We start from the raw sequence: 57,671 nt of genomic DNA on the forward strand, positions 1-57,671 counted from the left end.
CCACGTTTATATCAAACCTCGGTTCTGGGACAGGAAAATCGTCGGTAGTTGATAAAATATATTGTGACGGATTACCGGTCGATTCAAGAACAGACCACTGGATCTCATCACCCCTACTTATTACAGCTATATCCGAAAGCTCAATATCAACGGGTATAAAAATTTCCCAGAAAACATTATCGAAAGAAATACCACTACTACTTCTATGTACGTAATTCTTCCTTTCCGTTTCTTCCTTCTAAAAATGAACATAATAAAAAGGATCGAAAGTAGAATTAGAGGAAATCCCGCCATCCCAAATACGGTGGTCCCTATAATATCCATGCCGCGTTGAAAGTATGCAGTAGCATTATAGGTAAACCAAAATAGCACTGCGGTGTTCAAAAGTATCATGAAAGAAAACAACATTATGATTAATATAGACAATGAACTTCCTCCTGGGCTATTTCTTTCCCCTAATTCATTTCCGTTAATAACTCTCTCAGCCAGTGCGGCTGTAGCAAGATCTTTAACATATTGAACCGGCACTTATATTTGGTAATTTCATTTCCCTCAAGGCTCAATATATGGTTTTTTGGAGTATTTCAATATCCAACCATCTTCTGTGTAGAGTTCACCAGCCAATCCATCACTAATCTCAACAATATTTGTTTCTTCCGCCTTTTCAATGTCGTATGTCTTAAACAGGATCTTAATCTTTTCTTCCTGCTCACATAAACTCAGAAAATTATGTAATGTAGAATCAACGATCTGACTAACGAGACCAGTAACCATTTCCAAAGCCGGGCTGTCTAATTTTAGTCGAGCTTCTTCATACACACTTACTGCACGTTTACTTTTAATTTGTCCGGTTAAAACCTTCTCCCATTGCTCAATCGTTCTATCTCTAACCTGATTTATCAACAGTTCCCCAAATGTATTCATATTCTCGCTTCCGTCCATGCTATCCATTCCTTTCAGCAAAATGCACCTTACAATGCCAGCACAAAAAATAGCCCACATCCGTGGGCAACATTCATTCTTATAAAGTAATCATATGACAAAAAGACAACTTGCGATACGGTGGTATTTTGTCGAATGTGAAGATAATATGCCGGTCAGCTAACCTGTGTATACCCCAGCAGCCTTTTAATCGACCGGTTCGCTTCCTGCAGCACAATCTCCTTATCCACCGTCTTCAGCAGCCCTTTATCCATTAAAATCTCACCGTCAACAATCGTTGTCTCGACATCGGCGCGGGTGGCGGAGTAGACAATCCGGGAGATTGGATCGACATCATAGGACGGGAAGGTGTGGAAGTTGTAGAGGTTGAGGATGGCCAGGTCGGCTTTTTTGCCTACCTCGATGCTGCCGATCTGGTCTTCCATGCCGACTGCCTTGGCGCCGCCGATGGTAGCCATGCGGAAGACGCTGCGTGCGTCCATTGTGGTCGGGCCGTGGTGGGGCTTCTGGATGACTGCGGCCAGCCGCATTTCGTTGAACATGTCGAGGTTGTTGTTGCACGGCGCGCCGTCGGCACCCAGACTGAGGTGGATGTGATCCTGCAGCATCCCCGGCGTGTCGGCGATCCCCGAAGCAAGCTTCAGGTTGGAGCCGGGGCAGTGGCTGACATGCACCCCGCGGTCGCGCAAAATCCGTTTCTCCTCGGCATCCAGCCAGACGCAGTGGGCCAGAATCAGGCGTTCGTTCGCCAGCCCCAGATGGTCAAGATACACGACATTGCGCATGCCGGTCATCGCCTGAACGATCTCGATTTCCCCTTGATTTTCCGATGCATGGGTGTGTACTTTGACATTATAACGGGCCGACAGGTCACGCACTTCCTTGAGCAGCGGCTCTGTACAGGAGATCACGAATCTCGGTGAAAAAGCGTACTGGATCCGCCCGTTGCCGTAGCCGTTCCATTTTTCCAGCAGATCCACACTTTCCTGCAGCGAAGCCGCTGTTTCCTCCTGCAGCGCTGCCGGGACATCGCCGCCCTTCTGGTCCATCATCACTTTGCCGGAGAGGGCGCGGATGCCGCTTTTGGCAATCGCCTGGAACGCGTAATCCGTATGGTTGACCGTCTCCATATCAACAATCGTCGTCGTGCCGCTGGAGATCAGCTCCCCGATCCCGAGCATGGCGGAATAATACAGCGATTCCTCATCGTGGGCGGCTTCCAGCGGCCAGATCCGTTTGCGCAGCCAGTCCATCAGCTCCAGGTCATCGCCTTTGCCGCGGAACAGCGTCTGGCAGAGATGAATATGTGTCTGTACAAAGCCGGGAATTACCGTGCGGTTGGTTGCATCAATAACACGCTCTTCCCCCTGCGCTGAAAGACCGCTGCCGATTTCTGTAATCAGACTGTCTTTGATCCGTATATCCCCATGGAAGATTTCTTCCCGCTTGTTCATTGTAATAATTTCCGCGTTTTTGATCAGTATGTTTGCCATGTCCCGTTTCCCCCTCGTTTGATTTACAGATTGTCTATTGAGTGACCCCAGTGCAGCGCAGTGCAGATAACACAAAAAGGCCACAAAAACATGCCGCAGCATATTTTCGTAGCCAGAAATTTACGGTTCCCGGTAGAGACCCTTAAACCAATTATTAAGGATATACGAAAAAAAGGATTATTCAATTGACTTTGAATAACCCCATAATAAACGAAGGACAAAGTTAATGTCAACATAATTAACATAAATATTCAATCATACTGTTGATATCATTGTTTTTCTACTAAATATCGATTTCGATGTTATATAAAATACCATAAAGTTAAACCAATACCTTCTCAAACACCGGAAAGCTCGCCGTACGCTGCGGGAAAAAGATTTCGCCTCTGCGCTCATATCCGAGATTCGGATACAAGGCCAGGGCCGGGGTGTTTTTGGAGTACGTGTCCAGCCGGATGCTGCTGTAGCCTGCTTCCCGGGCATATTGCTCGGCGTATGCAGTCAGCTTCCGGGCAATGCCTTTGCCCTGAGCCTCCGGATGAACAGCCAGCCGGTGCATAATCAGCGCTTTGCCCTGCTCCTGTCTCCACTTGATCTCCCGGTACAGCTCATTCGGATGCTCGTCCAGCACAAGAATGCCGGCAACGTTACCATTATCTATGTAAGCGTACAACGTCCCGTGCTCGATGTCCTGTCCAATGATCTCCCGGTTAGGATAGCTGTCATCCCACTGGTCGCTTCCGCCCGCCTGCATAACCTGCACGCATCTGGCGATCAGCTCCATAATCTGTTCCATATCTTCTGTCCGCGCTTTACGGATTTCACTACTGCTCATGGTATCCCTGCTTTCCTTGCCTGAAAATTTGAACCCCGTTAATGATTCATTAGTGAAGTTTATCACATCGGGAGACAAATTCAAGAGCCCTCAGGCGGCAGGAAAAGATTGCTTAAACCGCTGAAGGAGCCTGCCGGACAGAACTAAACTGCTATAAGCAGCGTGCCCCTCCTTGCAGACTCCTTCCTTAGAATAACGCCGCTGCTCATCCTTCTGCTGTCAATTAGCCGAGCTCCAGCTTATGCCCGTCCTCGAAGCCCTTGGCGAAACCGGCGTCGAACCCCACGTTGTATGCTTCGGTGTAGCCCTGCTGATAGGCGTCTCCCGGCGGGGTTTCCGGAGGAACGCCGAGATCCGGGGGGAGCGGAACGACCAGCGGAGCAGCCGGCGTTACCTGCACCGGAGGCTGAACAACCACCTGGACTCTCCGGGCCGCAATCCGGCGGCGGAGTCTTCTTTTTTTGCGCAGCAGCAGTCCTCTCACGGTCTTGCCTGTGCGCAGCTTGCGGAGTTTGCGGCCGGCGCCTCTGCGGATTTTGGCCTTGCGGGTCACCAGCAGAGTGCGTCTTTTGGCCGCTCTGCCTGAACGCTTGATCGCTTTCTTTCTCTTCATCCTTCTACTCCTCCTGTACTCCATGTACTGCGGAGGTTCCCCCTGCGCATGCCTTGCTGAGCCACGGCGCAGCAGGAATTCCCCGTTTGGGCTGATGCAGCGAAATACCGGACATCATCCGGCACATGGCGCTTTGATATTGGCTTAGGATTCTGATATTGTCACTCAGCTTGCGGGCCGTCAGCTCCGATTGCCCCGTTATTTCGGCGATACTCTCCAGAATCGCGGCCAGTGCGGCCTGGCTGCGGGCAATGGAGCGGATCATCTCCAGCTTGACGGCGTGTTCGGAGAGAAGCCCGCCGCTCATTTGCTGTCGTCCCCGAAGTCGAAGCTGTCACCGGACATGCCGCCGAAGCCTTCGCCGCCTTCATCCTCGCCGCTGCCCAGCACTGCTTTCAAATTGCTGTACAGCCCGTTTTCCAGCTTGGTCAGCCCCTCGACCATCTCCACAATCACCTCGTGGATGGAGAGAGTTTCCTTCAGCTGCTCTTCATGGTTGTCGAAGGATCTGGCGTGGATATGATGATGCGTCCACTGCTTTACCTTTTCCGCCTCCACCGCTTTGGCCTCGAGAATCATCGCGATGTTCCACTGGATAGTAGCGGTCGACTCCAGCATTTGCAGATAAGCTTTTTCCCTGCTCATGTTCCGCCTCCTGCTCTTTGCGCTACTCTTCTTCCTGGCCGCCCAGTTCCTTGATAACCCGGCCTACCCCTTCAGCCATCGCTTCTTCCAGATCAGCAAGTGCGTTCAAATAAGCGATGATATTCTTGTTGACCTGGCCGTGGCTCTCGACCAGTCCGCTGAAACCGCCAAAATCAGGCTCCGCATCCGGCAGATCATGGACTATTTGCGACATACGGACGGCAACGTGGCGTTCGGCGTCAAGAATCCGCGCCATCTGTTCGTGCGTATGGGCCATGTGCTGCAGCACTTTGGTTATTTTATTCTGCACCTTCATGTCTCCTTTGCTCAAACGCCCTGCTACAGCATATGCGGCAGAAGCCCTGTCGGTTCCGGGAAACAGAGAATGCTGCGGATCGTTCTTATGAACATTTGGAGGATATTGACAGGAGATAGGACAAGGCATATGCTGAATGCTGGAACACACTTAGGAATGGGGGAACGCTATGAAAATTTCCGGAAAACGCCTGGACCTGCAGGCCCTGACTGCCGCAGAGCTGTCTGCCGGCACACACAGCGAAACTGCAGCGATGCTTGAACAGACGGTCGGCTGCAAGATAACACCAGCCATCCTTGACGATGAAATGCTATATGCACTAAAGGTACGCCATGCCAAGGTGCTGCAGAACGAGAAGCACTATTTATGGTATACGTGCTGGGCCGTCATTCACCGGGAGGAGCAGCAGATCATCGGCTTCCTGATCCTGAAAGGCCTGCCTAACGAACAGGGCGAGGTTATTATTGGCTATGTAATCGATGAGGGGCACTGGGGCAAAGGGTATGGAACGGAAGCGGTACGGTGCCTTAACGAATGGATCTTCAGCCATCCGGCAGCGCACTGGGTCATCGCTGATACAGAGCCGGACAATGCCGCATCCCACAAGCTGCTCCAACATCTGGGCGCTGAGCAATACCGCGAGACCGATGAGCTGATCTGGTGGAGAATCGGCCGGCCGGAGACGGCAAACGTCCGTGGGAACTTTGCTGCAGGCAGCTAATGCCTGCAGCAAAGGCTCAACGGTCCACACCGCGCAACCTTTCCTGAACACGCACAAAAAAAACACGCCGCCTACGGCAGCGTGTTCTTCAGCTTTTCCCCGGCCTCCTGCAGCGACTGGAACGTTCCCGCATCGCTCCACCATTCCTTGAGCACATCGTAGCTGAGTTTACCCTCTTTGGCATAGATGTTGTTCACATCGGTAATTTCCAGCTCGCCGCGGCCTGAAGGAGCAATCCGTTTGATAATGTCGAACACAGCCTCATCGTACATATAAATGCCGGTTACGCAGAAATGGGTCTTCGGCTGCTCCGGCTTCTCTTCAATGTAAGCGATCAGGGAAGCATCCTTTTCGTCAAATACCGGAACCCCGTACCTGCGGGCATCCTCTACCGGCTTCAGCAGCACCTTTGCTGTCCCTTGCGGCTGTTCCGCATACTTCTCCATGTAAGGCGTCAGATCATCCATAAAAAGATTATCGCCCAGCAGCACGACAAACCGTTCGCCCGGGAGAATGAACCCTTGTGCAAGCTCCAGCGCTTCTGCAATGCCTCCTGCAGCCTCCTGGATTTTGTAGGTCAAGTTTACGCCGAATTCCGCACCGCTGCCCAGAAAATCCGTATACTGCCCCGCTGACTGCTTGCTGATGATCAGGAGAATATCGGTTATCCCGCCCCGGCGCAGTCGGTCAATACCGTAACACACCATAGGATATTTGCCGACCGGAAGCAAATGTTTGTTCATCAGCCGGGTCAGCGGATGTAGCCTTGTTCCTTTTCCGCCCGCCAGTATGATTCCTTTCACTTACTTTCCTCCTTTTTATCTGTGTCTTCGCCTTTGGGCTGCAGGTCAGATGAATTGTGCCGGATCCAGATGCCATTTTTCTATAAAAAGCTTACGGTTGCGCTCCACCAGCTCCTGCAGCTCCTCAGAATAGACCTGCTTGAAGCTTGCGCTGCCCTCATGATGCACCAGGCAATCGCCGCCGATCAGCAGCCGGTATCCCTTCAGCCGGGCACGGTAGCAGTAATCATCGTCCTCGTAATGGCCCGGCGAATACCGCTCATCCAGCAGGCCGACATGGTCGAGCACGGTTCTTTTGAGTAAAAAGCACAAGCCTACAATCCGCACCGTATCCTGCCACTTCAGAGGATCAGAAACGTTATTCGTCAGCGCCTCCCTGTGAAAGCCTGATATATCGGTGTACGACGTCCTTACCTGCTGCCGGCCGCTGGCGTAATTCGTGACCGGGCCGACGATGCCGATGTCAGCTGCGCTGTACAGGGCCGCCCTCAGGTTGGCCAGCCAGTTATGCGAAACAATGACATCGTTGTTCAGCAGCAGCAGCTCATCACCCGAGGCCAGCTGCAGCCCCAGATTACAGGCAGCCGGAAAACCGCGGTTCTCCGGCAGGGAGATCACCGTCAGCTCATTACTGCGGCAATAGGCAGCTGTACCATCGTTAGAGGCGTTATCCACCACAATGATTTCATAAGGCGAATCTGTGTACTGCCTGATCGATTCGACGCAGGCCTCCAGCAGCCTCCGCCCGTTATACGTTGGGATGATGATGCTGGTCTTGGTCATAAGGCGTTCCTCCAGGCGGCCAGCCGGCTGCGCTGCTCCTGCAGGGTTCCGGCGCTCGCATGTGTTCCGCTTAGCATCAGAACCGCCTGGAGTGCTTCCGCATGATCACCGGCAATCAGCTGCTCCACCCTGTTTCCGGCTCCTGTGTTATCCTGACGCAGCCGGTTTTGTTTGAATACATTGACTGTGCCTGCTTTTTCTACCCGCAGCTGCTTCAGCAGCGAGAGCGCCTGTGCTTTGGGCGGCACCATCAGCTCACGGTAGCCGATCACTTCCAGCGCACGCCGCGACAGGGCATGGGGGACTGCAGTCATGGAGCTGGCTCCCAGATCACTCCGGCCGAGCACCATATTGAGATACAGCTTGCAGCGGGTAACATGATCACTCAGTCCAAAAGGCGGCAGCAGGCCGTCCAGATCATTCAGCGCTACATCAACCCCGCTGTCTACTGCTGCTGCAAAAACGGCCAGCTGCGGCGCCGGAATCACCATGTCGCCGTCCAGGAAGAGCAGGATATCCCCCCTGCTGAGCTTGGCGCCGAGCGAACGGCCCACATCATGGCCGGCCGCTTCCGGTACATGCACGACCGTCGCCTGCTTACACAGGCGGGCACGCTGAAAGCTGTTGTCGGTGCAGCCGTTGAGCACGACGATAATTTCGGCAGGTGCAAGCCGCTGCACCTGCTTCAGCAGCAGCGGCAAGGTCTGCGCCTCATTTCTGGCCGAGATAATGACCGACAGCGTGCCCTGCAGCTTGCGGAGCAGCAGCTGCTGCTGCTTTGGGCGTGCTGCGGCAGTGCCGGACGCTGACCGCCGGGCGGCGGATTTGCGGCGGGTTTTCCGCGCCGCGCCGGATGCGGGGCGGGCGGCAGCGGTACGCGGCGCTGCCGCTGCAGAGCGGCGGCCACCGGCAGTCCGGGATGCAGAACGGACAGCTGAGATGTGCAGCTCAGCAAGTACCGGGCGGCTGGATGTTCCAGGTTTGTTCGAACTTGCTGTGTTCATCTCACCATCTCCCTTCGCCGGCCTGCATCGCCGTAGCCTGCCCGCTCCCCTCTGCGCTCCAGCAGCAGACCTATTGCCTCCAGATGGTCAGTAAGAATGACCTCCTGCAAAAGATCCCGGCCGCCTTCCTTTCGGCGGACCGCATTCATCCGGCCGACTGGCACCTTATGCACGGCCTTCACCTTCAGTCCGTCCAGCACTGCGCGGGCATAGGCCAGCGGCGGTCTGGACAGGATGGCGCTGCCCAGTGCTGCCAGCGCCCTGCGGCTGATTGCATTGGGAACCGCTGTAAGCGAGTACCCGTGCAGATCAGGCCGGTTAAGCATAACGTTGAGGGCATACTTGGAGAGCACGACCGGATGCGGAATCCGGCTGCGGACCGGACCGGAATAATCATTCAGCGCCAGATCAGCCCCGCCGCTGACCGCGTCCACGAACGGGCGGAGCTCTGCGGCAGATATGACCAGATCCCCGTCCGTAAACAGCAGGATTTCACCCCTGGCTGCCTCCGCACCGACACTCCGCCCAACATCATGTCCGAGCGGCTCGGCATACATCATTACCTTCGCGCCCATCCTTTGCGCAATTTCTGCTGTATTGTCAGCTGAACCATTGACGATTACTATAACCTCACAACGCGGATGAACGCCCCTGGCTCCGGCAATCACTGCAGATATCGTCCGCGCCTCATTCATAGCCGGGATAATAACCGACACGACGGGCTCGGGATGGTTCACTGCAGGCAGTGCTACTGCCGGCCGCTGCTGCGGCCGGAGGTTCCTCCGCGCTGCTTGAGAAGCCCGCCGCCCCGAGCGGCGGGCAGATGTTCGTTTATGCTGTTTCAAGCGCATCCACCTTCCTTCGGAGGGCATACTCCCGGGCTGAGGGTTACACCACAGTCTATGTAAGCTGCCGTCTCCTGTAACGGCAGGTGTCTCCCTTTGTACAGAAAATTGGACAGATGCCGCGGACCCTGGCGGTAAGCCAGTAAACAAAGGCTATACAGTGCCGGCGGGCTCCATTAAAGGGATAATTCCCTTTATTTCGTCTGCAAGCACGCTGATCGGGCCACATTAAAGGGATAATTCCCTTTATTTCGTGTGCAAGCACGCTGATCGGGCTCCATTAAAGGGATAATTCCCTTTATTTCGTATGCAAGCACGCAGATCGGGCTCCATTAAAGGGATAATTCCCTTTATTTCGTTTGCAGGCACGCTGATTGAGCCCCACTAAAATCTGCTGCGCTTCAGCATCTGTGACCCTCCTTTCGTTTCGCCTTTTCTCCCGCCATTCCCGGAATCTGATACGCTACCCGCTTTCATTTTCCCCGTTCTCCCGCCATTGCTTAAACCGCCGGCACTCTGCCGTCTTTATCCCACCTCTCCCTCCGATTCCACAGTAAAAAACAGGCGCAGCCTCACGGCTGCGCCTGCTTTAATAGAAACAAACCCCACTGCAGCTCCTTCGGGCTATAACACCCGCAGGCTGTTTTTCAGCGGTTAATCAAATGCCCGGTGCTCAACCGGCGGTTTGGCCAGCGGGCTGCCGAGGGCAATCCACGATAACACGCCATAGAAATGCGGGGTTTCCCGCAGACGGCTTATAAAGATTACCGCTTCCCCGGCGGCTCTGCTCTTCAGTGAAGCATGGAAGAACGGCTGGTTGGTCATAGCTACAAGTACATAGCCGGTGTGGCCAAAGCCTTCATCAAAGGTTACTGTGACCTCCACGCTCTCGGCATTGCCGTTGAACATGAATGCCGTCATGCCAAACTGCTGCAGGACCTGCCGGTTTCCGGAGCTCTGTACCGGACTGAAGGACAGATGCTCCGCCGAGATTGCACCCTGAGCCAGATGGTCTCCGGTAACGGCACCGGCGGCAATGTGCTGGCTCTGTACGCTTTCTTCCTCCAGGTGCCGGGACTGGACGGCAAAGGAAGCCAGCTTAGCAGCATCCACTGCTTCGTCTGCGATGGCAGAATTGCCAACAGCCTGCTCAGACAGATGCTCTTCCCCGATGCTGCCGGAAGCCAGCTTGACACCGGTGATGCTTCCATCCGGAAGCAGCTCGGCGCTGCGGACTTCTTCCGCCAGATGCGTCAGTTTAATCGTTTCCGGCAGCAGATGCCGCTCCTCCAGAATGCCGTCGGCCAGATGCTCGCCGTACACACTTTCCGGCTGCAGGTGATGGGAATGCACGGCTCCTGCCGCCAGCATTTCAGCATCGATACTGCCGGCGGACAGCACGTCGTTGTTCAGCGTGCCTTCGGCCAGATGCTCAATTGTAATGCTGCCGCTGCGGATATGATGGCCGTCGACTGCATCTGCAGCCAGATGGCCACCGTACACACTGCCCGGAGCCAGCTGGAAGGAGCCGATCGAGCCTTCGGCCAGCTTCGCTGCGCCGATGCTGCCGTCCGGCAGCAGATCTGCGGTCTGCACTTCCTCAGCCAGATGCTTCAGCGTAATGCTGCCGCTGCGGATGTGGCGGCTGTCCACGGCGTCCGATGCCAGGTGACCGCCATAGATACTGCCCGGTGCCAGCTGGAAGGAACCGATTGAGCCCTCAGCAAGCTTTGCTGCACTGATGCTGCCGTCAGGCAGCAGATCCGGCGTCAGCGCTCCTTCAGCCAGATGCTTTAGCGTAATACTGCCGCTGCGGATATGGCGGCCGTCAACGGCCTCTGGAGCCAGATGCCCTCCATATACACTGCCGGCAGCCAGTTTCCGGGAACCAACGCTGCCGTCAGCCAGCTTATCAGCACCGATACTGCCGTCTGGCAGCAGTTCTGCACTGCAGACTTCAGCGGACAGATGCGCCAGCGTGATCTCACCTGCACCAATGTGGCGGCCTTCCACTGCATCGTCTGCCAGCTTGGAACCGCCGATACTGCCGTCAGCCAGCAGTTCTCCGCTGCGGACTTCACCGGACAGATGCGCCAGCGTAATCTCACCTGCACCGATGTGGCGGCCTTCCACTGCATCGTCTGCCAGCTTATCAGCACCGATACTGCCGTCTGGCAGCAGTTCTGCACTGCAGACTTCACCGGACAAATGCGCCAGCGTGATCTCGCCTGCACCAATGTGGCGGCCTTCCACTGCATCGTCTGCCAGCTTGGAACCGCCGATACTGCCGTCTGGCAGCAGTTCCGCGCTGCGGACTTCACCGGACAGATGCGCCAGCGTGATCTCGCCTGCACCGATGTGGCGGCCTTCCACTGCATCATCTGCCAGCTTGGAACCGCCGATGCTGCCATCCGGCAGCCACTTCGCACTGCGGACTTCACCGGACAGATGCGCCAGCGTAATTTTGCCTGCACCAATGTGGTGGCCTTCCACTGCATCGTCTGCCAGCTTGGAACCGCCGATACTGCCGTCTGGCAGCAGTTCCGCGCTGCGGACTTCGCCGGACAGATGCTCCAGCGTGATCTCACCTGCACCAATGTGGCGGCCTTCCACCGCATCATCTGCCAGCTTGGAACCGCTGATGCTGCCATCCGGCAGCCACTTCGCACTGCGGACTTCTGAGGACAGATGCTCAACCGCAATCTCGCCTTCGCCGATATGCCGGCCGGTTACCGCATCATTCACCAGATGGCTGCCGTATACACTGTCCGCCGACAAGTGACGGAAGCTTACAGAATCATCGGCCAGCTTGGAGCCGCTCACACTGCCGTCAGGCAGCAGCTCAGCGGTTCGCGTCCCCTCAGACAGATGTTTTAATGTAATGCTGCCGTTCTTGATGTGGCGGCTGTCTACGGCTTCTTTTACCAGATGGTCGCCATATACACTGCCGGGAGCCAGCTTCAGCGGGCCAATGGTGCCATCCGCAAGCTTTTCGGCGCTGATGCTTCCGTCAGGGAGCCACTGCGCACTGATGATCTCTTCAGCCAGATGATCCAGCGTAATCTGGCTTTCACCGATATGCCTGCTTGTTACCGCATCATCCTTCAGATGGCTGCCGTCTACAATCCCAGGCGACAGATGGCGGGAATCAACTGCTTCATCCGCCAGCTTGCTGCCGCCCACACTGCCGTCAGGCAACAGGTCTGAAGTGTAGACCTCGTCAGCCAAATGCTCCAGCGTTATGCTGCCGCTCTTGATATGACGGCTGTCTACTGCTTCCTCAGTCAGGTGGTTGCCGGATACACTTCCGGAAACCAGATGGGCTGTATCAACGGAGCCTGCTGCCAGCTTAACACCGTCAATGCTGCCGTCAGGCAGCCACTGCGCGCCAAGTACTTCTGCAGCCAGATGCTCCAGTGTAATTTCGCCTTCACGAATATGCCGGCCTGCTACCGCTTGATCCGCCAGATGACTGCTCTCCACACTCTCTGGCGACAGGTGGCGGGAGATCACCGCTTCATCAGTCAGCTTAGAGCTGCTGATGCTGCCATCCTGTATTTGAATAGAAGATACCGAACCCGGGAGAATGTGCCCGTTCCCGACTGACATTGGCCGGATATGGGCTCCGCCGATGCTTCCCGGCGCCAGATGTCTGCCCTGTACGGCGGTATCGCTGATTGCAGCCGGAACGATCGCTCCCGGAGCCAGGTGCTCGGCACTTACCGCCGCAGGCGCCAGCTTGGGAGAGGTCACACTGCTGTCCGCAAGTTTATTAGAGGTAACCGCCAGATCGCTAAGCTTATCGGTCGAAATGCTCTCCGGCGATATTTTTAATGAAGTAACCGCATGATCCGCCAGATGATGCGGCTGCACCGCACCTGCCGCCAGATGGACCTCTTTTACCGAACCCGATGCCAGCTTATCGCCTGTTACTGCCCCGGCCTGCAGCGCGGTATTGCTCACACTGTGCTCACCCAGATGTCTGCGCTCAACTGCTCCGGAAGCCAGATGTTCCGCATCTACTGCCGCGCCCTGCAATACGCGTCCGCCCACACTGGCATCCGCCAGATGCTTCTCCTCCACGGCACAGAAGGCAATATGCTCCCCGCTTACCGCTTCACGGGCAATTGTATTTGCATTCACGGCACCGCCAGCCAGCTTCGCACCGGTCACAGCCCCGTCCGCCAGTTTGGCTGTAGTCACGCTGTGCGGCAGCAGATGCTCTGCCGTGACAGAGTCATGCGCCAGCACTTTGCCGCCTACCGAGCCGGGGGCCAGATGGCTGCCCAGTACAGCGCCAGCCTGCAGCTGCTCCGAACCGACAGCATCAGCCGCCAGATGGGACTGGTCAACTGCTTCGCGCTGCAGATGGCCTGAGGATACAGACTGCATGGCGATCTGCGGGCCGCGGACGGCCGACTTGGCCAGATGGCGGGTGGTTACCGCTTCATCAGCCAGCTTATGTGTCAGAATACTTTGATCGGCGATTTTGGAGGAGGTGACGGCCTGCTCTACAATCTGGGCCGTTCCTACCGCTCCCTCTGCCAGCTTCACAAAGGTTATACTCCGGTCAGCCAGATGATTCCCGCTAATCTCTCCGTCGCTGATATGCGACCCGTTTACACTTTCCGGGCTTAAATGCTGGCTGCGCACCGCCTTCTCCCCAAGCTGCCGTGCCCCGACTGCGCCATCGGCCAGATGCGCACTCTCGATAACAGACGAACCCAGCTGCTCTTTGCCGATCAGCCGGCTGGCCAGCTGCTCACGCCCGATTGCGCCCGGTGCCAGATGCTTTGCCGTAACGGCCCCTTCCTTCAGATGCCGGGTGTCGATGGCACCCTCGGCAATCTTGTCTCCGCTGATTTCGCCATCCGCAATTTTGTCACCGGATACCGCATCATCGGCCAGCTTGGAACGGTCAACCACACCGTTGGCCAAATGGCGGCTGACAATGCTGCTGCTGAGGATTTTCTCGCCGCTTACGGCACCGTCCTCCAGCAGCTCAGAGGTTATCAGCAGCTCACTGAGATGACGTCCGGAAATAGAGCGGTCGGCAATCTGCTCGCCGCCGATGGTCCGGTCAGCCAGCTTTTCGGGGCCGATGCTGCCGTTTTTCAGCTTTTCACCGCCGATGGAGTGATCCAGCAGCTTGCCGCCGCTGATGCTGCCTTCTGCCAAATGCTCGCCTGAAATGGATTCGTGGGCGATTTTGGAAGAGGTCACCGCTTTTTCCGCAATGTTGATGCTCTGTACCGCATAATCCTGCAGCCAGGGTGTACCGATAATGCCGAATTTCAGCTTGGACCCGTCGATTGTGCGGGGGGCGATTTTGGCCCCGGTGACCGCCGCTTCCGAGATGTCATCGGTATACACCTTCTGCAGCCGTTCCTTTTCTGTGAGCATCGGCAGAGCAGGAAGGCTTACCGGGATTTCCGGCTCACTCTTGAGCGGAGCCTCCGCTGCCGGCTGCGGCAGTGGAGCAGGCTTAGCCACAGCAGGTTCAGCAATAATTGCTTCTGCCGGAGCCGGCGGCTCCGCCGTGTTTACCCCGCTGACCAGCAGTGCCTGATCCGGTGTATCCTCCACCGTATCTGTCTCCCAGGTTGATATATCCCCCTGTACTTTTGGACCGCTACGCAGCATGCTCAGTTCTGTTTTATTGGGATTATCCACATAATAAAGACGCCGTTTGGATTGGTTATTCCGGTTCTTTCTGGAGCCCTTCACAAGCAGTCTCCTCCTTCCATCGATTGTTTCTCCCTGGCATCATATGCAGCCGGATAGGCGGATGACACCCTTTTGCAGCAAGCCCGTCATTCTTTGGCATATCAAAAAAAGGGCATCTGCCGCCGCGCATTCGTCCATCCTTAAGCCCCAGTACAAACATACAATGCTAGAGAAGCGGAACCACCGTCGCTACAGAAGATAACGGGAGGAACGATCATGGGGCACAAGCTCGTGGGGATACTGCTAAATGCTGCTATGCACCGGGGCGTTCCCCGGTTAAAAACGGGACAGGAATCGCTGGAAGTCTACGAGGAGGCCGCTGCCGGATATGGAATGGTTCCCTGCTTCCTGCAGCTGTCCGACATTAATATCGAATCCGGGTTCAGCGTGGCTTATGTGAAAGGACGTCAGGGATACCAGAAAACGGTCGTCCCGACGCCGGCTGTCATTCATAACAGGGCCATCTACAGCCCGGACAGCACCGGGATCAACCGCCTGCTGGGGCAGGGTCTCCTGATTTTTAATACATGCAACCGTTACGGAAAAGATCAGATTCACCGTCTGCTGGAGCAAAATGAGGCATTGCGGGGATTTTTGCCCGACTCTGCTACCGGGTTTTCCGGGCTCCGGGACATGGCGGGACGCTATCCCGATCTTATTCTCAAGCCGTGCCGCGGAAGTGTCGGGAAAGGCGTTATGCGCCTGTCGCGAAGCGGCTCCCGGCGCTGGATCTGGACCTATCTTCCTTCCGGTTCCCGCCGCTGGGTAAGCAGAAGCATCAATCCGGAGGCTCTGCCCAGAGCACTGCGGGCTCGCTTCGCCGCCATGCCGTATCTGGTGCAGGAGCGCATTCCGCTCGCTGAAATGGACGGCCGCCCCTTTGATCTGCGGGTCACTGTACAGCGCGGCTGGGGCGGAGACTGGCAGGTAACCGGCATGTTCGCCAAGCTTGCCGCACCGGGCGGCTTCGTCTCCAACATCGCCAGAGGCGGCGAAGCGTTCAGCGCCTCTGCGGTGCTGGAGCAGGTATTCGGCAGTGAGACGGCTGCAAGCATCCGCATGTCCGTCCAGATGCTCAGCCTCTCGATCGCCCGCCAGCTGGAGCGAAGCCTGCCCGGACTGGCCGACGTAGGGCTGGATATCGGCATCACCAAAGACCGGCGCCTCTATTTTATTGAGTGCAACGGGCGCGATCAGCGCTACGGCTTCCAAAAAGCCGGGCTCAGCGACACCTGGAAGGACAGCTACCGCAGGCCGATGGGCTATGCCCGTTTCCTGCTGGATGAACCCTCCAGGTATATCCGTTATTGATTTGTCTCCTATTCTATGTCAATATAATGCAGAGCAGTAACGGTCCCAGAGCACGGGGCCGTTACTCTGCAAGACGGAAGGGAGATAATCATGGTTAAACAATTGCTGCGGCTGATGACCGAGCTGTCCTCGCATAGATGGCTTTCCCGGTTAATGGGCGCTTTTTCCCATAGCAGACTCAGCCGTTTTTTGATCCCAACATTTATTCGGACTTATCATATTCCTGCCGCCGAAGCGGAGAAGCCGTCCGGAGAGTATCACACGCTGAATGAGTTTTTCAGCCGCAGGCTGAAATCGGGCATGCGCCAGATCGCAGACAGTGCGGGCGCCGTTGCAAGTCCCGTAGATGCGCTGATTACAGCGATGGGCGAGATTCATTCCGGAACGATTATGAATGTAAAAGGGCAGGATTACCTGCTGGAAGAGCTGCTTAACCACTCACCGCATCAGGAGCTTTACAAGAAGGGCTATTTTTTCGTCCTGTACCTCAGCCCGACCGATTATCACCGTATTCATTCGCCGCTTACCGGACGCAGGGTTGAGAGCGACTATATCCGCGGACGGGCCTATCCAGTCAACGAATTCGGCATGAGACATATGACAAGCGTGCTGAGCCGCAACGAACGGCTCATTACTTATATTGCCGGAGCAAACGGGGAGGCCGCCGTTATTAAGGTTGGCGCGATGAATGTCAGCAGCATCCGGTATTCGGATGAGCAGGCTGAACAGTGGCTGATCGGCGATGACCTCGCCTATTTTGAATTCGGCTCCACCGTAGTATTACTGCTTGAGAATGGTACCTTCACTCCGCGTCCCGGACTTGCCGAAGGAACCAAGGTCAAGATGGGGGAGCTGCTGGGAACCCAAAGCAAGCCGTAATTGTAAGCTGCAGATACCAAAAAGGGTACTCCATTTGCCGGTTCAGGCAGGGAGTACCCTTTATTATTGATCATGCCGTCAGGCTTGTTACTCTGTTATCTTGCTTGGATTGGCTACATCCCGCGCCTTCTCCTGCACCTCTTCGGGAACCCCGAGATAAAAGCGGCTGACCGGCTTCACGTCATCATCCAGCTTGTAGACAAGCGGAACTCCGGTAGGCACATTCAGTTCCAGCAGGGTCGGCTCATCCAGATCCTCCATGAATTTAATCAATGCCCGCAGCGTATTGCCGTGTGCCGAGATCAGTACCCGCTCCTTCTTGCGGATCAGCGGCACAATCCGGTTATTCCAGAAATCACCGACACGCGCTACCGTATCCTGCAGACTCTCGCCGCGCGGAATATCGCCGGGGCGGACCTCCTTGTAACGGACATCGTTTCTGGCATACCGCGGATCATCCGGCGTGAGCAGCGGCGGGCGGACTGACAGGCTGCGCCGCCAGATATGCAGCTGCTCTTCCCCGTATTTGACGGCCGTTTCGCTTTTGCTCAGCCCCTGCAGCGCACCATAATGCCGCTCATTCAGCTTCCATGACTTCTGCACGGGAATCCACAGCAGGTCCATCTCCTCCAGCACATAGTTCAGCGTCTTGATCGAACGCTTCAGCACCGAAGCAAAAGCCAGATCGAACGAGTAGCCTGCTTCCCTAAGCAGCTTGCCGGCGGCTTTGGCTTCCTGAACCCCTTTTTCCGTCAAATCCGGATCACTCCAGCCCGTAAACAGGTTCTGGCGGTTGTATTCGCTCTCTCCATGCCGTATCAATACGATTTCGTACATACTCTCTCTCTCCTTTACCTTATGCACATTTGCTGTCACTCCAGATTATACGCTGCCCCGGCAGTCTGTGTCCGGCTTCTGTCCGGAAGAAAACGCCCTCTTCTTTACCCTTATACCCCGGCAGGCAGGCGCAGATACACGTGACCGGAAATTCGTCTCCGGCCGCCGGCCGCAGAAATCAAAAAACCGGCTGCCTTCCGGCTCCGGTTCTCTGCTGAATTGCTCTATACTAACATTTTTTAGAAAAAACCTTTAGAACCACTGATCCGTGGCTGCGCTGCTCATCTGTCTCATGCGTCTCCAGCGGCTGCGGCAATAACCGGCACTCCCGCACTTGAGCGCATTATTTGAAATCCGGCGTCCTCTTGTCATACCTGTTTCTCCCTTCAAGCTGCATGTTCTTCTTCTGCTAAACCAGGTTGCAACGTATTTACCCCCGGAGGAAAAAGCTGAAACAAAGCGGCCGGAGCAGAAAAGAAACGCCGGCGGTCAGCGGATTTCAGACGGGCTTTTGCCGGTGTGCTGCTTGAATTGGCGGCTGAAAAAGAAAATATCACGGTATCCCAGCGCATCCGCCACCTCGGTAACATTCATTCCGGCGTACAGCAGCAGATGCTGTGCCCGCTCAATCCGGGCTCTGATGACATAGGACTGCACCGACGTTCCGGTGATCTCCTTGAATTTGATCGAGAAATAGCGCGGCGACAGCCCGGCCCGGGCGGCCAGATCCTCGACCCGGTGCGAGGCACCGGGATGCTGGCTGACATAATTGGCCACCTCGTGGATAATTTCCGTCAGATGGTTGCTGACATGCCGCTCTATCGGCATCATCCGGTCCTCACGCAGCAGGTGAATCATCAGCTGTTTCAGTATCAGCCGGCCTTCCTCCTCTGCGGCAAAGGTATTCACCAGGAACAGCCGAACATACCGGGCCAGCAAATGCTCGAACTCCACCGTTTCACTCAGCTCCCGGTAAGGCTCCGGAATCTCCGATACCGCTTCGGTAACATCAAAGTGTATATATGTAAGCACCAGTGGTTTTTGCGGATTATGTGTCGCATACGTAAAATCGCCCGGCCGGAACAGGAAGCAGCTTCCCTTCCCTACCTGAAAAGGCGTACCGTTGCGCACAACCGTCCCTTCCCCGCTCCAGACATAGAACAAATCATAATTTTGCAGCGGCTTTTCTCTTTTCTGCCACCGCCAGCCCGGTTCACAGACTATCTTCGCCAGGGCCGGCAGAATCACAAAAGAGGACGGCGACGCGTGAAGCATAATATTTCCCTCCTAAACGTTGTTCGTTGTTTCTTGTTACTTTCTAAATGTTTAACAAGTTGGCTGATTGCGAGGCAACCTGTGCGCCCGGCAGAGGTCTATCAGACAAGTGGGTTTTGTCCTCTGACCGGGTAATTTCGGCTCGTGTGAGGGCCGTTAATGGGATTTTTCCCTTTAATCAAACAATTTGAACCCACTATTGGTGCTATTAGTGGGATTTTTCCCTTTAGTCAGACACTTTGGACCCACTATTGATGCGCTCAGTGGGATTTTTCCCTTTAGTCAGTCACGTTGAGCCCACTATTGATGCGATTAGTGGGATTTTTCCCTCTAACTAGTCACTTTGGGCCCGCTAATGGTGCAATTAGTGGGATTTTTCCCTTTAGTCAGACACTTTGAGCCCACTATTGATGCGATTAGTGGGATTTTTCCCTCTAGTCAGTCACGTTGAGCCGACTATTGATGCGATTAGTGGGATTTTTCCCTCTAACTAGTCACTTCGGGCCCGCTAATGGTGCAATTAGTGGGATTTTTCCCTCTAACTAGTCACTTTGGGCCCGCTAATGGTGCAATTAGTGGGATTTTTCCCTTTGCTAGCCTTTTCCAGGGGGCCGGATGGTTGACCAGCTCCTTTGTGACGATTCCGGAAGGAATAGCTTCGGCACCATTACACGGGCTCAATCCGGCAAGCATCCTCATCTTTACCTTAATAATACCTTGTCACGCCCGGTTTTGCACATCCTTCCAGGCCATCTCTAGCCGGATCACTCCCTCCTTCAGTGCTGCGGCATCCAGATGGGAGAATGAAAAACAGGCCGCCGCGCCACCCGGCCCGATCCGGTACAGCGCGGCATCGCGGAAGTCCGCGCCGCGCCGGAGCGCCGCCGCCCGGAAGGCGGCGAATTCCGCGTCTGTGCGCAGCCAGCGCGCATACAGATGCAGGCCGGCGTCTCCCGGCAGCACCTCAAAGACAGATCCGAGCCGCTCAGCCAGCAGCGCCCGGAGAAGCCGCGCACGTTCACCGTAGATGCGCGTCATGCGCCGCAGGTGCCGGCTGTACCCGCCGGTGCTCATAAACCGTGCCAAGGCGCGCTGCTCCAGCTGGCCTGCGGGCAGCGGCTCATACAGCGCCTTGGCTGCGGTCACCGGCGCCACCAGTGAAGGGGGCAGCACGGCAAAGCCTACACGCAGCCCGAAGAACATGCTGTTGGAGAAGGAGCCTACATATACGACCCTCTCCTCCCGGTCAAGTGCCTTGAGCGGCTCAATCGGCCGCCCGCCCCAGCGGAACTCGCTGTCATAATCATCCTCGATGATGACAGCCTCTTGACGCCGGGCCCATTCCAGCAGCCTGCGCCTCCGCTCCAGCGGCAGCACAGCCCCTGTAGGGAACTGGCGGCTTGGCGTGACAAACAGCAGCCCTGCTTCCCAATCCTCCGGGACAAGCCCGCTATCATCCACTCTGCCCAGAAGCAGCTTACCGCCGCCGATCTCCACCGCCCGGCGGATTCCATGATAGCCCGGATCCTCGACTACGGCACAGCTGCCCTGCTCCAGCAGGAGCTGGGTCAGAATGACAATGCCCTGCATGGAGCCGCTGAACAGCACGATCTGCCCGGACTCTGCCCGGATGCCGCGGGTAATCCGCAGATGCGCGGCTATCGCCCGCCGCAGCCCTTCGTCACCCTGCGGCGGACAGTAGCTGTCCAGCAGGCCGCCCTGCTTGCCTCCGGCATAGTTCAGTGCGCTTCGCCATTCCGCGTACGGGAACTGGCCCGGCTGCATGCCGCTGCTGCGGAAGCTGATAAAGCCATCCCCGGCGCGCTCATAGACGGAGAGCTGCTGCTCCATCAGCCGCTTACCCCAGGCGCTGAGCGTGATCGGTACAGCAGGCAGCCGGTTTCCGCTACCCTGTGGACCCACCGATGCAGCTTTTTTACTGATCCCAGCACCACCATCAGTCCCAGGTTTCCCCGCCTCACTCCCGCCAGCATCCCCCAGCGCCGAACCAATACCTTCTCCAAATAAACCTCGAAATGAGCTTTTTCCCTCAAATGCCGCATTATCAGCAGCAGCACCTACCCCAGCCTCACTCCCGCTATCATCTCTCAGCGCAGCACTATCACCAACCCCAGCCTCACTCCCGCCAGCATCCTTTAGCATAGAGCAGCCAGCCTTCCCTTGCCCACGCTCTAACTGCTCCCGGCCTGCCGGCGTTTCTCCGGCAACTTTCTCCCTGCCCTCTCCGCCGAACATACCGGCCGCTGAGACAAAAGTGCCGCGCCCCCGCTCGGTCTGGATGTAGCCGTCCGCCAGCAGCATATCGTACACCTGCGAAGCCGATCCGCGGGACAGCTGGTATAGCTCTGCCAGTTTGCGGGTTGAGGGCAGCCGCGTCCCTCCGGGCAGCGTACCGCCCAGAATCGCCGTGCGGAGCGCATGATATAACGCCAGATATTTGTAGCGGTAGATGTCCAGATACTGTTCATACGGCAGCGTAAAATTCATACATCTCCTTCTTCCTCCAAAGTGGACCATTAAAATTAATGTAAACCGGCACTTTTTTATTGTCAATTTCTGCACTATGCTAATTGAAAATTTGACGGGGCAACTGCACCTACGTGTATCTGCTTCACACCAAAGGAGAGAATGATCAGCCATGCGCAGAAAAGAATTCAAAATCGAACAGGAAGAAGAAATTACAGCCTTTCTCCAGGGAATGAGTTTCGGCTTTCTGGGAACCGCTGATGAACAGGGCTTCCCCCGGGTCACGCCGCTGAATTTTGTATATTCGGAAGGGCATTTCTATTTTCACGGCAGCCACGCCGGCGGCAAAATGGACAGCATCCGCCAGCAGATGCAGGTCTGCTTCACCGTAGCAGATGAATATGCGCTCATCCCGTCCTATTTTAGTGATCCCGAGCTGGCCTGCCCGGCAACGGCCTACTTTAAAAGCGTAACAGCCTACGGACAAGCTGAGATAGTTGAGGACCTCACAGAAAAGGCAGCCGTCTTAACCCTTTTTATGCAAAAGCTCCAGCCAGAGGGTGGCTATCTTCCTATCACGGCTGATGATCCCAAATACCGGCCGCGCCTGAAGGGTGTTGCGGTGGTCCGGATTACTCCTGACGAGCTGACCGCCAAATTCAAATTCGGCCAGAATCTCAAGGAGGACGGGCGTGCAGACGTTATGCGCGGCCTCACAGAGCGCGGTGGAGCCCGGGATGGCGAAACGCTGGAGATGATGCAGAAATTTTGCCCGTATCATCCTTAAAGATATTTTTCGAAAAGTATTCAAAAAACGCGGCTTTCTTCAGTGACGGCGGCAGGCCGCGGTGATATAATGTTAGGCAATGTTAACGTATATATCCCAGAAGAATACCGGAAGGATGAAACGGATGAATCCACTGGCTGGACAATTGAACGACAACATCAAGGCAGGCAATGAACATGTGTACAATATGCTCTCCAATCTTGGCAAGGCAATCTATTTTCCAAAAGAGGGCATTCTGAGCCAATCTGCGGAAGCGACGGCTCATGCGAAGAAATATAACGCTACCATCGGTATTGCAACTGAACACGGCGTGCCAATGCACCTTGCCGTCATTCAGGATAAGCTGTCCGCTTACAATCCCAAAGACCTGTACAGCTATGCCCCTCCTGCCGGCAAACCTGAGCTGCGCACCGTATGGCGGGAGAAAATGCTGCGTGAAAATCCTTCACTCGAAGGCAAATCCTTCGGTAACCCCATTGTGACCAACGCTTTGACCCACGGGCTAAGTATTGTTGCCGATCTGTTCGCCGAAGAAGGCGATGCCATCATTTATCCGGACAAGAACTGGGAGAATTACGAGCTGACCTTCGGCATCCGCCGGCTCAGCCACATCGTCAATTATCCGCTGTTCACTGAAGATATGAAGTTCAACAGCGAAGGCCTGCTTGATGCCCTGCTGGCCCAGAAGGACCGCGGCAAAGCCATCGTACTGCTGAACTTCCCTAATAACCCTACCGGCTATACACCGGGCCTTGAAGAAGGTGAAGCCATCGTTGCCGCTATTCTCCGTGCCGCTGAAGAAGGCATTAATGTAGTCGTGGTCAGCGATGACGCTTATTTCGGACTCTTTTTCGAGAATTCACTCAAGGAATCACTGTTCGGCCGCCTGGCTAACCTGCATCCGCGCGTGCTTGCGGTTAAGGTTGACGGAGCTACCAAGGAGGAGTTTGTCTGGGGCTTCCGCGTTGGCTTTATCACCTACGCTTCGGAGGATAAAGAGCTGCTGGCTGCCCTGGAGCAGAAGACGCTCGGTATTATCCGCGCAACAATTTCCAGCGGTGCCCATCCATCACAGACCTTTGTGCTGGACGCCTTGAAATCGCCGGAGTTCCCGGAGCAGAAGGAAGAAAAGTTCCAGATTATGAAAGGCCGTGCCAATAAAGTGAAGGCGCTGCTCGACAGCGGTAAATACGGTGACGATGTATGGACCTATTATCCGTTCAACTCCGGCTATTTCATGTGTCTGAAGCTGCATACTGTACCGGCTGAAGAGCTGCGTCTCCACCTGATCCATAATTACGGCCTGGGCACCATTGCCCTGGGCGAGACGGATCTGCGCGTTGCTTTCTCCTGTATCGAAGAGGACCAGCTCGAAGAGCTGTTCGACATGGTATACGCCGGCGTCCGCGACCTGGAGCAGGCCAATAAATAAGATCATCTTACACCAGCAGACAGTCCCGGAATGAACGGGGCTGTTTTTTTGTGCGATCTAAGGCTCCGGGTCCGAGCCAAGCACTTGAATCAGCATCTGTGTAAAAGCCCGCTTTGCGGGTTATTTCGCAGGCGCATGGCATTGGCCTATACACGTTGTTCCCTCCGCACATACAATACGGTGTACTCAAGTACAACAACACATTCGAAAGGGGAATGAACATGAGCGAAGAAGTAAGAGGCGGATACGGATACCCTGGGTTCACAAGCACTGGCGCAATTCTGGTTCTCTTCATCCTGCTGGTTATCATCAGCCGTTCACTCTTTGTCTAACCGAAATTTCTTGATATACAGCAAAGAAGCCTTGATGCGGGCGCAAGCCCCCTCAAGGCTTCTTTCTGTTGCCTGATTATCTGGTTATCCGGCAAGCCGGTCTCCATTCTACTATCTGCCTACAGATCATCATCCGGATCAGCCGCTTTACGCTGCATGTACACTTTGAAAAAAAAGGCCAGCAGCGCACCAGCCAGCAAGCTGAGGGTGGCCAGGAACGGCTGTGCAGCCAGCGTGAACAGAAAAGGCCAGCCGAGCAGCGCCGCCGTTACAAGCAGCGTCCGGAAAATGAATTGCGTCGTGCTGTCCGCCCTGCTGCCTGCCGGGAGCGGGTACACCGTCAGCCAGAACGACTCGCTGTGCAGCTTGCGCAGTGCGGACAACTGGATGCCGATGATGAAGAGGAAGAACAGATAGATGCCGGTTCCGGCATAGCTGCTGCGGTTCCATAATACCAGCAGCATACCCAGCACGGCGATCCGCAGCACGATGCCGAAGACATCGCCGCGGGCGAAGCTTTTGGTCAGCAGGAAGCGGTAGGCGCTATCCCGTTTCCAGGCGATGCCGCCGCCCCAGCGGGACAGATAACGCCGGGCGTAGACCCGCTGCTCGCGTCCCGGCACATCCACGAACCAGCCGAGCATCATCAGGGCTCTTGTGCCCTGGTTCTTCTCGGTGGCAATCAGCCGCTCCCAGGGAACGGCATGCCGGTTAGGAACACGGAGCGCCGCGAAATAGGCTGCAGCCAGAATGACGATAAAGATCAGTGCGCGCAGCGGCGGCTGCCACAGCCAGGCTGCTATCATTAATCCGCCAATCGCCCAGCGCAGCAGCTGGTAGCCGGCTGCTGCAGGACGCGACAGCATTGCAATCTCCCTCCACAGCCCGTAGCTGGACAACAGCTTTACTGCAATCAGTACCAGGGCTGTGAGCAGCAGGGATTGGGGCGAAGCGTCCGTGCGTATGTACAGCGGCCATAAAGTGATGAGAATGAAGGCCATGCGCAGGATTTTCCAGACATTCCCGCTAACCCAGGAAGGCGCAAAATACTCCTTCATCCGGTGGCCCTGCGGCAGCAGAAAGATCGTATCCGGACTCTGCAGATAAGTCCGGAAGCTGCTGTGCACCGCTGCAGGCAGCAGGAACACCAGCATGATCCAGCGGATCGGCAGATCGGACGGTGTGTCACGCAGCAGTGCGGTATACCAGGCTGAAAAGGCAATCAGCACCAGCAGCAGAACCATCGCTACACCGCTTCTGATTACATATCCCACATAGGGGATCATGCTGCCCATGAACCGGCTGCGCCGCTGCCGGCGCAGCTCTTTCAAATCCATATCATTTCCCTCCCTGCACCAGTTCGTAGAACAGCTGCTCCAGGTTCAGCCCGTGCAGACCTGCAGCTTCGGTCATCTCTGCCAGTGTCCCCTGGGCAATAACCTTGCCGCGGTGCAGCACGATAAAGCGGTCGCAATAATTCTCAATGGTGGAGAGAATATGCGAGCTGAGCAGAATGGATGCTCCCGATTGCTTCAGCTCCATCATGAAGTCAAGCAGGGAGCGGATGCCAAGCGGATCAAGCCCCAGAAAAGGCTCGTCAATCACATAGAGTGCCGGCCGGGCTACAAAGGCACACATAATCATAACCTTCTGCTTCATCCCCTTGGACAAATGGGAGGACAGTGTATCCATCTTGTCCTCCATATTGAACAGTGCGGCCAGCTGCAGGCTGCGGGTCTCATAATCGCTGCGTTCCACGCCGTAAGCCCTGGCCGTAAATTCAACATGCTCGCGGACCGTCATCTCCTCATACAAAAGAGGCGATTCCGGCACGAACGTCAGTGCGCTGTGATACCCTTCCGGGTCCGCAGCACGGGTCTTGCCCTGAACGGTGATTTCGCCCTTATGCGGCGACATCAGCCCAAGGATGTGCTTCATCGTTGTACTCTTGCCTGCTCCGTTCAGTCCGATCAGCCCGACCATTTCGCCTGGCTGGACCTGCAGGCCGATATCATGCAGCACCGGCTTGTTCAGGCTGTAACCTCCGCTTAATCCCGTAATTTGCAGTACGGGGGCATTATTCATTGACCGTCACCTCCCGTGGTTTTGTTCTTGAGCCACTTTGGCGCTCCTTTGTTCTTTCGGTTCTTCTCGCGTTCCGCATTGCTGCGCGACTTGCCGCCCGAAGCCGGAGCAGAGCCGGCTCCACTGCGTCCGCCTGCGGCCCGGGCGCTCCCGTGCTGCGGCTCGCGGCGCATAGCCGCGCCGGAGCCCTCGCCGTCCGGCCGCGCTGCCGCCGGCCTTGCACCTGGCGCATCCGGCTGCACAGACGCCGTCTGCACCGGCTTGCCGCCGCGCGGAGCTGCGCTCTCCCGGCGCTGGCCTGCATCCCCTTCGCCGCGGCCTAGCGCCGGCTTGCGGACCTCATCCGCCGCCAGCACCTTGCCGGCGGACATCGCCCGCTCCTCGAGCTGGATATTGAGCTCGCGGGCGAACTTGCGCATGATAAACGTCTGCTGCTCGGTAACGATCGTCACCGACAGCCCGCGTTTGCCCATGCGCCCGGTACGGCCGGCCCGGTGCACATAGTGCTCGGCGTCAAAGGCCGGATCGAAGCTGACGACGAGCGTCAGCTCCTCAATGTCCAGACCCCGGGCCGCCACGTCGCTGGCGACCAGCACGCGGAACTTGCCGTCGCGGAATTTCGCCAGCACGTTGCTGCGCGTAACCTTGTCGGCATCACCGTACAGTGCTGCTGCCGTCAAGCCGAGATGGTTCAGCTTGGCCTCAACCTCGGCAATATCCTCCGTCGCGTTGACGAACACAATCGCCCGCTTGGGGTTGTAGTGGCGGATAATACGGCGCAGCATATCCACCTTGTTCCGTTCTTCTGTCACCACATAATGATGCTCCAGTGTCTGGGCAGTCATCACGCCCGGATCAATGCCGATCTCGGCCGGGTTCTTCATTTCCCGCGATGCAAGGGCCTTTGTCTCCGGACCGATGGTCGCAGACAGCATTACCAGCTGGCGCGTGCGCAGCGCGCTGCTGACGATCTTGGCCACCTCTCCGGCTCCGCTGAGCTGGAACATCTGGTCGGCCTCATCGATCACAATGGTGCTGACTTCATGCATTTTCAGCTTGCGCAGGCCAATCAGTTCGCGGATGCGTCCCGGTGTGCCGACGACAAGCTGCGGATGCTCACGCAGCTTGTCGATCTGACGTTTGATTGCCGCTCCGCCGATCAGACCCATCACCTTAATGCCGCGGTGATCGCCGTAGCGCTCCGCCTCGCGCAGAATCTGCATGGCCAGCTCCTGGGTCGGGGCCAGCACCAGCTTTTGCACCACTCTCTGCTCCGGATTTATTCCTTGAAGCAACGGCAGCAGATAGGCCAGCGTCTTGCCTGTTCCTGTCTGGGAAGCGGCCAGTACATCCCTTCCCTCCAGCAGCAGCGGAATCGTCTGCTCCTGAACAGGGGATGGGGCGGTAATGCCGAATTCCGCCAACCGGGCAACAAGGTCCTCCTGAATGCCGATGGCCGCAAAAGAAGCGTTAGTCATAAGTGTATTTCATCCTTTTCGCTTGAGTTAATATCTTCATTATATGCCAAAAAGGCCTCTCCACCAAATGGAAGGCCATTTCCTCATATAAACCGTCTATTTACGGTTCATTGCGTTATAAGTCAGCTTGTCTGCCAGACGGGGGAACAAACCATACAGCCGGATACCGAAGCCGGCAATCCCGGGGAGATCAATCTCTTCCTTGCGCTTCTCCATCAGCTTGACGATTTGAGTTGAGACATGCTGCGGCGTCATCATCATCCGGGCTACATTTTTCTCATAGTTACCGGAAGGATCAGCCGTTTTGAAAAAATCAGTGGCAATCGGTCCCGGATTGACCGCCGACACAGTAATTCCGCTCTTGCGCAGCTCCTGGCGCAGGGCATTGGTAAAGCCCAGCACGGCATGTTTGGTTGCCGTATAGGAAACGGAACGGGCTGTTCCGATTTTGCCGGCCATAGAGGCTACATTGACGATCTGCCCGCTACCCCGCTGCAGCATATGCGGAACAACAGCCTTGGTACAGCGGACAATGCCCATGTAATTGACGTCCATCATATCAGCGAATTCCTGCGGCTCCATCTCGGTGAACCCGGCGAATTTGCCGTATCCGGCGTTGTTCAGCAGAATATCAATTCTGCCGTAAACATCCAGAATTTCAGCGAAAACCCGGTTCACTTCAGACTCATCCGTAACATCGCAGGTGTACAGTCCGTACTGGCCCTGAATTCCGCCTGCCGTCTCTTTCAGCTTCTTCTCCGAGCGGGCCAGCAGCACGGGAACAGCTCCTTTTGTGCTCAGCATCTGGGCCGTAAGGGCCCCGATTCCGCTCGAAGCTCCTGTAATCACAACAATCTTGTCTTTAAGCTGCTGCATGAGTATCTTTCAGCTCCTAAGATCTCCCTAAGAAATCATTACCTGAATATCAAGTTCCCCAATGCCTTCCATAAGCAGCGGGATGCTAAGTGCTTTGCGCGGGAAAACAGCCATGCTCTCCAGCTTCATCAGCTTCGGAGGTGTAATATCAACGGATACCCCTTGATTGGATAGGATCGTACTGGCATTTCCGCTGATCATATTGCCCAGCTCCGAAATTGCACTCTGTCCCATTTCATCCATTTCTGCAATCGGATAGCCGCCCATCATTGCGGATACCATCTTCAGCGCCACATGCTCCTCAAGCCCGAATATAATATCCCCGCTGAGCTGTCCCGTCATCCCGACCTGAATCCATATATGGTTATCGATCAGTTCAATATCCTTGATGCCCAGATTTCCGGTGGATGGCGAGACCTGAACCACCTGCTCAATTACAATGCGTGCAGACTCTAGAAATGGATTGATTACTTCTGCTTTCATGAAAGTGCTGTCCCCCCTCTACCTGGCTTTAGTTGCATACCAAAAGTCCTAAGTAATAATGATTAATTATACTTCATATATCGGCATTATTCACCAAAAATTAATGCTCTTGTCGAAGGAATTCTCAAGATAGTTTTATCCTCCGCATTGCCCTGCCGGATGTAATCTCCTATAATTTAATCAAAAGCCCACACTCCGCGTAAGATAAAGCCTGTTTTAACCATCTATTTTCCTATACAACGTCACAATGTTTATCCTGCGAGCACGCCCGGTTTCCACACTATATACAGATTCAGCTATTCGGCGCACGATTCGGTAGGCAAAAAGGGGGCACATCTATGAACATTAGCCAGTTGGAGACACTGATTACAATCTCCAAGACGATGAGCTTTCGCAAGGCAGGCGAACTGCTTAACCTGACCCAGCCGGCAGTTTCGGCACAGATCAAAAGCCTGGAGGAAGAATTCAAAACACAGCTCGTTGACCGGAACCAGCCGGTTACCTTGACTGACAGGGGCAAAGTATTCCTCTCACATGCAGAGCAGATTGTAAGTATCGTGGAGGAGCTGAAGCAACGGCTCGCCGATCTGGAAGAGAACCCTCAGGGACATATTATTCTCGGCACAACCACTTCCATTGCGATTCAGATTCTGCCGCGCATCCTGTCTTATTTTCAGGACCAGTTCCCGCATATCAAAACCTCGATTTCCTCCATGTCCTCATCGCAGATCTATCAGCAGGTGGAGAACGGGATTGTCGATGTCGGAATCGGTTATCTGATCGGGCAAAATCCGGGGATGACCACTTCGGTGCTGTATTACGACACCTTTGAGCTGGTAGTATCCCCAAGGCATCCGCTGGCCCAGATGAAAACGGCGGGGATCGAAGCGCTCGGCACTACGCCGCTCATTCTGCTCTCTCCAGATACGGTCGGCCGCAGATTTGTCGATGATGTCCTGGCCAGGCACGGTATTCAGCCTCAGGTCATCATGGAGCTGACGAGCAGCGAGGAAGTGAAGCGCATGGTTGAGCTTGATCTGGGCGCAGCCGTTATCTCCAAGCAATCCGTAACGGCCGAGGTCCGCAGCGGTACACTCAAGATTGTCCCGATCATTGAGCTTGAGGTTACCCATCCGGTAGGGGTCATTACCAAGTCAGGCAAATATGTCAACTCCGCCATGCGCCAGTTCCTCAGCGATTTGAAGGGCATGCCGGAGACCCAGTTCATCGGCTCGGAATAACCGGTATGATGTGCTGCTGACGTACACACACTATGGCCAAAGGAGATGTTCACGCATATGAAGTTCGACCTGCACACCCATCATTTCCGCTGCGGCCATGCCGACGGAACCATCAGGGATTATATAGAGGCGGGAATTGCCGCCGGTCTTAGCGTTATAGGCATTTCCGACCATACACCATACTTCGGCCACAAGGCCGAGCAGGCTTTCCCCCATATTGCCATGGCTAAATCGGAAATTGTGAATTATGTAGAGGAAGTGCTGTCCCTGCAAAAAGAATACGCCGGCAAAATCGATGTCCTGCTCGGCATTGAATCCGATTACTTCCCCGAACACGCCGAGCTGTACCGGGCTACGCTGGCTGCCTATCCCTTTGACTATGTAATCGGCTCCGTACATAGCGTGGGCGGTGACAGCATCTTTAACAAGAGCCGCTGGAAAAGGCTTAATCCGCAGCAGATGCAAGCCGTCAAAGCGGATTATTACCGGCTGATCGCCGATTCCGCCCGCAGCGGCATGTTCCAGATTCTCGGCCATATCGATGCGATGAAGGGCAACTATCCACAGTTCTGTGATATCCCGGCTGCCGCCGAGGTAGATGAAGCCTTACGCGTTATCGGTGAATGCGGAACCGCAATCGAGATCAATACCTCCGGCGGCACCAAGCTGTGCGGCGGCTGGTATCCGTCTGATGACATTCTCGAGCGTGCCCTGCACTTCGGTGTGGAAGTCAGCTTCGGTTCCGATGCGCACAAGCCTTCCCGGGTCGCCGACCAGCGGGATGCGGTAGAAGCACGTTTGAAGGACATTGGCTTTAAAGAGTGGGTATACTATAAGCAGCGTGAGCGGGTAACCGTACCTATTGAATAATTCTGAACAAAAAGCACCGCAGAGCAAAGGTCCCGGGAAGCATATCAGCTTACCGGTCTGACCTTTACCGCTGCGGTGCTCTGTTATTATGCAGCTTATCCTTTCTGCAGGCTGCTGCCCGTAAAGCCCTGCTTGGGAAGCGTCCTCCCGGCATCCCCATACTGCGGGTTCAGCGCATAGAAGTGGGCGATAACCGCGCTCCAGTCGCGCTCTGTCTGTCCAACGGACTTCAGATATTCCCGGAATTCCGCATTATACTGCCGGATGCTGCCTTCGAGGTCACGGTTGTAGCGCTCTTCATGATAGACTGCCTCCAGCGGCAGGCGCGGCTTCTTGGGCAGCTCTTCCCCGGGATAACCGATACACAGGCCGACCACCGGGAACACATACTCCGGCAGCTCCAGCAGCTCAATAACCTCCGCGGTATTACGGCGGATGCCGCCGATCGGGATGATGCCAAGCCCGAGCGATTCTGCAGCGGCCACTGCGCTTTCCAGGGCAATCCCTGCATCGACCGCACCAACCAGCAGTGCATCGGCATCCGCCGCTGCCTCAAACGGCTGGCCTTCCAGCTCGCCGGCCAGCTTGGTGCGGTAGAAATCCATACAGAACACCAGGAAGACCGGGGCCTCTGCCACATGCTTCTGATTTCCGCTCAGCGCTGCGAACTTCTCCCTGCGCTCTTTGTTCTGCACGGAAATTATCGTAACCTGCTGTCCGTTAACCCAGGAAGGGGCTGCCTGTGCGGCTTCAATAATCATCCGCAGCTTCTCCGGCTCTACCGGCTTGTCTGCGTATTTCCGGAACGAACGGTGATTGTTTAGGGTGTTCAGCACTTCATTCAATGGTTGATTCCTCCTAAGGCTGTGATGAGCATCTCTCTTAAGGTTTATCATAACCCGGCAGCATCGGCAGCCGCCAGTTTTCCGGCCATAAACACCAGCATCTCATCCCTTTAACTGCATAAGCACAAAAAAATGGACCCGGAGTACCGGGTCCCAACAGCAGTTATATTTTCAAAAGGGGGTCATGTACTTAGTTTAACCGGACACTGTTAGAGTTTGATAACGGCTTTATTTCAATTGTGTAACAATGCTGAACACTTTTATGACATCACCCGAGCCGTCAGCCACCGGCAGAATCCGCTCCGGTGTCAGCCCGTTTTTGAGCATAACCCGCTCGCTTCTAAGGTTGCTGCCCCGGCAGCGGCCCTCCACTTTAAGCAGGCCCAGTTCCCGTACTGCGTAGTCCAGCATCAGCCCGACCGCCTCTGTGGTGAAGCCTGCCCCCCACCAGTCCGGATGGAGCATGTAACCTAACACTGCCTTGCCTTCATGCCGGTTCCAGTTCTGCAGCGACACCGTCCCGATCAGCTCCGGCCCGCCTTTGGCATAGATGCCGGCATGCAGTGCACAGGGATCGTAGGCATGGATCATTCTGTGCGCCAGTTTATCCAGGACCGCCTGCTGTGATCCGGCTCCGCACCGCATCACAATATGCGGCTGAACCTCCGGATGCGAGAGAAGGGTCCTTAGCCTGCCGGCCTCAGCGGGCAGCATCGGCCTCAGTTCAACTGAAGTTCCTTGCCGGGCGGTGAATGATACTGTTTCATGAGTAATCATAAATTCCCCTCTTCTCTGCAGTTAATGGCGGATCAGCCGCTTCTGCGCGCCCTAAGCCCGGCGCAGGGTGAGTACGGTCAGCTCCGGCCTGCACAGCATCCGAAATGGCATATAGGTTTCGCCGAAGCCTCTGTTCACGTAAACCGGCATTGCTTTTGCTGCGGTGTAGTATAAACCGCTTATGTATTTAAGCGAACCGTAAGGCGTATATGGCGCTCCTATGAACGGCAGGCGGATCTGCCCGCCATGGCTGTGTCCCGACAGCTGCAGGTTAAAGGGGTAACCCTCTGCCGTGTCGGCATAATCCGGCTCATGCATCATCAGGACAGTGAACATATCCTCCGGAATGTCCTTGAGCGCAGCTTCAGGATCCGGAGTGCCCTTAAGCATATCCTCAAGTCCCGCAATCCCGATCCTCGCTCCGCCCTGGCTGATCACATAGGACTGATTCCTGAGGACAACAAAACCGGCAGCCTGCAGCAGACGGGTGAGCAGCTCGGTATTTTTATAATCATGATTGCCAAAAATCGCGTATTTACCCAGCGGAGCAGTCAATTCAGCCAGCAGAGACACTGAATCGGTCAGATCCTCGGCCTCACTGTCCACAATATCGCCGGTGAAGCAGATCAGATCCGGCTTGGCCTCCTTAATATGCTTCACCAGCCGCTTCACATCCCCGGCATCTTTATTGAAACCCAGATGGACATCGCTGAAATGCACCAGCCGGGTACCCGAAAAAGCGGAGGGAAGCTGCGCCAGCGGCAGCTCCAGCTCCGTAACCTCAAGCCAGCCCGGCTCCCCCTGCCAGACATATCCGCCAGTGAGCAGCCCTGCCCCGAACAGCGTTGCGGTTCCCCGGGCCAGGAACTGGCGGCGGGTGATTTTGCGGCGGCCGGCCTTGACAGGTTCCGGATCATTACCACGTTTGGGAGAAGCCCCGGACAAGTCTCTATTCATAGGGAGGTTCTCCTTTCGGTACTATTTTGTAGATAAATTGTCTTCTGCAGCTGCAGCCTGATCTGATTTTTTTGCAGATCTCACACCGGATTTCTGTTCCTGACAATCTGACTCGGCATGCTCAATTTTCACATCAATCTCAGCTTCAATCTCATCCTCCGTATTGGCCCCGAGAATTTTACGGAACAAACCCAGCATGGATAAGGCATAGGCCACAGTGATGAAGCTGAAGCTGATCTGCATAATGACAACGAGCCGTGACGTATTATCAATAGGTGCCACATCCCCGTAGCCCACAGTCGTAAATGTAGCAACGCTAAAATACAGAAAGGTAATCAGCTGGCTGAGCAGATCCTCTCCGAGCCCTTTTCCCATAAAGGAAGATTGTCCAAACAGCTTATAAATGGATGTATATACAATCGTAAAGAAAAGAATGCAGGTAAAGGCGGCGATACTGATGCGGACCAGGGTCTGCTGCAGCCTGACCTCCTTGTTGTTGGATTCCTTGATTTCATGAAAAATAAACAGGATATAGAACAGCACCGAAGCCGGCACAAACAGCAGGATCAGCCCCCGCAGCCCTCGGTCGCCCGGCACAATCGAACCAAGCTCAATCCAGCCCAGCAGGTCCTCGGCCGAAATCAGCGCGTAAATCAGCACCGGAATGAGCAGAACCGCCTTCCCCACCCATTTCCTTCTGAGCCGGTAAAACAGCAGGGACAGCAGTATAATCACAGCAGCGTTAAGGGTCCACATCCACCAGCTCATGGCTATCCCCCCCTGTCCTTTGACAGCGCCAAAGTCTTAGTGGAAATTCAACACTTAATATCCCTATTTGACTCTGTAGCAGAATTTTAATTGGAAAAATGCCGGTAGAATTAGGTGGAGAAAATCCACTTCACTCTCACAGTATCGTTATTTACAATGATTCACTGCCCGCGGTTGCATTTTCAGCATTCCCCGCAGCAGCAGACTCTTCCTCCGGCCGTGCAATCACCATAATCCGGCATTCTTCCTCCGGTGCCTCATGGTAGGCGCGGGCAATTCCCTTGTCTGCAATCTCCTGACGGCTGACCTTGCGCAGCTTATATACGCACTCTACCTCGCGGGTGAAAGGGAACGGTTCAAGCATCAGCGCCGATTCATTCTTCCACTCCGCAGTAATTACCCGGCCTGAAGTGAACTTGAAATCCTCGCTGCCCGAGAACCCGTCCTTCCACCAGGGATGCTCCTCGGATTTAGGGCTGCCCGGCCTGTTAAGCGCCATATACAGCGACAGATCATCGCAGAACTGCAGCAGCCTGGCATCATAGAACAGCTCATCTTCGCCAATCGGCACATTCCGCTGCTCAAGCTCCCGGTGAATACGGGCCCTGCGCTCCGCCTCATCCTTCTGATACTTGTCCAGCTCCGGATTTTCCTCACCGGACACTTCGATCAGCCGTTCAAAATGCAGGCTGCACAGCAGCGCCCCATAGGCTGACACCGCTTCAATCTCATCAAGCCCGCGCCGGTAAAAGGTCAGCTTGGGCACAACAGGAAAATCAATAAAGCTGTAGGGCGCATCCTCCGCATCATTCCAGAACGGCGTCTCATCCAGATCAATCCAGCCCCGGTCATGGCTCGCGATTGCCCACAGCACCTCATCCCGGCGTAGCGATTCCGGAACCTGCTCCTCCTTGAACCATACCGCAAGCTCACCGGCCAGCCGCCCGTGCTCATTCTGCTTAACCATCACAATTGCCCCATCCTGCTCACGACAAATCAACGTCATTCCTCCCCGGTTCTCCTTGGCTTGAAAGCGCATTAACTAAGGAGATTATAACATATAGACCTATAATTGTTTAAGTTTCCCTTATATCCGGTACTGCTTATGTGTTTACGGAATGTATATCATGTACCCGCTACAGCAGCAAAAAGAAACATAAAACATTTACCAGCGAGATAGCTAAGCCTGTAATTCACAGAACTGTACCAATCGGTGGACCGCGATAATCGAGTAGGAGGCTGCTCATTAACTGAGCAGCCGACCTCTCACACCACCGTACGTACCGTTCGGTATACGGCGGTTCAACCGCTTAAGTGCAATTTTCGTAAATGCTCGTACTGTGCCGGGAAGTCATAATACCCGGCCTGTGCGAGCTTTTCATTTGTTATCGTACGGGACAGTACCGGGCTTCCGGCTACTCGCCAGTAACCCAGGCGGGAGTTCCCCCATTGGTAGGCCTGCCACTCCGGTATTCCCAGTTTCCGTAGGTTTTGTACCTTTGTTTTGGGCTTTTTCCACTGCTTCCAGATATACATCCGCAGTCTTCTACGCAGCCATTGACTCCAGCTTTGCAAAATTCGCTTTATATCGGCTACATAAAAGTAGCCAATCCAGCCTCGAATGTAGACTTTCACCTTCTCCATCACTTCCCTGACCTTCCTGCCCTGACTGCGACTCGTCAGTTCTTTCAATTTCTTCTTTGCTTTGGCGAGAGATTGACTATGGGCCCGGATATATGCCCCATCCCTGTTCTTCCCCAAGGCAAAGCCAAGAAACTTGAAATGCTTCCGCGCCACTACGCTCACGACCTTACTCTTCTCCGTATTCATCTGGAGTTTTAGTTTGTTCTCCAGGTACTTCCGGCAGGATTCCAGAAGCCGCGTCGCTGCCCGTTTGCTTTTCGCTAGTACCACGATGTCATCTGCATACCGAATCACGTTTACTCCACGGCTGCTCATTTCCTGGTCGAACTCGTTCAGGTAAACATTCGCCAGTAGTGGAGATAGCGGGCCTCCTTGCGGGGAACCTTCCTCCGTTTTGCAGTGCACCCCGTTCTTCATAACCCCGCTTTTCAGATATTTCTTAATGAGGTCGGTTACTCGGTGATCCGGGATTTGCTTCCGTAGCAGATTCATCAGCAGTTCGTGATTCAGGGTGTCGAAGTATTTGGAGAGGTCGATTTCTACGGCGTGGCTATAGCCTTGCTGTGTGTAATCTTTCACCTTGCGGATGGCTTGCTGCGCACTCCGCCCGGGGCGGTAGCCGTAACTTCCGTCTGCGAAGAGCGGCTCAAACAAGGGCTGGAGCTGCTGGGCAATCGCCTGTTGAATCACGCGGTCTATCACCGTAGGGATGCCAAGCTTCCGCACTCCACTTCCATCTGGTTTGGGGATTTCTTTGCGCCGTACCGGGCTAGGCTTGTACCGGCCCTCCCGGATGCTTTGCAAAAGCTCGTCCTTGTGTTCCTGCAGCCAGGGCAGCGCCTCTTCGACGGTCATTCCGTCGATTCCTGGCGCGCCATGGTTGCGTCTGACCTGCTTGTAGGCTCTGTTCAGATTGTCTCTGTCCAGAATCCGCTCGAGCAGGTCCATTGCACCGCCTCTTTCTCTACGTTCCCGAATGCCGGCACTCCGCACTCCCGCATACTCTTCGCGTTCCACGCTATCCCTTTGCGGGTAGCCCTTTCGGTATTCTGCTTTCATCGCGCCAGCTCTCCTTCCGGTCTGTACTCGAGACTTACGATTGTTTGGCCCTTCCCGAAAAAAAAACTTTCCGGTACTATGGCCTCTGCTGACTTCTCACAGCAAGCTTTACTCCGTGGTTCGGATTTTTTTTTTTCCTACCAGACGTCTGTGAGACCTCCCCGGGTAAGAGCGATAACTTTCCCCTCATCTATCTGCCACATTTACACCCTGAGATTCGGGCAGTATTGGACTTCGCTTTGTTAAGCAAGCTCGTCCGTCCCAAGATGCCTTCTATGTGATTTCTGTTCGTCAGACCGAGGGTTTGCCTCCGGCTTCCTTCAGATTCCGCCTCGCGGCGGACACCCTTGCCTTTGGCTAACAGTTCCTACTGCCAAGCCTGTAGCGGACTTTCACCGCCTAGTTATCGCCCATGCCGGGCGCACTTAAAAAAGCTGTTCACTAAGGCAGAATTCGCCTTAGTGAACAGCTTTAAAATGTGCAGTGTACGGCCATCTAAACAGGTGTCTCTATCAGCCGTCAATGCTTAGTAATAGGAGTTACACGCCCAGCCAGCGCTTGAACATATGCTTGGTCGTCTGTTTGTTGATCTCGGCAATCGAGGTCGTCAGCGGAATGCCCTTCGGACAAGCGCGCACGCAGTTCTGCGAGTTACCGCAGCCGTCGATCCCGCCGTCCTCCATCAGTGTCTCCAGTCGGTCTTCGGCGTTCATTTCACCTGTAGGATGGGCGTTGAACAGACGCACCTGGGAGATCGCCGCAGGACCGATGAAGTCGGTCTTCTCGTTGACGTTCGGGCAGGCCTCCAGGCAGACGCCGCAAGTCATGCATTTGGACAGCTCATAGGCCCACTGGCGTTTTTTCTCGGCCATCCGCGGTCCCGGACCCAGATCATAAGTTCCGTCAATTGGAATCCAGGCCTTGACCCGCTTAAGCGCATTGAACATCCGGCTGCGGTCGATAACAAGGTCGCGCACCACCGGAAAGGTCTTCATCGGCTCAATCCGCACCGGCTGCTCCAGATTGTCGATCAGGGCAGCACACGCCTGGCGCGGCTTGCCGTTGATTACCATCGAGCAGGCCCCGCACACTTCCTCCAGACAGTTGGAGTCCCAGCAGACCGGAACCGTGCTGTTGCCGCTTGCGTTAACCGGATTACGCTGGATTTCCATCAAAGCGCTGATTACGTTCATGCCCGGCCGGTAAGCCAGCTCAAATTCCTCTGTATAGGGCGAGCTCTCCGGTTCGTCCTGGCGGGTAATGATAAATTTCACGTTTTTGGGAGCTGCAGCTGTTTCCGCCATATCGGTTCCTCCTAAAAGTTTTGTGAGCGTTACTCCTCTGATTTCCCTCCGTACAAAACTCGCATCGGAAGCATACGCCATTAAATTTAGTCCTTCGAATAGTCACGCACCCGCGGCGGGATCAGCGACACATCTACAGCCTCGTAGGAGATCTGCGGGCCGTCTGCCGTCCAGGTCGCTTTGGTCGTCTTAAGGAACTCCTCATCGTTACGGTTAGGGAATTCCGGCTTGTAATGGGCTCCGCGGCTCTCATTACGCAGCAGCGCCCCCAGTGTCATCGCCTCAGCCAGCTCCAGCATGTTCCACAGCTGGCGGGTGAAGGCTACGCCCTGGTTGTTCCAGCGCGAAGTGTCGCTCATATTAATGTTACCGTAGCGCTCCTTGAGCTCTTTGATTTTGCCGATTGTCGCCTCAAGCCGCTTGTTCTCACGCACCACGGTCATATTGGCCGTCATCCATTCGCCCAGCTCCTTATGGATTACATAGGCGTTTTCGGTGCCGCTCATCTTCAGCAGTGACTCGTATTTGCCGAGCTGCTGCTTGTGGAAGCTGTCGAACACAGTGGACGGAATATCCTGTACGGACTTTTTCAGCCCTTTAATATATTCCACAGCCTTAGGCCCCGACACCATACCGCCGTAGATCGCCGAAACGAGCGAGTTCGCGCCGAGCCGGTTCGCACCGTGATACTGGTATTCACATTCGCCGGCCGCGAACAGTCCCGGAATGTTGGTCATCTGGTTGTAGTCAACCCACATGCCGCCCATGGAGTAGTGGACCGCCGGGAAAATCTTCATTGGAATCTTGCGCGGGTCATCACCCATGAATTTTTCATAGATTTCGATAATACCGCCGAGCTTGACGTCAAGCTCTTTCGGGTCCTTGTGCGACAGGTCCAGATAGACCATGTTTTCGCCGTTAATACCCAGGCCCTGATCCACACACACATTAAAAATCTCACGGGTCGCAATATCGCGCGGCACCAGGTTTCCGTAAGACGGATATTTCTCCTCCAGGAAGTACCACGGCTTGCCGTCCTTGTACGTCCAGATGCGCCCGCCTTCGCCGCGCGCTGATTCCGACATCAGCCGCAGCTTGTCATCGCCGGGAATCGCTGTAGGGTGAATCTGAATGAACTCACCGTTAGCATAATGCACACCCTGCTGGTATACCGCACTGGCAGCTGTTCCTGTATTGATAACCGAATTGGTTGTTTTGCCAAAAATAATCCCCGGGCCGCCGCTCGCCAGAATGACGGCATCAGACGGGAAGGTCTGAATCTCCATTGTCTTCAGATTCTGGGCACTGATGCCGCGGCATACGCCCGCATCGTCAAGAATAACCGAGAGGAACTCCCAGTTCTCGCTCTTGGTTACGAGCCCCTCTGCCTCCCAGCGCCGTACCTGCTCATCGAGCGCATACAGCAGCTGCTGGCCGGTGGTCGCCCCGGCAAAAGCCGTCCGGTGACGCTTTGTTCCGCCGAACCGGCGGAAGTCGAGCAGACCCTCCGGCGTCCGGTTGAACATAACGCCCATCCGGTCCATCAGGTGGATGATACCCGGCGCCGCCTCACACATCGCCTTGACCGGAGGCTGGTTTGCCAGGAAGTCACCGCCGTAGACGGTATCGTCAAAATGTTCCCAGGGCGAGTCGCCCTCGCCCTTCGTATTTACAGCTCCGTTAATACCGCCTTGTGCGCAGACTGAATGTGATCTTTTGACCGGAACCAGAGAGAATAGATGAACATGTGCGCCGGATTCCGCCGCCTTGATGGTAGCCATCAGGCCAGCCAGCCCGCCGCCCACGATAATGATATCGGCTGATGCCATGAGAGTTCCTCCTAAAGTTTTGTAGGGATACAATTAATATAGGTTCATACAAAACCGTCTCCTGTAACAGTCATCCCCGCCTAGAGCAGCGTGCGGAGATGCTGTGCGGCACTGGCCGCGGTCTGGAATTCACTGTCACGGAAGGTGAACAGCGAGATCAGGAACATAAAGGTTACGATGACAAAAAGACCAAGACAGAGTATAGAGGACACTCTTTGCGAGCGTGGACCAACGGTAATTCCCCAGCTGATGAGGAAGGACCAGAGGCCGTTGGAGAAGTGGAAGCAGGCTGCAATGATAGCGATCACATAAATCGCCAGCATCAGCGGCTGGGTGGCAATTTCATGCATGACCCCGCCGAGCTCCTCGTGTTCAACATTGCCTACGGCAACCTGAAAACGCGTCTCGAACATATGCCAGACAATGAAGACAAAGGTAATGACGCCACTGATCCGTTGCAGGGTATAACGCCAGTTTCTTTCCAGGTTAAAACGGTTCAGGTTCGGCTTGGACTGGTAAGCGATGTACAGCCCGTAGACCCCGTGATACAGCAGTGGAAGCCAGATCCCGAACAATTCCAGGAAGAAGACAAGCGGCAGGCTGTTCAGCCATAGCACACTGTCGGTGAAACCTGAAGCGCCACCCTCTACTGCCGCGAAATTCGTCATCATGTGTTCGATGAAGAAGAATCCGAGCGGGATAACGCCGAGCAAGGAATGAATCTTTCTGGAATAAAATCCTCTCATGCAAAGTGTCCCCTTTCCGATTAAAACAGCGTTTTCATTAATGAGCATACACCGCCGGGAGTACAGTTGAAACAGGGGTAGGAAGGCCGCGCAAGCTCGCCGAATCTCTATTATCACCGCTATTCATTGTTTTCCCGGACTTTGCTCTTTCATTCACAATATGTGAATATCTTGTGTCACTTTTTATGTTACTCTTTTTTGTCTTATAAGGGAATTGCAATCTAATTATTAAACGTTATACTATATTTGCATAAGAATATTTTTTATTTGATAATCATTCTCATTTATATCCGAAATTTCCCGGTTATAATGCTTTTTTGCTATACAGGACAAGCTTTTATACTTAGTTACGCTATGAGCATTATCACTTTCATCCATAGGCCATGAAGCGTAAAGTAACAGCATTACCACAGATTGTTCAAAGGAGAACCCCCTTATGTTTGATGATTTGGACATCTTTGCCGCGGTTGTGGAGCATTCCAGCCTGAACCGGGCCTCCCGTCAGCTGAATCTGTCCCAGCCTGCCCTCTCCCGCAAAATCTCCAAGCTGGAGGAACGCCTTGGCGTTACCTTGTTTAACCGGTTCGGCAAAAGGCTGGAGCTGACCGAGGTCGGACGCCTTACTTATACTTATGCGCTCGAGCAGCGTCAACAGCGTTCCAAATTCCTTGAGGCCTTATCCAAATTCAAGGAAGGCGAGCCGCAGCTCGTCACCCTGGGGGCCAGCCTTACTACCCTGCAGACGACGCTGCCGCCGCTTGTGAACGCCTACATGGAGAAATATCCGGCTGCCGAGCTGAAGCTGATCACCGGCCGGACACATGAGATTGTCTCCTCAGTCAGCGAAGGCCGGAGCGATGTCGGCATTGTCGCCTCCTCGATCCAGGAGCCCGGTCTGCGCTGTATTCCGCTGTTTGAAGACCAGCTCCGGCTGGTCGTCTCCGAGCACCATCCGCTGACCCTGAGCGCAAAGCTGACCATGGATGACCTCAGCCGGCTGCCGATGATTCTCTTCTCCAAAGGTACCTGGTACCGCCGCATGACTGACGAGCTGTTCCAGCGCTGCGGCATCGACCCCGACGTGCGGATGGAGATCGACTCCTTCGAGGCGATCGTCCGGCTGCTGCCGACGATCAAAGCCGCTGCGCTGCTGCCGAAGTCCTACCTGCGCCCGGAGCTGCTGAACGGCGGCGGACTGGTCTCCCTGCACATCAAGGAGCTGGAGCAGACCCAGCGCACCACCTGCCTGATTTATCCAAGCAGCGGCGGCCTGAGCACAGCATCCCGCTGTCTTGTACAGGTTACGGAGGAAGTGTTCCTGGCAGGCAGCGAATAAACAGCACATCCCCGGCAGGCTTCCATATTGCTATGGAACGTCCCGCCGGGGATGTTTATTCGTATTGCTGTTCAGATGTACAGGATGTTATCTGATTATTTGAACTGGCCTGCATCGATCGCCTTTTGCTTCTCGTCGAGGATTTCCTGGTAGCCTGCATCCAGGTAAGTCTTCTTCGCTGCTTCATAGTTGGCGTCAAAGTCAGCTTCCGGTGCCAGTACAATCTTCACATACAGCTCCTGGAAGAGGGTATTGAGATCTGCTTTATACTCATTTACCTTCTCAAGTACAGTAGTGAACATAGCGTCCGGTGTGCGGAATTCAGCTACTTCATTGTAGTATTTCACCAGATCGTCAGCCAGATATTCATAGCCGGCAGGCGCCCAGTTGCGCAGGTTCGCTTTGAGTGTCTTTTCAGGCTCAGGGTATTGGGCAATTTCAGTTACAAGACCCCAGTAGTCTTTGTTGTTGTTCTGGGACAGGACAGATTCACCTTTGTAATCCGGATTCTTAACAGCGATGCCTTCTGCGTCAAGCGTGTAGTTCTCGCCTTCAATACCGTTCTGGAATTTGAACAGGTTCTCCGGCTGGCTCAGCCATTCCAGATACATCCAGACTGCAGCGCGTTCTTCATCGGAGGTTTCATAGTTAATTCCCATGATGAAACCAAACGGCCAGTATGCGCGGCCTTGCGGCTGCTTGCCTTCCGGAACACCTGCAAATGGAGGCACGATAGCAAACTCAGCGTTAGGGTCATTGGCCAGCGTCGCGGAAATAACATCCGTGTTGTTGGTCAGATAGAGTCCAAAAGTACCTGTTTTTCCGGAAACGAACTCCGATTTGATTTTCTGCTCGTCAGTGCGCAGATAGAATTCTTTATCAATGAGGCCGTTATTGTACTGATAGTTCATATTGCGCAGCCACAGCTCTGTATCCTTAGTAGTGAAGTCAGCCACGCTCAGGTCGGAATACAGTGCACGGTAGTTGGCGTCAATCGGCCAGTCACGGAATGCATAGTTATAGTTGAAGCTGTTGGCAGTCAAGCTGCCGCCGGTTACACCGAGTCCGGCTTCTTTCCATTTCAAGAGCATCTCGTTGTATTTCTCAAGGGAAGTCAGATCCTCAACCTTCATGCCCACCTTCTCTACCCAGTCCTTACGGATGATAGTTGTGAAGTTGTCTGCTTCAGGACGCGCTGCGTAGAAGAAAATATTCTTGTCGTCTACAATACCATACTGTTTGATGGTGTCACCCATGCTGGACCAGTACGTTGGTGCATAGTTTTCAATTTCGGCCCAGTCCAGCGGCTGCATAACATCTTCACCGTAGTAAGTAAGCGCTTGCGGCATATCGTAGTGGAAAATAATATCCGGCGCTTTGTGGGACGCCAGCAGCTGTTCATAGTCAATTACTTCGCTCTTGCGGGTAATCGGGATGTAGTTGACTTCAATGTTGTACTTGTCGCCGAATTCCTTTTGTACCCAGCGGGTGTAATAGTTGTCGGTGACATTCCAGCCCTCGAACGCACGTTCATAAACCGGGATATCAAGTGAAACCTTGTCTTTGAAGCCTTGTGAATAATCCGGGTATTTCCCCTCGGCAGCAGCGTTTGTAGCTGCCGCTGTCTCAGCAGGGCTGTTAGTGGCTGCGGCATTCTGTTTATTGTTGTTGCCGGAGCATCCGGCCAGCATGCCGGCCGTCATCACCGAGGCCATCAATAATGATACGTACCCTTTTTTGTTCATCGCAATTCCCCCAATTATAGTTTTCGTATTGAAGTAGTACTGCTGTGGAACATATAATTACTCTTTGACTGCTCCGAGCATAACGCCCTGTACAAAGTATTTCTGGACGAAGGGGTATACACACAGAATAGGCAAAGTAGCAAACACAACGACTGACGCCTTCAGAACTTCAGGATTACTGAGTGTTACTGTGGTTGCTTCCAGCTGGAAGCTTTCACTGGCCTGAATAACCAGATAGTACAGCTTGAGCTGCAGCGGCCGCAGATCGGTCGCATGCTTGATATAGAACAGCGCGTCCTGATAGGCATTCCAGCGTCCAACCGCGAAGAAAAGGGACAGCGTCGCGATAATCGGCTTGGAGAGCGGAATCACTATATTCCAGAGAATCCGGAAGTGTCCGGCGCCGTCAATCCGCGCAGATTCTTCCAGGCTGACAGGAATACTGCTCGAAAGAGAGGTCTTCATGATCAGCAGGTTAAAGACACTGAAGGAAAGCGGCAGAACCAGCGACCAGATTGTATCCATCAGACCCAGATTGTTGATGTTCATATAATCCGGGATAATGCCTCCGCTGAAATACATCGTGAACAGGAAGATGAAGGTGATGACCCGGCGGCCTTTAAACTGGGCTCTGGACAGCGGATAAGCCGCGCAGATGGTCAGGAACATCCCCAGAATGGTGAACAGTACAGTTACAATTACTGAGATGTACAAGGACCGGAGAATACTGGCATCGGCAAAAATTTTGCCGTACGCTTCCATAGTGAAGCCTCTCGGCCATAGAAACACCTTATTGGCAATGACGAAGGAGTCTGCGCTGAGGGATTTGGAGACCACATGCACAAACGGCAGGAGGCATATCAGCGAAGCAACAATCAGGCCGAATTTGATCAGCAGATCATAAATATCTATGCGCCCCTTGCCGGGTGCGGCAGGATTTACGGTTGATGCTTTCATGGTTCCTCTCCTTTCTATAGGATTCCATCCTCGCCAAGCTTCTTGGCTACCCGGTCAGCTGATACTACAAGGATGATTCCGATTACGGACTGGAACAGCCCGATCGCCGTTGCCCGGCTGAAGTTGCCGGATTCAATTCCCCAGCGGTACACAAGCACCGGTATGGTCGTCGTGAATTCAGTGGTCGCCTTATTCTGCAGGGACCAGATTCGTTCAAATGAGCCGTCCATAACCTTCCCCAGACTCATAATCAGCAGCGTTACAATGGTTGCCCGGATCGAAGGAAGGGTGATATTCCAGACCTTTCTCCAGCGTCCCGCTCCATCGACGGTTGCCGCTTCATACATTTCAGGATTAATCCCGCTGATTGCAGCCAGATAGATGATCGTGCCCCAGCCCATACTGTGCCATACGCCGATAGCCAGATAGCTGATCAGCCAGTTCGTATCCTCCTGAAGGAACGGGACCCTGGTTCCGCCCATCAGTTCAATGAGATTATTGACGGCACCGTTCCCTTCGCTAAGCAGCTGATAGGCGATCGCCCCGATAATGACCCATGACAGAAAGTGCGGCAGGTACAGCAGAGTCTGATTGACCCGTTTGAACTTGACGCTCTTCACTTCATTCAGCATCAGCGCCAGAATGATCGGCATCGTGAAGCTGAATAGAAGGTCAAGCACATTAAGCAGCAGCGTATTTCGAACAGCTCTTGTAAAATCAGGCTTGGAGAAGATTTGCTGGAAGATTTCGAAACCTACCCATTCACTGCCCCAGAAGCCTCTGGCGATTTTGTAGTCTTTAAAAGCGATTACAAGCCCGGTCATCGGCATGTATTTGAAAACGATTACAAAAGCTAACGGAAACAATACCAGCAGATACAGCTGCCAGTCACGGCGCAAGTAATAAAGCGGCCCGTATTTTTTTCTTAATATAAGGGCCTGATTCGTTTGTGAAGCGCTTGCAGCTTTCAAAGTCTCACCCCCTGCAACATTTTATCTTTATCCGGCTGTGTGATCCGGCGTGAGTCCAATGTATCCCGATTATCCGGTTTTGAAAATCATGAGTATTGATGATCCCCATCAAATTTGATTAGAGCGCGGTATTATCAGCTTTAGGAGCATGTCCATAATCAAATATGATAGGTATTCCCAAAAATAAAACGCTTTCATTAACAGTGAAACAAATAAAAACCGCCGGCGGACGGCCCGGAGAGGGCTCCTAGGAGCCCTTACTCTTGGCTGACTTATAGCTGCTCGGCGGCATTCCTTCATATTTGCGGAAAAAGCGGTTGAAGCTCTGCAGGTTATAGTATCCAACCTCTGCGGCAATCTGCTTAATGGTCAGGTCGGTATCCAGCAGCAGCTCCTTAGCCTTTTCAATGCGGAGCTGATTCAGGAAATCGATCATGCTTTTACCGGTCTGCTCATACACAATTTTGCGCATATAGGAGTAGCTGATTCCGATTTCTTTTGCCATATCCTCAAAAACAATTTCTTCGCGGTAATTTTCCTTTAAATATTGAACGATCCGGTCCCCGTGATTCGTTTCACCGGGACTGTGGTCAAGGCTCTGGACGATTTCGCGGAACATTTCATGCAGATACTCCTCCAGTTCTTCAAGCGTATCCATAGCAGCCAGAATGCTATAGATATTGCCCTTCCCCACTATCATTCTTCCGGTACCGATATGATTCTCGCGCAGATGCTTGATCGTCGCGCCCATCAGCTGATGATAAATGAACATGATATTATCGTACGAAATATTCTCTTCTGCGCTGATCTGGCTGCGGATATTCTGCAGCTCCTTAAAAATTCCATCCAGGTTGCCGGCATCCAGGAAATTGAGAATCCGCCGCTCGCTGCAGTCAAAGTCGATATACTTCCGGCTGTGCTCCTCCTCATCCTCCCAGTACATAATGCTTCCGGCCCCGTTGATCATCCGCTGCTTGATTAATTCCATCGCTTCAAACAGCCGCTCGGCCACCATTTCAGGCGCATCCGCCACATCGCTTACCCCGATCGTGACGGTGTGCTCCAGCAGTGCAAGTGATTCATCCCGGATCGTTTCCAGCACCTGCTGGATCTGCCCTCTGCCCGTTTCCTCCTCATCCGGTGCAAAATTCAGCACGATGACCATACAGCCGTCGTTATGATATACAGAGCTGGCCAGAATCCCCTCAGGAAACAGGCTCTCAAACTTGGTATTGAGCAGATAACGGTGATAGCTGCGGGTCTCCACATTGGTATTGCCTATATATACCCTGTAACGGTCGATCGAGACAACAACTACCCGGTAATAAGCTTCAGGGAACACCTCGGTGATCCTCGGCGGAATTTCGCCGCGCAGCAAACGGTGGACAGCGAGACTGCGGGTATCCTGCTCGCGCTCCTGCAGCAGCTGGAACAGGCTTTCCTCTTCCTCCTGCATCCGCTTGAAAGCCATGTCCAGAAAGGCAAGCTCATTTTTATTAACGACTTCGAGGTCACTTTTGGAGCGTATAGTCCGCACAAGCTGCCTGAGCGGTCTCGACAGCCAGGTTGCAAAAAAGATCGCCAATGCTGTTCCAAGCAAAATAATGGCACCGGTAAGCAGAATAATATTCCCCTGCATATCCCGGGAGTCGGCCATCATCTCATCCAGCGAGCTCCAGCTGACATTCCACCACCCGGATAACGCCGAGCCGGTCCAGGCATAAACCATCCGCTTACCGTCAAGCTCGCGGAATGCGTAGCCTTCATTTATATTCTGCTTCAGCAATTCACCCAGAAACGGCAGCTCATAACCGTCTGACAGCAGCAGCGATTTGTCATTGAAGGAAATCACCCTGCCGTCAGAGTCCAGCAGCAGATTATTACTGTTACCGACCTCTGTAGCATTCAGATATTTGAAAATCTGGCTTTCCTTCATATTCACTACGATGATTCCGTGTGTGTTGGAAGAGAGCCGGTTAAGCGGATACACATAGGAGACGACATTTTCGCCGGTATCCAGCTTGCGGGGCACCCAAACGCCGCTGATTCCCCGCTGATTCTCCAGGGCCGCATTCACCCAATCCATCGGTTCATAGCGCTCCAGCTTGGTCACACTTTTGTCCGTAGAAACTACATAATCTGAGCCGTCCAGATAAAAGTAAGAAGAAGCTACGCCGTCTACCCGGCGGTTGAGATTGAGCAGTTCGTTTGTTACAGCCTTGCCGCGGCTGTAATTATTAAAGCTGGAATTGATTTCGTCGTACGTCTCGAAGCTCCGTATACCGTCAAAAACACTCGTTGCAGCGAGACGAGACGTGTCCTGGGCCAGATTGGCCATTGCATTTTCATTCAGCTTGCGGTTGGCATTAAGTCCGGCAAGCGTTGATTCCCCGATGGCTGCCTCTGAGTTGTCAATTATCTGCGACCCGCTGTACCAGGTAAGGATGGCTGTCGGAATGGCCATGATACAGAACAGAATTAACGCTAACTGCAGCATCATCGGTATTTTTTTCATAGTGCGCCCCCCCTATAATCTCTAATCCTGCAGATGATCACAGCAAGCTATCTGAGGAACATAATGAGCTTTTGCAGTCCGAGCTCTCTTATTCCCTCGACCACCAGTTCAGCTATCTGCAGGCTGCCGCGCTCCTGGAAATGCGTATTGTCAACGGTACCGCCGGGATGATTCATCCATTCCCCAGGCGCTCCCCATAGAAAAATGGACTTGGTTGCTTCCGGTCCGGCCTCTTCAAACAGGCGTCTGCTCTTCTCAGCCAGATCAATCAGCGGAACTCCTTCTTCTTCGGCCAGCTTTCTTACGGCTTCCAGATAAGCCCCGTGTGTGTCCGTCAGCTTACCTGCAGCATCGAAATAACGGCGGTGCACAGAAGTAACCAGTACAGGAACCGCCTGCTTGGCACGCGCACCCTCAATATATTGGCGCAGATACTCCGGATACGTGGTCAGCGGGTCTGTATGGCGCGCTTCATCCCATTTCTGGTCGTTATGCCCGAACTGGATGAACAAATAATCGCCTTCCTTGATCTCATCCAGTATCGGCTGCAGCCGGTTTTCCAGGGTGAAGCTCTTTGAGCTGCGGCCTCCGACAGCATGGTTGGCAACCGCAACATCATGTTTGAAAAAGTATTGGAGCATCTGTCCCCAGCCGGAGAACGGGAAGCCTTTTTCATCGCCAACATCCGTTACAGTTGAATCACCGGCCAGATAGACTGTAATCTGCTCACTCGTCTTCGTGATTTCAAGTGCATTAATTCTGGGCGCAACCCCGCCGAATCTGAGTCTCAGCTGGCCTCCGCGCACGTTCACGCCGAACAGCTCGCGGGAGACCTGACCGGTAACTGTGCGGTAATTGTTAAGAATCAGCCTCTCACCGTTAGTCTTCAGTGTCGTGCAGGACGGCGCCGCCTCATCCCCTATAAGAATAGAGACAATATAGTTCCCGTCTTCCACGTCCGCTACAAAAGCCGTGTTAAACGGTATAACAAAATCTCCGGCAAGCGGCTGCCCCCCCCGGACATGCTCTGTCACCTGTGACAGGTCGGTAAACCCGTACCCTTTTGCCGTATCATAGCTGTCTGCAGCAGACACTTTGGTATATCCTTCTGCCCCAGCTCCGGCAGGTCCAAAATCAAAACGCAAACTCATGTTACATCCCCCTACTTTAATTTAGATGAAATTTTAAACGCTTACAAGTTATATTGTGGAAAACACTGAACAATGGCATGCTTATCGTTAGTTTAACATTATACGAATCAGTTAACATATAATATTGGAGAAATTTTCAGAAGATTTTTTTTGAAAACAAATAAATACCAATGTAATAAATACCATGATGTTGGAAACGGACATTCAATAAAATAACCTTCCGCAAGAAAATTGTGACATTTTTTCTTTAAAGCAGGGATAGAAGTCATCTATCATTAGTAACAATTCATTTGCAGCAAAGGAGCTTTTAACGTGAAAGTATTGTACCCGCTGCTGATCCTGGCGACATTTATTCTGTCAGGCTGTACCCTTGTTCTGGATACCCAGCCCGATTCCGTAGACACACCACCATATGCAGGAAAAGGTTTAAATGTAGCCGTTATAGGCGAAGCTCCGTCTGTCAGGGAGAGGCAGGTGGCGTTTTCCGCTATAACCCTGGATGAGATGTACGATAACAGCCGGTCATTATCAGCCGAATATGATGCTGTAATCATTATGAAGGAGCATTTATCTGAAGCTGCGGAGGCCCGGTATGCGGAGGTGTATCAGACTGCGGGGATTCCGTTCTTTTTTATCGGGTCGACGAAATCTTATATGCCGTTTGTTCTTGAAGATCTTGACTATGAGGATGTTCCGGAGATGAATAATGAGATGTATGCGACAGGATATTTTAATGCCGAGGATAAATGGCAGTTCTGGGCCACCGGATTGTACAACAACAAGGTTAACAACCGGAATATCAAATCTGCCTATTCGGCAGTATTTGAAGCTATCAATAATTGGCCGGTAAAATAAAATAAGCCCGGACTCCCGTCCGGGCTTACAATGTATATATAGCTATTGCGCTCTAAAGTTCCTTTTAGTCCGCGTTAACTGCCCCATCTTCAAACTCCTCGATGCTCTCATTAGAGCCGATGACAACCATAATATCCCCCTGGCTCACATAATCATGGGCAGTAGGGGCCACAATGATGCCGTCCTTGCGGTTCAGCGCAATAATGCTGCAGCCGTATTTGGCGCGGGTATTGAGCTCCGAAAGGCTTTTTCCGTCCATACAGGAGGGCACAGTCAGCTCGACCACTTTGTAGTCCTTGGAAATTTCGATGTAATCGAGCAAATGCGGCGTAACCAGCTGATGCGCTACACGGATGCCCATATCCCTTTCCGGAAAAATAACCCGGTCTACGCCCAGCTTGGATAACGCACGGCCATGCAGAATCGTGATCGCCTTTGCGACCACCTGCTTTACGCCCAGCTCTTTTAGCAGAATCGCCGTCAAAATGCTCCGCTCCATGTTGTCGCCAATAGCGACGATGCCGCAGTCAAAATTGCGCACCCCCAGGGAGCGCATGATGCCCTCATCCGTTGCATCCGCCATGACGGCATGGGTCAGCTGCCCGCTCATTTCCTCCACACGTTCTTCCAGATGGTCGATACCGAGCACCTCATAACCCATAGCCATCAGCTCAAGCGCCAGACTGGAGCCGAAGCGGCCGAGGCCAATCACAACAAACTGCTGTGCTTTCAACATTTCTTTAACCCCTTATCCAATAATCATTTTACCTTCGGGATACTTATACAATGGTTTACCCTGTTTCGGCCCGAGTGCATAGGCCAGTGTCAATAGCCCGAGCCTGCCGGCGAACATCGTCAGGCAGAGCAGGACTTTTCCCGTTTCCGACAGCTCCGGCGTCACTCCCATCGTCAGTCCGACGGTTGCAAAAGCCGATGTGGTCTCAAAAAGAATCATCAGGAACGGCCAGCCTTCCGTGGTTGACAGCACCATTGAAACCGTGACAATCAGCAGCAGCGCAAGCAGTATGATGGTCAGCGCCTTGAACACCCGCTCCTGGGCCAGCCGGTAACGGAACAGCACAATATCCTCGCGCCCGCGCAGCATGGAGACGACGGCACCGATCATCAGTGTAAAGGTAGTCGTCTTGATTCCTCCACCGGTTGAGCCCGGAGAAGCACCGATAAACATCAGTATGACTATAAAAAATTGCGTAGCCTGCCGCATGCCCCCGATGTCTACCGTATTAGGTCCTGCTGTACGGGGCGCTACCGACTGGAAGAGGGCGGCCCAGATTTTACCTCCGATATCAAGCGGCCCGAGTGTCCGTGCATTGGTGAACTCAAACACAAAAATCACGATTGCACCGGTCACAATCAGCACTGCCGTCATAGTGAGGACAACCTTGCTGTGCAGTAGCAGCCTGCGGGTTTTGCGGTAATCGACCAGGTCGGCCAAAACAATGAACCCGAGACCGCCTGTGACAATCAGCAGCATGACAACCAGATTCACTACAGGATCACTGGCATAAGCGGTCAGGCCGCGGTAATCCCGGAACAGGTCAAATCCGGCATTGTTGAACATGGATACGGCATGAAATACACCGTAATACAAGGCGCGTCCAAACGGCATATCGGCAGCCCAGCGGAGCGTGAGCAGAACGGCACCCCCAGCCTCAATCACTAGGGAATAGACAAGCACCTTGCGGATCAGCCGCACAATTCCCTCCATTGAGCTCTGATTCATGGCTTCCTGGAGGATCAGCCGGTCGCGCAGCGAGATTTTGCGTCTGAACAGCAGCGCGAACAGGGTTGCCATAGTCATAAAGCCGAGACCGCCGATCTGCATCAGCACCAGAATAACGGTCTGGCCGAACGTGCTGAAGTAAGAGCCGGTATCCACCACAACCAGACCGGTTACGCAGGTTGCCGAAGTTGCCGTAAATAGCGCATCTATGAATCTCAGGGAATGGCCGGATGCGCTGGCAAAGGGCAGCATCAGGAGCAGTGTTCCAATCAGGATGACTGCAGCAAACCCGCCCACCAGAATCTGGGGCGGTGACAGCCTGAACAATTTAATGTCCGGAAATTTGGGAAACGGCGAGGCCAAACGGCTCATCCTTTCACATGCTTCATGATAAGCATTAAAATTAATATTGATCCGATAAACATACAAATTATATACGTTATTGTCCAGCATCACAAAGCCTGATTTTGCGATGTGATGAATATCGCTTAAAATTGTATGGTGTGTAGTGGTACACTCCAACTACAAGTTCAGTCAGAAAAAGGAAGGGACAGCCTATGGATCAATCCTTTGAGCTTTTGCCGGAGCCGTTTCAGATCAATCCCTCACTGCCGATTTAGGAACAGTTCGTTGCGGCGATCCAAGGAAGAATCGTCAGCGGACATATCCCGCCCGGCTCGCGGCTGCCTTCCGTAAGAGAGCTTGCAGCCGGCAGGGGCGTCAACCCTACCACCGCAGCCAGAACTTATCAGGAGCTGGAACGCCTTGGCCTGATTGTTACTTACCGCGGACAGGGAACCTTTGTTACGAGGGATGAAGCAGTAATCGGCGAAGCACGCAAAGTTTATGCGCAAGGCAGTAACGGAGTTTAAGGCAGTTGCCGGAATGCTCAGCCTCACAGCGGCACAGCTGCTGGAATTCGATAAGGAGGATGCATATGACGGTCCTGTCAGAAAAAAGGAATAGACGTAAGCAGGCATAAGCCGGGACTTGTCTACGTACAAGTAGAAGTAACACAGGTAATTTTTTGTAACTGCCCGGCCTGTCCCGTATAATGAAGCAGACTACGCATCTTACAAATGAATCCATGCAAGGAGGCGTTTCATGAATTCCGTCGGCCAGCCCTTACAGCAACGGCCCCTTACCAAACGGCTTATTTTCGCGGGAATAATCGGTCTTATCGTTTTCCTTATGTTCCAGGTTGTACCCCAGCTCTACAGCGGGGGATCAGCCTCCACCATCAGCAAGACTGAAGCCCGCGACAAAGCGGCCGCATTTGCAGCACAGCAGCTTGGCCACAGCGTGACAGAGCAGGATCACTGGACGGTAAGCTACCAGACTGATTCCTCCTTTTACGGCTATATGTCGCAGGAAAAGCTTCTGCAGAGCTATACAGATAACAAGCTGGATCAGCGGTATCCGTTCGATGTCTATCATGCCGTTCTTTACACTGGCGGTGCAGCAGACCCGCTTCTTGCCGTTGACCTTAATATGTATACAGGCGAGGTTACCGCCTTTGCCCTGGGAGGCTATGCCCGCTCCAGTGACGGGTGGGATTATGGCGATCCGCCTGCCTCCGGAACCTTAAACGGCGGACTGAGTCTGCAGCAAAAGGAAACCCTGGCCAGTCCCTGGCTGCAGTTATGGGGGGCGAATCCCGCCAAGCTGCAGATTGAAGCGGAATCGGATGGCTATGACCTCGTATACTCAGACAGTTCTGTTAAAGTAGGCGAAGCCGCTTTGCGCTATCAATTTAACTTCCTGAACAGAGAGCTGTCTTATTTCCGCGCCGGATTCACCGCCCCGGCCTGGCATGACTCCTACGTGGAGGATCAGAAATCTCTGGCTACCAACCTGACGCTGTTCGGCTACGCCCTGCCGACGCTGGCACTCGGCCTGCTGGCGCTCATCTTCAGTATTCTGCGGCGCAGTCACACCTCGTTTGTACGCGGCATTACCTTAAGCTCTATTCATTTCACCATCATGATGATCAGCACCTACAATTCGCTGCCGGAACCGGTCTCTGACACCGCCGAGTCCCGCATAACCGCTGTAGTGATGTTCATCATCTATTTCCTTTACAGCCTGCTGATGTCGTCTCTGCTCTATTTCTCCCTGGTAGGAGGCAACGGACTGTGGCGCAAGGAAGAAGGGCTGAATCCGTGGCCGCGCGCCAAGGAGCCGGGTTACGGCAAATATGTGCTGGACAGCTTGTCTGCCGGCTATGTCTGGGCGCTGATCCTGCTCGGTGTGCAGACCATCATGTTCATTATTTTGTCCTTAACCCTTGATAATTGGTCAACAACCGATGCCAGCCAGTCTCCGTATAATATGAGATATGCCCTGCTGCTGCCGATTGTCGCCTGGCTTGCCGGCTTGTCTGAGGAAGCAGTCTACCGGCTGTTCGGTATCCGCATGCTCAAAAAGCTCGTCAAAAACACCTTTATCGCCTCCCTGATCACCACACTGATCTGGGCGTTCGGCCATACGCTGTACCCGATCTATCCGGTCATCTCGAGACCGATTGAGCTGACCGTGATCGGTCTGCTGTTCAGCTATATTTTCTTGCGTTACGGCTTTATTGCCGTCATGTTCTCCCATGTTGTATTCGACAGCATCCTGATTGGCATGACCCTGATCTTCATGCGGGAGAGTGTAAATGTAACGGCCGGCATCATCACCATCATCCTGCCGCTCATCGTCGGCTACATCGTATACCGGTTTAATCCGCCGGACCGGGAACGCACCGGGCCGAAAAACCCGGCAGGGCCTGAAGAACCGCTTCAGCCCGCAGGCAGCTGGAACTAAACGTTTGTTAATAAAAGAGGTGCTCCGGCAGACTGCTGTATATCTGGCAGTCTGCCGGAGCACCTTTTGGGTATGCGAAAAATCCCTTCCCCACCGCTCGCTTATCTCCGTTTAAAAAACCGGTCATAAATCACCAGTGCAACCACAATAGTAAATACCTCCATCAAAAACTTGGGCAGCAGCAGAAATATAAACTCCATAAGTAACCTCCTTTTTTGGTTAATTTTGTTTATATTTATTTCTCTGTACTTACCACCTATCCTTTATTTTCCTTTCATTTGGCCGCGCAGCCCCGGTTCGGCTGAATCAAAGGCATTTTTGCCCTTCATTTGGCCGTTCAGCCCCAATCCGGCTAAATCAAAGGCATTTTTGCCCCTCATTTGGCCACGCAGCCCCGGTTCGGCTAAATCAAAGGCATTTTTGCCCTTCATTTGGCCGCGCAGCCCCGATTCGGCTAAATCAAAGGCATTTTTGCCCTTCATTTGGCTTCTCAGCTCCAATTCGGCTAAATCAAAGGCATTTTTGCCCTTCATTTGGCTCCTCAGCTCCAAATCAACTAAATCAACTAAATCAACTAAATCAACTAAATCAACTAAATCAACTAAATCAAAGGCATTTTTGCCCCTCATGCTGCCGCTCCCGCCAGCCGCAAGCCAAAAAAAGGCCGGCCCCCAAGGGCCAGCCCGAAAAAAAATCATATAATTACTCATCCTCATTTTGAGAAACAGCCTCCGCCACGGGTCCCTCATCGTTTAACACGGCGAGGATCTGTCCGGCCAGCTTCTCGCCGATGGACAGCTCGCGGAAGTCCTCGATGGAGGCCTCCTTGATCTTCTTCAGCGAGCCGAAATGCTTCAGCAGCGCTTTGCGGCGTTTCTCGCCGATGCCCGGAATCGAGTCCAGCTTTGAGGTCACCATCGACTTGCCGCGCTGCTCGCGGTGGAACGTGATCGCGAAGCGGTGAACCTCGTCCTGGATGCGCTGCAGCAGGTAGAACTCCTGGCTGTCCCGCGCCAGCGGCACCGGTTCGGCGGAATCCCCGATCAGGAGCTGCGCTGTTTTGTGCTTGTCATCCTTGACCAGGCCGCAGACCGGGATGTACAGTCCCAGCTCATTCTGCAAAATATCAATCGCTGAGGAGATCTGCCCTTTACCGCCGTCGACCACGATCAGATCCGGCTGCGGCAGGTCTTCCTTCAGCACCCGTTCATAGCGGCGGCGGATGACCTCACGCATCGTTTCGTAGTCATCCGGCCCCTGAACGGTACGGACCTTGTACTTGCGGTACTCCTTACGGGCAGGCTTGCCGTCAATGAAGACAACCATCGCCGAGACCGGATTGGTCCCCTGAATGTTCGAGTTATCGAACGCCTCAATCCGGTTCAGCGACTCCAGCCCCAGGCTCTGGCCAAGGCTGAACGCTGCGCCGGAGGTCCGCTCCTCATCCCGCTCGATCAGCCGGAACTTCTCATCCAGCGCGACCCGGCTGTTCTGGCAGGCCATGCCGACCATCTGCTTCTTCAGCCCGCGCTGCGGCACCAGCACCTTGAGGCCCAGCCATTCCTGCAGGGCTGCCGCCCCGCTGGCCGCTTCAACCGTAACAGCCGAAGCCGCTCCGTTCTCTGCCTCCGGCTCCCCGTCATCCTCACTGTCCAGCTCAGCAGCCAGTCTGCCTGCTGTAACTGCAGCCGCTGCCGAGGCCCCGGACGGCTTCTCCGTGCCCTCGCTGACTTCCTCCGGCAGCAGAATCTCCTGCGGCAGCGCCGGATTGTCGCTGTAATACTGCGTCACATACGACATAAAGTCGCTGTAAGCCTCCCCGTAGAACGGGAATGCGGACGAGTGGCGCTGGATCATTTTCCCCTGGCGTATATACAGAATCTGCACGCACATCCAACCCTTGTCCACGGCATAGCCGAACACGTCGCGGTCCTTCGTATCTGCCGTATTGATCTTCTGCTTCTCCATCAGGGCATCAATATGCATGATCTGGTCACGCAGCTCCTTGGCGCGCTCAAAGTACAGCTCTTCCGCCGCTTCCTGCATTTTTTTCTGCAGATCCTTCTTTACTGCCTCATGACCGCCGCCCAGAAAAGCCGAAATATCACGGATAATCTCCTCATATGCCGATTTCGGTACCTCCTTCTCGCACGGGGCGAGACACTGGCCCATATGGTAATAGAGGCACACTTCCTTCGGCATCACACCGCACTTGCGCAGCGGATACATCCGGTCAAGCAGCTTCTTGGTCTGCTGGGCGGCATAAGAGTTCGGATACGGCCCGAAATATTTGGCTTTATCTTTAAGCACCCTGCGGGTCACCTCAAGGCGCGGATGGGCTTCGTTCGTTATTTTTAAATATGGAAACGTCTTGTCATCCTTCAAAAGCACGTTATAACGCGGCATATGCTTTTTGATCAGATTGCACTCCAGAATGAGCGCTTCCATATTGCTTGAAGTAACTATATATTCAAAATCAACAATGTTGGCCACCAGCCGCTGGGTCTTGCCGTTATGACTGCCTGTAAAATAAGAGCGGACGCGGTTCTTCAGCACTTTC

50 protein-coding genes and 1 riboswitch (1 of these 51 running past the window's edge) are annotated in these 57,671 nt (G+C 54.0%); of the genes, 12 read left to right on the forward strand and 38 right to left on the reverse strand.

From position 1 onward, the window contains the following. Nucleotides 1–552 precede the first annotated feature (552 nt). From NST84_RS24935 to NST84_RS24965, 7 genes are all read right to left on the reverse strand, one after another. On the reverse strand, nucleotides 553–942 hold the full coding sequence (locus NST84_RS24935) for an epimerase (RefSeq protein ID WP_342562790.1): 390 nt from the start codon (nucleotides 940–942) through the stop codon (nucleotides 553–555). A 155-nt stretch (nucleotides 943–1,097) separates the two neighbouring features. Continuing rightward, nucleotides 1,098–2,435 (reverse strand): 5'-deoxyadenosine deaminase, encoded by a 1,338-nt coding sequence (locus NST84_RS24940; protein ID WP_342562791.1) that lies wholly within the window; start codon nucleotides 2,433–2,435, stop codon nucleotides 1,098–1,100. A gap of 89 nt (nucleotides 2,436–2,524) precedes the next feature. Next, nucleotides 2,525–2,623, reverse strand: a riboswitch (purine riboswitch). A 134-nt stretch (nucleotides 2,624–2,757) separates the two neighbouring features. Further along, complete coding sequence (locus NST84_RS24945) at nucleotides 2,758–3,270, reverse strand: GNAT family N-acetyltransferase (RefSeq protein ID WP_342562792.1); 513 nt, start codon at nucleotides 3,268–3,270, stop codon at nucleotides 2,758–2,760. Between the two features lie 223 nt (nucleotides 3,271–3,493). After that, nucleotides 3,494–3,883 (reverse strand): hypothetical protein, encoded by a 390-nt coding sequence (locus NST84_RS24950; protein WP_342562793.1) that lies wholly within the window; start codon nucleotides 3,881–3,883, stop codon nucleotides 3,494–3,496. 4 nt (nucleotides 3,884–3,887) lie between these two features. After that, entirely contained in the window at nucleotides 3,888–4,190 is a 303-nt protein-coding gene (locus NST84_RS24955) for a hypothetical protein (protein ID WP_342562794.1), read from the reverse strand. Then, nucleotides 4,187–4,528: a restriction endonuclease subunit S gene (locus tag NST84_RS24960; protein ID WP_342562795.1), complete on the reverse strand. Its 342-nt coding sequence runs from the start codon at nucleotides 4,526–4,528 to the stop codon at nucleotides 4,187–4,189. Before NST84_RS24960 ends, NST84_RS24955 begins: the two co-directional genes overlap by 4 nt. 22 nt (nucleotides 4,529–4,550) lie before the next feature. Beyond that, on the reverse strand, nucleotides 4,551–4,838 hold the full coding sequence (locus NST84_RS24965; protein WP_039879281.1) for a hypothetical protein: 288 nt from the start codon (nucleotides 4,836–4,838) through the stop codon (nucleotides 4,551–4,553). A gap of 175 nt (nucleotides 4,839–5,013) precedes the next feature. On the opposite strand from NST84_RS24965, the gene NST84_RS24970 reads away from it, so the two are divergent. Continuing rightward, a complete protein-coding gene (locus NST84_RS24970) occupies nucleotides 5,014–5,565 on the forward strand; it encodes a GNAT family N-acetyltransferase (RefSeq protein ID WP_342562796.1) in 552 nt (183 codons plus the stop codon). Between the two features lie 71 nt (nucleotides 5,566–5,636). Here the strand turns inward: NST84_RS24970 and NST84_RS24975 are convergent, their stop codons facing one another. The 5 genes from NST84_RS24975 to NST84_RS24995 form a co-directional block, all read right to left on the reverse strand. Then, nucleotides 5,637–6,368, reverse strand: a complete 732-nt coding sequence (locus tag NST84_RS24975) for a sugar phosphate nucleotidyltransferase (RefSeq protein ID WP_342562797.1) — start codon at nucleotides 6,366–6,368, stop codon at nucleotides 5,637–5,639. A gap of 45 nt (nucleotides 6,369–6,413) precedes the next feature. Continuing rightward, the gene (locus NST84_RS24980; RefSeq protein ID WP_342562798.1) at nucleotides 6,414–7,151 is read right to left on the reverse strand and encodes a glycosyltransferase family 2 protein; all 738 of its coding nucleotides are present in this window, start codon (nucleotides 7,149–7,151) and stop codon (nucleotides 6,414–6,416) included. Beyond that, complete coding sequence (locus tag NST84_RS24985) at nucleotides 7,148–8,155, reverse strand: glycosyltransferase (RefSeq protein WP_342562799.1); 1,008 nt, start codon at nucleotides 8,153–8,155, stop codon at nucleotides 7,148–7,150. The genes NST84_RS24980 and NST84_RS24985 overlap by 4 nt, the downstream gene beginning before the upstream one ends. Further along, a complete protein-coding gene (locus NST84_RS24990) occupies nucleotides 8,152–9,006 on the reverse strand; it encodes a glycosyltransferase (RefSeq protein WP_342562800.1) in 855 nt (284 codons plus the stop codon). The genes NST84_RS24985 and NST84_RS24990 overlap by 4 nt, the downstream gene beginning before the upstream one ends. Before the next feature lie 648 nt (nucleotides 9,007–9,654). Beyond that, on the reverse strand, nucleotides 9,655–14,727 hold the full coding sequence (locus tag NST84_RS24995; RefSeq protein ID WP_342562801.1) for a WIAG-tail domain: 5,073 nt from the start codon (nucleotides 14,725–14,727) through the stop codon (nucleotides 9,655–9,657). A gap of 216 nt (nucleotides 14,728–14,943) precedes the next feature. Here NST84_RS24995 and NST84_RS25000 point away from each other — a divergent pair, with 216 nt between their 5' ends. Together NST84_RS25000 and asd are read left to right on the forward strand one after the other, a co-directional pair. After that, nucleotides 14,944–16,038 (forward strand): YheC/YheD family protein, encoded by a 1,095-nt coding sequence (locus tag NST84_RS25000; protein WP_342562802.1) that lies wholly within the window; start codon nucleotides 14,944–14,946, stop codon nucleotides 16,036–16,038. A gap of 90 nt (nucleotides 16,039–16,128) precedes the next feature. Beyond that, complete coding sequence (gene asd / locus NST84_RS25005; RefSeq protein ID WP_342562803.1) at nucleotides 16,129–16,917, forward strand: archaetidylserine decarboxylase; 789 nt, start codon at nucleotides 16,129–16,131, stop codon at nucleotides 16,915–16,917. A gap of 87 nt (nucleotides 16,918–17,004) precedes the next feature. On the opposite strand, the gene gpmA is transcribed toward asd, so the two are convergent. From gpmA to NST84_RS25020, 3 genes are all read right to left on the reverse strand, one after another. Continuing rightward, nucleotides 17,005–17,754, reverse strand: a complete 750-nt coding sequence (gene gpmA / locus NST84_RS25010) for a 2,3-diphosphoglycerate-dependent phosphoglycerate mutase (RefSeq protein ID WP_342562804.1) — start codon at nucleotides 17,752–17,754, stop codon at nucleotides 17,005–17,007. Between the two features lie 489 nt (nucleotides 17,755–18,243). Beyond that, a complete protein-coding gene (locus NST84_RS25015; protein WP_342562805.1) occupies nucleotides 18,244–19,029 on the reverse strand; it encodes an AraC family transcriptional regulator in 786 nt (261 codons plus the stop codon). A 720-nt stretch (nucleotides 19,030–19,749) separates the two neighbouring features. Then, nucleotides 19,750–21,537, reverse strand: coding sequence for a PLP-dependent aminotransferase family protein (locus tag NST84_RS25020; RefSeq protein WP_342562806.1), 1,788 nt, complete (start codon nucleotides 21,535–21,537; stop codon nucleotides 19,750–19,752). Nucleotides 21,538–21,688: 151 nt separating this feature from the next. Here NST84_RS25020 and NST84_RS25025 point away from each other — a divergent pair, with 151 nt between their 5' ends. From NST84_RS25025 to NST84_RS25035, 3 genes are all read left to right on the forward strand, one after another. Next, a complete protein-coding gene (locus NST84_RS25025; protein ID WP_342562807.1) occupies nucleotides 21,689–22,303 on the forward strand; it encodes a pyridoxamine 5'-phosphate oxidase family protein in 615 nt (204 codons plus the stop codon). 124 nt (nucleotides 22,304–22,427) lie between these two features. After that, on the forward strand, nucleotides 22,428–23,735 hold the full coding sequence (locus NST84_RS25030; protein ID WP_342562808.1) for an aminotransferase class I/II-fold pyridoxal phosphate-dependent enzyme: 1,308 nt from the start codon (nucleotides 22,428–22,430) through the stop codon (nucleotides 23,733–23,735). A 221-nt stretch (nucleotides 23,736–23,956) separates the two neighbouring features. Next, nucleotides 23,957–24,067 (forward strand): hypothetical protein, encoded by a 111-nt coding sequence (locus NST84_RS25035; RefSeq protein ID WP_020429695.1) that lies wholly within the window; start codon nucleotides 23,957–23,959, stop codon nucleotides 24,065–24,067. A 119-nt stretch (nucleotides 24,068–24,186) separates the two neighbouring features. Here the strand turns inward: NST84_RS25035 and NST84_RS25040 are convergent, their stop codons facing one another. The 5 genes from NST84_RS25040 to NST84_RS25060 form a co-directional block, all read right to left on the reverse strand. Then, nucleotides 24,187–25,404 (reverse strand): ABC transporter permease, encoded by a 1,218-nt coding sequence (locus NST84_RS25040; RefSeq protein ID WP_342562809.1) that lies wholly within the window; start codon nucleotides 25,402–25,404, stop codon nucleotides 24,187–24,189. Nucleotide 25,405: 1 nt separating this feature from the next. Beyond that, nucleotides 25,406–26,152 carry an ABC transporter ATP-binding protein gene (locus tag NST84_RS25045; protein WP_342562810.1) on the reverse strand — a complete coding sequence of 249 codons (747 nt, stop codon included), beginning with the start codon at nucleotides 26,150–26,152 and terminating at the stop codon, nucleotides 25,406–25,408. Further along, a complete protein-coding gene (locus NST84_RS25050; protein WP_342562811.1) occupies nucleotides 26,149–27,630 on the reverse strand; it encodes a DEAD/DEAH box helicase in 1,482 nt (493 codons plus the stop codon). The genes NST84_RS25045 and NST84_RS25050 overlap by 4 nt, the downstream gene beginning before the upstream one ends. A gap of 96 nt (nucleotides 27,631–27,726) precedes the next feature. After that, nucleotides 27,727–28,506: an SDR family oxidoreductase gene (locus NST84_RS25055; protein WP_342562812.1), complete on the reverse strand. Its 780-nt coding sequence runs from the start codon at nucleotides 28,504–28,506 to the stop codon at nucleotides 27,727–27,729. 27 nt (nucleotides 28,507–28,533) lie between these two features. Further along, nucleotides 28,534–28,989, reverse strand: a complete 456-nt coding sequence (locus tag NST84_RS25060; protein WP_039876796.1) for a chemotaxis protein CheX — start codon at nucleotides 28,987–28,989, stop codon at nucleotides 28,534–28,536. A gap of 338 nt (nucleotides 28,990–29,327) precedes the next feature. Here NST84_RS25060 and NST84_RS25065 point away from each other — a divergent pair, with 338 nt between their 5' ends. Beyond that, on the forward strand, nucleotides 29,328–30,230 hold the full coding sequence (locus NST84_RS25065; RefSeq protein WP_342562813.1) for a LysR family transcriptional regulator: 903 nt from the start codon (nucleotides 29,328–29,330) through the stop codon (nucleotides 30,228–30,230). A 57-nt stretch (nucleotides 30,231–30,287) separates the two neighbouring features. Continuing rightward, nucleotides 30,288–31,100, forward strand: coding sequence for a histidinol-phosphatase (locus NST84_RS25070; protein WP_342562814.1), 813 nt, complete (start codon nucleotides 30,288–30,290; stop codon nucleotides 31,098–31,100). Nucleotides 31,101–31,195: 95 nt separating this feature from the next. Here the strand turns inward: NST84_RS25070 and NST84_RS25075 are convergent, their stop codons facing one another. From NST84_RS25075 to NST84_RS25115, 9 genes are all read right to left on the reverse strand, one after another. Continuing rightward, nucleotides 31,196–31,936, reverse strand: a complete 741-nt coding sequence (locus NST84_RS25075) for an NADPH-dependent oxidoreductase (protein WP_342566518.1) — start codon at nucleotides 31,934–31,936, stop codon at nucleotides 31,196–31,198. A 237-nt stretch (nucleotides 31,937–32,173) separates the two neighbouring features. Continuing rightward, entirely contained in the window at nucleotides 32,174–32,722 is a 549-nt protein-coding gene (locus tag NST84_RS25080) for a GNAT family N-acetyltransferase (RefSeq protein WP_342562815.1), read from the reverse strand. A gap of 51 nt (nucleotides 32,723–32,773) precedes the next feature. Next, the gene (locus NST84_RS25085) at nucleotides 32,774–33,679 is read right to left on the reverse strand and encodes a metallophosphoesterase (RefSeq protein WP_342562816.1); all 906 of its coding nucleotides are present in this window, start codon (nucleotides 33,677–33,679) and stop codon (nucleotides 32,774–32,776) included. A 21-nt stretch (nucleotides 33,680–33,700) separates the two neighbouring features. Then, nucleotides 33,701–34,447: an ion channel gene (locus NST84_RS25090; protein WP_342562817.1), complete on the reverse strand. Its 747-nt coding sequence runs from the start codon at nucleotides 34,445–34,447 to the stop codon at nucleotides 33,701–33,703. A 151-nt stretch (nucleotides 34,448–34,598) separates the two neighbouring features. Continuing rightward, nucleotides 34,599–35,453, reverse strand: a complete 855-nt coding sequence (locus tag NST84_RS25095; protein ID WP_342562818.1) for a DUF3891 family protein — start codon at nucleotides 35,451–35,453, stop codon at nucleotides 34,599–34,601. 296 nt (nucleotides 35,454–35,749) lie between these two features. Beyond that, complete coding sequence (gene ltrA / locus NST84_RS25100; protein WP_342562819.1) at nucleotides 35,750–37,150, reverse strand: group II intron reverse transcriptase/maturase; 1,401 nt, start codon at nucleotides 37,148–37,150, stop codon at nucleotides 35,750–35,752. A gap of 539 nt (nucleotides 37,151–37,689) precedes the next feature. Further along, nucleotides 37,690–38,454, reverse strand: coding sequence for a succinate dehydrogenase iron-sulfur subunit (gene sdhB / locus NST84_RS25105; protein ID WP_342562820.1), 765 nt, complete (start codon nucleotides 38,452–38,454; stop codon nucleotides 37,690–37,692). Between the two features lie 86 nt (nucleotides 38,455–38,540). Beyond that, on the reverse strand, nucleotides 38,541–40,283 hold the full coding sequence (sdhA, locus tag NST84_RS25110; RefSeq protein ID WP_342562821.1) for a succinate dehydrogenase flavoprotein subunit: 1,743 nt from the start codon (nucleotides 40,281–40,283) through the stop codon (nucleotides 38,541–38,543). An 80-nt stretch (nucleotides 40,284–40,363) separates the two neighbouring features. After that, complete coding sequence (locus tag NST84_RS25115) at nucleotides 40,364–41,029, reverse strand: succinate dehydrogenase cytochrome b558 subunit (RefSeq protein WP_342562822.1); 666 nt, start codon at nucleotides 41,027–41,029, stop codon at nucleotides 40,364–40,366. Nucleotides 41,030–41,465: 436 nt separating this feature from the next. Here NST84_RS25115 and NST84_RS25120 point away from each other — a divergent pair, with 436 nt between their 5' ends. Further along, a complete protein-coding gene (locus tag NST84_RS25120) occupies nucleotides 41,466–42,365 on the forward strand; it encodes a LysR family transcriptional regulator (protein ID WP_342562823.1) in 900 nt (299 codons plus the stop codon). Nucleotides 42,366–42,460: 95 nt separating this feature from the next. Here NST84_RS25120 and NST84_RS25125 read toward each other — a convergent pair whose 3' ends face one another. From NST84_RS25125 to NST84_RS25145, 5 genes are all read right to left on the reverse strand, one after another. After that, nucleotides 42,461–44,110: an ABC transporter substrate-binding protein gene (locus tag NST84_RS25125; RefSeq protein WP_342562824.1), complete on the reverse strand. Its 1,650-nt coding sequence runs from the start codon at nucleotides 44,108–44,110 to the stop codon at nucleotides 42,461–42,463. A gap of 57 nt (nucleotides 44,111–44,167) precedes the next feature. Further along, nucleotides 44,168–45,067: a carbohydrate ABC transporter permease gene (locus NST84_RS25130; RefSeq protein WP_342562825.1), complete on the reverse strand. Its 900-nt coding sequence runs from the start codon at nucleotides 45,065–45,067 to the stop codon at nucleotides 44,168–44,170. Between the two features lie 14 nt (nucleotides 45,068–45,081). Then, nucleotides 45,082–46,038: an ABC transporter permease subunit gene (locus tag NST84_RS25135; protein ID WP_342562826.1), complete on the reverse strand. Its 957-nt coding sequence runs from the start codon at nucleotides 46,036–46,038 to the stop codon at nucleotides 45,082–45,084. Between the two features lie 247 nt (nucleotides 46,039–46,285). Next, nucleotides 46,286–48,553, reverse strand: coding sequence for a helix-turn-helix domain-containing protein (locus NST84_RS25140; protein WP_342562827.1), 2,268 nt, complete (start codon nucleotides 48,551–48,553; stop codon nucleotides 46,286–46,288). Nucleotides 48,554–48,600: 47 nt separating this feature from the next. Next, nucleotides 48,601–49,704 (reverse strand): GDSL-type esterase/lipase family protein, encoded by a 1,104-nt coding sequence (locus tag NST84_RS25145; protein WP_342562828.1) that lies wholly within the window; start codon nucleotides 49,702–49,704, stop codon nucleotides 48,601–48,603. Between the two features lie 312 nt (nucleotides 49,705–50,016). Between NST84_RS25145 and NST84_RS25150 the strand changes: the two genes are divergently transcribed. Continuing rightward, nucleotides 50,017–50,559: a hypothetical protein gene (locus tag NST84_RS25150; RefSeq protein WP_342562829.1), complete on the forward strand. Its 543-nt coding sequence runs from the start codon at nucleotides 50,017–50,019 to the stop codon at nucleotides 50,557–50,559. Nucleotides 50,560–50,623: 64 nt separating this feature from the next. Here NST84_RS25150 and NST84_RS25155 read toward each other — a convergent pair whose 3' ends face one another. Both NST84_RS25155 and NST84_RS25160 read right to left on the reverse strand, forming a co-directional pair. Next, nucleotides 50,624–51,292, reverse strand: coding sequence for a TrkA family potassium uptake protein (locus tag NST84_RS25155; protein ID WP_342566519.1), 669 nt, complete (start codon nucleotides 51,290–51,292; stop codon nucleotides 50,624–50,626). A 15-nt stretch (nucleotides 51,293–51,307) separates the two neighbouring features. Then, nucleotides 51,308–52,675 (reverse strand): TrkH family potassium uptake protein, encoded by a 1,368-nt coding sequence (locus NST84_RS25160; RefSeq protein ID WP_342562830.1) that lies wholly within the window; start codon nucleotides 52,673–52,675, stop codon nucleotides 51,308–51,310. Nucleotides 52,676–52,986: 311 nt separating this feature from the next. Between NST84_RS25160 and NST84_RS25165 the strand changes: the two genes are divergently transcribed. Together NST84_RS25165 and NST84_RS25170 are read left to right on the forward strand one after the other, a co-directional pair. Beyond that, a complete protein-coding gene (locus NST84_RS25165; RefSeq protein WP_342566520.1) occupies nucleotides 52,987–53,175 on the forward strand; it encodes a GntR family transcriptional regulator in 189 nt (62 codons plus the stop codon). 232 nt (nucleotides 53,176–53,407) lie between these two features. Next, nucleotides 53,408–55,111: a CPBP family intramembrane glutamic endopeptidase gene (locus NST84_RS25170; protein WP_342562831.1), complete on the forward strand. Its 1,704-nt coding sequence runs from the start codon at nucleotides 53,408–53,410 to the stop codon at nucleotides 55,109–55,111. Between the two features lie 263 nt (nucleotides 55,112–55,374). Here NST84_RS25170 and NST84_RS25175 read toward each other — a convergent pair whose 3' ends face one another. Then, nucleotides 55,375–55,821 (reverse strand): hypothetical protein, encoded by a 447-nt coding sequence (locus NST84_RS25175; protein ID WP_342562832.1) that lies wholly within the window; start codon nucleotides 55,819–55,821, stop codon nucleotides 55,375–55,377. Next, nucleotides 55,814–57,671, reverse strand: the 3' portion of a protein-coding gene (uvrC, locus tag NST84_RS25180; RefSeq protein ID WP_342562833.1) for an excinuclease ABC subunit UvrC. It continues 107 nt past the right edge of the window; the window shows 1,858 of its 1,965 coding nt (coding positions 108–1,965); the start codon falls outside the window, past its right edge — the gene reads right to left on this strand; its stop codon occupies nucleotides 55,814–55,816. Before uvrC ends, NST84_RS25175 begins: the two co-directional genes overlap by 8 nt.

This window comes from Paenibacillus sp. FSL R7-0345 (genome assembly GCF_038595055.1).
Taxonomy (GTDB): domain Bacteria; phylum Bacillota; class Bacilli; order Paenibacillales; family Paenibacillaceae; genus Paenibacillus_AQ.

Bases quoted from the DNA above. Each gene is read 5' to 3' on its own strand.
- NST84_RS24935 (WP_342562790.1), bottom strand. From the start codon at position 942: ATGGACGGAAGCGAGAATATGAATACATTTGGGGAACTGTTGATAAAT.
- NST84_RS24940 (WP_342562791.1), bottom strand. From the start codon at position 2,435: ATGGCAAACATACTGATCAAAAACGCGGAAATTATTACAATGAACAAG.
- NST84_RS24945 (WP_342562792.1), bottom strand. From the start codon at position 3,270: ATGAGCAGTAGTGAAATCCGTAAAGCGCGGACAGAAGATATGGAACAG.
- NST84_RS24950 (WP_342562793.1), bottom strand. From the start codon at position 3,883: ATGAAGAGAAAGAAAGCGATCAAGCGTTCAGGCAGAGCGGCCAAAAGA.
- NST84_RS24955 (WP_342562794.1), bottom strand. From the start codon at position 4,190: ATGAGCGGCGGGCTTCTCTCCGAACACGCCGTCAAGCTGGAGATGATC.
- NST84_RS24960 (WP_342562795.1), bottom strand. From the start codon at position 4,528: ATGAGCAGGGAAAAAGCTTATCTGCAAATGCTGGAGTCGACCGCTACT.
- NST84_RS24970 (WP_342562796.1), top strand. From the start codon at position 5,014: ATGAAAATTTCCGGAAAACGCCTGGACCTGCAGGCCCTGACTGCCGCA.
- NST84_RS24980 (WP_342562798.1), bottom strand. From the start codon at position 7,151: ATGACCAAGACCAGCATCATCATCCCAACGTATAACGGGCGGAGGCTG.
- NST84_RS24985 (WP_342562799.1), bottom strand. From the start codon at position 8,155: ATGAACACAGCAAGTTCGAACAAACCTGGAACATCCAGCCGCCCGGTA.
- NST84_RS24990 (WP_342562800.1), bottom strand. From the start codon at position 9,006: ATGCGCTTGAAACAGCATAAACGAACATCTGCCCGCCGCTCGGGGCGG.
- NST84_RS25000 (WP_342562802.1), top strand. From the start codon at position 14,944: ATGGGGCACAAGCTCGTGGGGATACTGCTAAATGCTGCTATGCACCGG.
- asd (WP_342562803.1), top strand. From the start codon at position 16,129: ATGGTTAAACAATTGCTGCGGCTGATGACCGAGCTGTCCTCGCATAGA.
- gpmA (WP_342562804.1), bottom strand. From the start codon at position 17,754: ATGTACGAAATCGTATTGATACGGCATGGAGAGAGCGAATACAACCGC.
- NST84_RS25015 (WP_342562805.1), bottom strand. From the start codon at position 19,029: ATGCTTCACGCGTCGCCGTCCTCTTTTGTGATTCTGCCGGCCCTGGCG.
- NST84_RS25020 (WP_342562806.1), bottom strand. From the start codon at position 21,537: ATGAATTTTACGCTGCCGTATGAACAGTATCTGGACATCTACCGCTAC.
- NST84_RS25025 (WP_342562807.1), top strand. From the start codon at position 21,689: ATGCGCAGAAAAGAATTCAAAATCGAACAGGAAGAAGAAATTACAGCC.
- NST84_RS25030 (WP_342562808.1), top strand. From the start codon at position 22,428: ATGAATCCACTGGCTGGACAATTGAACGACAACATCAAGGCAGGCAAT.
- NST84_RS25035 (WP_020429695.1), top strand. From the start codon at position 23,957: ATGAGCGAAGAAGTAAGAGGCGGATACGGATACCCTGGGTTCACAAGC.
- NST84_RS25040 (WP_342562809.1), bottom strand. From the start codon at position 25,404: ATGGATTTGAAAGAGCTGCGCCGGCAGCGGCGCAGCCGGTTCATGGGC.
- NST84_RS25045 (WP_342562810.1), bottom strand. From the start codon at position 26,152: ATGAATAATGCCCCCGTACTGCAAATTACGGGATTAAGCGGAGGTTAC.
- NST84_RS25050 (WP_342562811.1), bottom strand. From the start codon at position 27,630: ATGACTAACGCTTCTTTTGCGGCCATCGGCATTCAGGAGGACCTTGTT.
- NST84_RS25055 (WP_342562812.1), bottom strand. From the start codon at position 28,506: ATGCAGCAGCTTAAAGACAAGATTGTTGTGATTACAGGAGCTTCGAGC.
- NST84_RS25060 (WP_039876796.1), bottom strand. From the start codon at position 28,989: ATGAAAGCAGAAGTAATCAATCCATTTCTAGAGTCTGCACGCATTGTA.
- NST84_RS25065 (WP_342562813.1), top strand. From the start codon at position 29,328: ATGAACATTAGCCAGTTGGAGACACTGATTACAATCTCCAAGACGATG.
- NST84_RS25070 (WP_342562814.1), top strand. From the start codon at position 30,288: ATGAAGTTCGACCTGCACACCCATCATTTCCGCTGCGGCCATGCCGAC.
- NST84_RS25080 (WP_342562815.1), bottom strand. From the start codon at position 32,722: ATGATTACTCATGAAACAGTATCATTCACCGCCCGGCAAGGAACTTCA.
- NST84_RS25085 (WP_342562816.1), bottom strand. From the start codon at position 33,679: ATGAATAGAGACTTGTCCGGGGCTTCTCCCAAACGTGGTAATGATCCG.
- NST84_RS25090 (WP_342562817.1), bottom strand. From the start codon at position 34,447: ATGAGCTGGTGGATGTGGACCCTTAACGCTGCTGTGATTATACTGCTG.
- NST84_RS25095 (WP_342562818.1), bottom strand. From the start codon at position 35,453: ATGACGTTGATTTGTCGTGAGCAGGATGGGGCAATTGTGATGGTTAAG.
- ltrA (WP_342562819.1), bottom strand. From the start codon at position 37,150: ATGAAAGCAGAATACCGAAAGGGCTACCCGCAAAGGGATAGCGTGGAA.
- sdhB (WP_342562820.1), bottom strand. From the start codon at position 38,454: ATGGCGGAAACAGCTGCAGCTCCCAAAAACGTGAAATTTATCATTACC.
- sdhA (WP_342562821.1), bottom strand. From the start codon at position 40,283: ATGGCATCAGCCGATATCATTATCGTGGGCGGCGGGCTGGCTGGCCTG.
- NST84_RS25115 (WP_342562822.1), bottom strand. From the start codon at position 41,029: ATGAGAGGATTTTATTCCAGAAAGATTCATTCCTTGCTCGGCGTTATC.
- NST84_RS25120 (WP_342562823.1), top strand. From the start codon at position 41,466: ATGTTTGATGATTTGGACATCTTTGCCGCGGTTGTGGAGCATTCCAGC.
- NST84_RS25125 (WP_342562824.1), bottom strand. From the start codon at position 44,110: ATGAACAAAAAAGGGTACGTATCATTATTGATGGCCTCGGTGATGACG.
- NST84_RS25130 (WP_342562825.1), bottom strand. From the start codon at position 45,067: ATGAAAGCATCAACCGTAAATCCTGCCGCACCCGGCAAGGGGCGCATA.
- NST84_RS25140 (WP_342562827.1), bottom strand. From the start codon at position 48,553: ATGAAAAAAATACCGATGATGCTGCAGTTAGCGTTAATTCTGTTCTGT.
- NST84_RS25145 (WP_342562828.1), bottom strand. From the start codon at position 49,704: ATGAGTTTGCGTTTTGATTTTGGACCTGCCGGAGCTGGGGCAGAAGGA.
- NST84_RS25160 (WP_342562830.1), bottom strand. From the start codon at position 52,675: ATGAGCCGTTTGGCCTCGCCGTTTCCCAAATTTCCGGACATTAAATTG.
- NST84_RS25170 (WP_342562831.1), top strand. From the start codon at position 53,408: ATGAATTCCGTCGGCCAGCCCTTACAGCAACGGCCCCTTACCAAACGG.
- NST84_RS25175 (WP_342562832.1), bottom strand. From the start codon at position 55,821: ATGAGTAATTATATGATTTTTTTTCGGGCTGGCCCTTGGGGGCCGGCC.